The sequence below is a fragment of the uncultured Nostoc sp. genome (genome assembly GCF_964245575.1).
Taxonomy (GTDB): Bacteria; Cyanobacteriota; Cyanobacteriia; order Cyanobacteriales; family Nostocaceae; genus Nostoc.
In genome coordinates this window covers 1-57,671 of record NZ_CAXTNP010000006.1, presented here as the reverse complement: position 1 = coordinate 57,671, position 57,671 = coordinate 1, and the positions used below count along the sequence as shown (strand labels likewise).

The window sequence follows — 57,671 nt, the reverse complement described above, 5'->3', positions numbered from 1 at the left end:
AAAAAATGCTCATCAATTCATCACTGATTTTGTTGTAAAGCTGCTGAGAAATCAACAAACTTCTATTACTCTCGAATTTTGAAAAAACTCTGGATAACATTTCAAAATCTAATACAATGGGATTCTCTTGATCGGAATCATCGAAAATCCCAGCAATTTCTTCCATTGATTTTTCAAGTCTTTTTATAATCGTTACTACCTGTTTCAAAAAATTGATAGAGTTCCCTTCCTCAAAGGTCAGTCGTTGATATACTGGGGCTAGTTTTTGCAATTTTGGGTCAATAACTTTGTTTTGCTCAAAATGTTCTTGAAATTCGTGAAAAACTCCCTTATTCTTCGCAACATAATTCAGGAATTCTCTGTTTTCATTGTTTTGATTAGAAAAAAGAATAGAAAACTCCCTATTGATAGATGACAGTGCATTATTGATTGCCAGTTTTTGAGGGGAGATGATATCAATTTTCTCATCTAGCATAATTTGATAGCCATCTTCCTGCTCATCAAATGCAAGGATAAATTTTCTGGAGTTATTTGTGTGCTGAACAATGTATTTATCAAGATCATTGCTTTTCTTTCCCCATGTTTTGTCTTTATGGATAAAGTATGGAATAGCGGTTTCAAACTTATCATAAGTGAGCATCAAAATACCAGATTTATCTTGCAGGAGGTGGAGGGGAAAAAATATCTCAACTAACTTTAAACATTCATCTGGCCAACTTGAGCGCTCCAATTTACATTTGATTGTAAATTCTAAAAAGTTTTCAAGTAAATTATTCAGTTGGCCTATTGCTTTCGTAGTCTCGGAACTATTAAATTCCTCATTCCCAAAGCCTACAGTTTTGACATACTCAAGGCGGCGTATAACATCTTCTACTGTCTTAAGTTTTTGTTGGCTTTCCTGAACTTTTTCATGAGGGTATACTTTTGGATCGATCTTCCAAAATTTTTTGTTTTTAAGGATTGAAGGTATCCATTTTTTGTATAATTTGATATATTCATCTGTCGTTTTCATTTCTAAAGAATTTAGTTTATAGACGGGAACATCTGGATATTGGCTCCTAACTGAAGTGGGAACACATAAATGTTCTCTTAATGGGGCAACATATATGCTGATTATCTGAGTATTTGGATGCTCTTGAATAGTTTTATATATAGCTTGAAACAATTGATGAGTCTTTCCTGACCCTGTACCATAATTGATGAGTTTGAGTTGAGGACGGTTTTCTCGAAAACTATCTTCAATTGTTGTAAGGTAGGAATTAATAATTTTGGAACGAGCTGATTCTAACTGCTGGCTAAGAGAGTCTTTGTGCTTGTCCATTACGTGCCATCACCTTATCTAAGTGAAATAAATAACACCCTTGAGCTTGGTTGACTGACAAATCTTTAGCCAAGGGCAGTTGAAATCGGTGTTATCAGGGCAAATTCGGTTTGCACCGACTATATATGTAGAACTTTTATTAAATGTCGAAATTATACCAAAACTTGCCCGTTTATTTACTCAATTGGCAAAATACAAATTTCTTCCATATACAGTTCTGGTACTGGGATATGGGTAACTACCTAATGGCATTGAATGCTGGACGCTGGTTGAATCTTACTGACCAAGCAGACTTTGATGCACGCCTTAACAAGTGCTTAACAACTCTCAACAGCCTGAAGTTGTTTGAAGATACTTTACCCAATAAAGTCTATAACGCAGCCAATGCACAGATGGTTGATTATGGCAATAATCCACTGGAGCGGGGTATTGGTTGGTCTGCTTTGGATGTCGGGTGAATTACTTGCTGCGTTTGATGTTAACCGCAGGTGTCATCCTCAATATAATGAGTGGCTTAAAGGAATTGTAGCAAAGTGGCAAGTGGCGCGATCGCTATTTTAATAACCTCTAGAGAATTTCCAACAAATCAATTATTCAATCTGTGGGGTATTATTTATTTCAAAGTCCCTAAATCTTTAAATGAGTATGGTAAGAGGGGGCATTTAACCCCCTCACTTGTCTCGCAATTAAGAGTCACCACCACACCAAAATGGTTGGTGGGAGTACTTTTGCTAACATCTAGATGGGATAGCAAAAACTATACCAAAAGACGATCATCCTTTAGTCCTATCTGTCGGGAAATCATGGGAGCAGATTTCTGAGATTTGGCGGGATATTCGAGTCAATAGTTACTGTGATTTTGACCCACTGCTAACTGTTCTTGTTGAGTCTGCTGTTTCCATCTCAGAGTTTTCAGCATTGTCAACCTCAAGAGTTCGGAGCAATTCTCGAATTACATCTGTTGCTGGCCTTCCTGTCGAAGCACAGTAGCATTGAAGTTTCTTCATTTCCTCGGTTGTGAGATTTACTGTCAGTCGTTTAACAGCCCATTTTTTATTCATGATCCTCTTTTGTCTTTAATATGTTCCTTTTTGCCGAAATCACCAAGTCATTACGATTGCTCCCGCAGTGCATAACCTACACCACGGACTGGATGAATCATACGCTTTTTTTATTGTCTTCCAATTTTAGTCGCAGATAACGAATATAAACTTCAATAATATTAGAATCACCGATGAAGTCGTAACCCCAAACTTTCTCTCTTATTTTGGTTTATAGTAAACACCTGACGCAAAAGTGAGAGGAGATATTCTAATAAGTCAAACTCTTTTACTGTTAACTCAACGCTTCGTTTCCCCCGAAAAACTTCACGGGTGCGGCTATTTAAGCTTAAACCTTCAAATTGCAACAAATCCTCGTCTGTTTCTTGCAGGCGCTGGAGATGGGCGCGAATTCTAACTAGTAGTTCCTCAATGCTGAAGGGCTTAACTACATAATCATCGACTCTTGCATCTAAACCTGCAACGCCCAGACGCAAAGCAGCTTGCCGTAGGCATCGCTCACTTCTGTCAATAAAATCACTGGTAATGTACTGCGTCTTGCTCGTAAACGGCGACAAATTTCAAACCCGTTAGACCCAAGGTTGAGGTTCAGCTTATATTCTGAATTTCTAGTTCAACAATTCCGTTAGTTAATGCCAAGAATGAATATGATGTATAACAAAGACACGAAGTGGCTGACCGCAGGGTAGGACACAAACAAAGAAAGTAAACAAGCCAAGAAAATTTTGTGCAGTCTCACAAAGAAATGGTATAATCACTTGCATTGTCAGTTACAACTAATTGCCTTTGCCTCAGTTGAGGCAGTTTTTGGATTGCTGTACTTATTTGATTAATTTAAATTTAGTTTTTGGAAATAGTTGCGTTTTTAATATCATCTATCAATTCATCAATTCTTGCTTGAGTCGTATTCCAAGAACACATAAAACGTACTCCTCCCACACCAATAAATGTATAAAACTGCCAGTTCTTTGCTTTTAAGGTGTGAATGACTTGCTCAGGTAATTTAACAAACACGGCGTTGGCTTCTCTAGGAAACATCAAGTCAACATTTTCTATGTTTAATAGTTGATTTTCTAAGTATTCAGCACATTGATTGGCATGTCTGGCATTTTTTAACCAAGCACCAGTTTCCAATAAACCCAACCAGGGAGCAGAGATAAACCGCATTTTTGAGGCTAGCTGACCTGCTTGCTTGCATCGATAATCAAAATCTTCTGCTAGGTGTTTGTTGAAGAAAAGAATGGCTTCACCTAATGCCATTCCATTCTTTGTACCACAAAAGCACAACACATCCACTCCAGTTTTCCAAGTAATTTCAGCAGGGCTTTTATTCATAGCGGCAACTGCATTTGCAAAACGAGCGCCATCCATGTGGACTTTTAAGTTATACTTGTTCGCAACTTCTTTAATTTTTAGAAGTTCTTCAATAGAATATAAAGTCCCTAATTCAGTTGATTGTGTGATGCTAATAACTTTAGGTTTGGGATAATGAATGTCAGTACGTTTAGTGACAATTGCCTCTATAACCTCTGATGTTAACTTACCATTTTTACCTTGAGCAAGTAACAATTTCGAGCCATTAGATGCAAATTCAGGTGCGCCACATTCATCTGTTTCTATGTGAGATGTTTCATGACAAATGACGCTGTGATATGAGTGACAAAGAGCTGCTAAAGATAAAGAATTTGCGGCTGTACCATTAAAGGTAAAAAATACTTCACAATCAATTTCAAAGAGTTCCCGAAAATAATCTGTGGCTTTTTGAGTCCATTCATCATTTCCATAGGCTGGAACACTACCTTGATTTGCCCTAATCATATATTCCAGGGCTTCTGGACAAATCCCAGAGGAATTATCACTTGCAAACTGTTCTAATTGGCTACTCATAATGTCTACTTTAATTTTTATCAGTAATTATTATAATATTAGTGAACACTTTTGATATTTAGCAACTATAAAATTGACAGTAATGCTATTAACCTCTCAAATTATAGCAATTCTCAATGGGTACTGGGTAGGGACACGGCTATGCCGTGTCCCTACGAATATGTGTGTTCATCTGTGGTTAATTATTTTTTCTGTACTTTACCCGTGCAAGAACCGCTATATCTAATAATTCTGCTAATTACAAAAACTTAAAATGGTAGTAACCTAAATGTTTATATAGCCATACTTAATCATTTGTGAACAAAAATTTCCGACTTATCTAAAAAGTCGTGAATCTTAACCTTTTGATTATCAAAAATTAAATATAACTGCTATTTATTACATCAACCTGTTAATTGTTTTTTGTTTTTGGAGCTTTTCTCTAAAGTATTTATAACAAAACTCAGCATATTTATGCTAAGTAGTTTATACTATTGTATGACTTTGCTAATGTCCACAAAAAACTGGAGTCTTAGTTCTCCGTTACTGAGACGTTAAATTACTATGGTGTCTTCGTCAGGCTTGGGTTGAGGGGATTCTGAGACGTTAAACATTGCAAATAACTAAGTATTATGCTAAAAAAATAAATTTTATTAATTAAAATGCTAATCATATACTTATAATGTACCATGCAATGCCCGACCAAGAACTATGACATCACTATTGGGCTATTTGTCCTTTGTCCTTTGCTAATGACAAATGACAAATGACCAATGACCAATGACCAATGACTAATAACTAATGACTGAACCATTGATTGAACTGAAAGGTGTTTCTAAGTCCTTTGGTAGCCATAAAGTTCTAGATAATGTAGACTTGACCATTTACCGGGGAGAAGCACTAGGGATTATTGGCCCATCAGGGACTGGTAAATCAACAATTTTACGGGTAATAGCGGGGTTACTTAGTCCCGATGAAGGAGAAATTTATGTGCAAGGAGTGCGGCGAGACGGTTTGATTGAGGATGGTGGCCAGCAGGTTGGTATTGGCATGGTGTTTCAGCAGGCGGCGCTATTTGATTCGCTGACGGTGGAGGAGAATGTGGGATTTTTACTTTATCAAAATTCAAAGCTACCGCGATCGCGCATCCAAGATTTGGTAAAAGAAAAATTGGAGATGGTAGGTTTGCCAGAAGTAGGCGATCTCTACCCAGCCGAACTTTCAGGAGGAATGCGAAAACGGGTAAGTTTTGCGCGTGCGATTATGTCTAACCCTGATAATCCTTCAGAAGGGCCAGAAGTTCTACTATACGATGAACCAACGGCCGGACTTGATCCCATTGCCTCAACAGTAATCGAAGATTTAATCCGTTATTTACAATGTTTACATGGAGTTTGTAGTACTTATGCTGTTGTTACCCACCAAGACAGCACTATGCGCCGTACAACTGATAGACTTATATTTCTCTATGAAGGTAGAGTGCAGTGGCAGGGTACAGTTAGTGAAACATACAACACAGAAAATCCTTTAATTAAACAATTTCTCAGTGGAAGTGTGCAAGGGCCGATTCAAGTCGTCGGTTAGAAAGTGAGGAGTTAAGAATCAGGAGCGAGAGTTAAATTCAACTCCTAACTCCCAACTGTTAACTCATAACTCATAACTAATTATTGGGTGGAGGAAAAAAATGCGAGGTCTTATGACAAGCCGCTTCGCGTCTGGGCGAACATTTAGAGAAGGCTCTGTGGGGTTGTTACTCCTGCTCGGACTAGGGGTATTTGGATTACTCTTTTTGTGGTTAAATAGATTCACTGGTGCTAGCCGTTCATACAAAGCTACTGTGGAATTTGCTAACGCTGGCGGAATGCAAAAGGGATCACCAGTTCGCTATCGTGGCTTTAAGGTAGGAACCATTTCCCAGGTTCGACCAGGGCCAAATGCCATTGATGTAGAGATTGAAATTGCCAAAACTGACCTAATTATTCCCCGGAATGTAGTGGTTGAAGCTAATCAAAGCGGATTAATTAGCGAAAGTATTATCGACATCACGCCAAAAGCAACGTTACCTGCTGGGGTTGTGCTTGCTAAACCCCTAGATAGAAATTGTGATCCCAGCCTTATAATTTGTAATGGCTCTCGGTTAAAAGGTCAGGTTGGGATCAGTGTTGATCAACTAATTCGCAGTTCAAGTGAGCTAACCGCTGTATATACTGACCCAAAATTTTATAGAAATGTCAATAGGGTTCTAGAAACTACTACAGGTGCAGCAACCAGTTTTACTGAGCTAAATCAGGATTTACAAGGTTTGACCAAAAACTTGCGACAACAACTTAATACCTTTTCAGCCACTGCTAATTCAGTGCAACGAGCGACAAATCAACTTAGTGCATCGTCAAGTCAAACAATAAATAAATTCGGTGCAACTGCAACTCAAGCAAATCGTTTGCTGAACAACGTGGATAATTTGTTGACAACAAATCGTTCTTCGCTGGTTGGCGCTTTGAACAATATCACCGAAACCAGCAACCAACTTCGTGTTACAGTCAGTAGCCTATCACCAGCTGTGAATCGATTCACTCAAGGAGCATTAATCAACAATTTAGAAACTCTTTCAGCAAATGCAGCGCAAGCCTCAGCTAATTTACGTGATGCTTCAAAAACCTTAAATGATCCAAAGAATGCGGTGCTGCTACAACAAACTTTAGATTCAGCCCGAGTAACGTTTGAAAATAGCCAAAAAATTACATCTGATTTGGATGAGTTGACTGGTGATCCTACTTTCCGACAAAATTTGCGGCAATTGGTGAATGGTCTAAGTAGTTTAGTATCTTCTACACAACACATGCAGCAACAAGTGCAAGTTGCTACTACTCTAGATTCGGTAAAAACTGCTGTGAGCAAACCAAAGAATCTAATTCCTATCCCAACACCAACTCAAGAGGCGATGTCTAATGATAAGTCTCTACCCGTCTACGTAATTAATCCCCCACCTGCTAATTTTGAAAGTACCGACACCAACCTTCAACCAACCCCCAGTCCGTCTATCCCTAACTCATCCCAAGAAGACCTTTTGAAGCAGCTGCGGGAGTATGGTAAGCAACGGGAGCAACTGGAGACGGAAAAATAGGCAATATCCAATCTTGTAGGGTGGGTCGAAAAGCCCGCTTTTGCCTACGGGCGGGCTTTTCGACCCACCCCAGAAGAAGTAGTTGAGTCTTTTTTTATTTGGAAGTCCCTAAACGATTCACTCACCCACCACAAGACCAGCAATTACCAAGCGCCATACTTGGGCAAAGTCCATGTCGATGTCTGGATCACTCCATTCGGATGCGTGAGCCGGATGGTGAAATCGAACCATTGCTTGAAAGACTGCCTTTGCAGCTATCTGCGGATCAGTGACCCTAAACTCGTTACTGGAAATACCGCTCTCGACGATCGCAGCGACTTGGCTTACCAGTTCAGCAATGTGAGCTTGAACTACCCCTCGCGCCTCTTGAGCGATCGCACAATAGGTTGCAAACAACTCTGGCTCGTCGAGGACTTTTTGACGTTTCAGAGTTATGAGTTGCTCAAACCATCGGTGCAACCGTTCAACGGCGGAACCCTGCTCTTGGGCGATCGCTCGCTGCCAGTGGTGTGGAAACCCGATGCAGCCACCGTTCTGCTACCGCATCGCGCAGGGCAGCTTTGCTGGGAAAATGCCGTTATTAAAGTGAAATGGTATCAGACCCATGTTGCGCTCTGCTTCATAGCAGTTCTTGATGGGGTCATTTCCCCTTGCTCCCTGCCTCTTCTGGCTATCCCAAGCCATAAGTTACCCTTTGAGACATTTTTGAAACAATGTTGTCTTGATCTGGGCGATCGCCAGTTGTTATTTTTTGGTCAGGTCAGGGAACTCTATTAATACTGTTCAGTAATTCGCGCAGCGTTGACCAGAGAAAGGCTTCCCGTAGGGTAGCAACTGGGAGAGAGTTGTTGTGGGTTTATTTGAACTGTGTTGTAAAAATATTTTGAGTTTTGAGGATCGGCTGATGGATAAATCAATTATTCAGTTGGTTGACGAATTACCGACTGACAATATCACTGTCAAAGTTTTAAAAGCTCTTGATTATATAGCACCAGGTGAATGGAACAATTTGACGGGATTTGAGAATAATATTCGCAGCATTACTGGAGAAAGCGATGCTAAGGTAATTCAGAAAATCCGCGATCGCGCTGTTACTTTATATCAAGATCCTCAACAAGGCTACCAATTTGCAATCAAACTTTATCAAACAATTGATAAGGCAGACACAGCTATGGCAACGGCGGCTTTAGCGAATAAAGTTAGTGAGAAAATCGGCTTTCTGTCTTTTTTAGGCAAAATTACTCCGAAAGCTGACGTAACTCAATCCATTGACTTACTATTGAAAATCACCGTCGAAATCATCGCCTTTTGCAAACTAAATGGCATTCCTCAACCTAATCCCCAAGAGTTTGCTAATTCCCTTGCTAATAACTATCAAAATGCATCCTTAATGCGGATGGTAGCTCTAGTTTGTCTAGACGGAATTCTGCCATTAGGCCCTGACTTTCTCAGCAAAATTCACGGAGTTATTAGTGGTACTGATACTGGTGTAATAACTCAAAATCCGGTTTTTTTAGCCATCAATAACTTTTTACCAGGTAGTAACCCCTCTGATAAAGTTGGTTTTATCAGTCAAGGTTTCAACTCTGTGCAAGGTTGGATGAATAACTTAGTATCCAAAACAGGCATAACCCCGCAATCAATTTCTAGTCATTTGGGTAATTTTATCCAGATTGCTGATGATAATTTAGATTTGGTAGCAGCATTCCTAGATCAAACTACCAATTACTACGAACATACTGGAATTCAAACTGTCGCTCGCAGCTTTATTTTGCAAGCCTATACTTTAGTAAAAGAGGAAATTAAACAAGAGGAACAAAAGCCTATTCAAGATATTTCATCTGCTGTTAAGTCAGATAAAAATCAGTATGAACTCAGCAAAACAGTAGAAGTCTGGGATAGTGAAGAAGAAGATTGGTATCAGGGAACAATTGAAAAAATCCAAGATGACCAATTCTTTATTCATTACCTTGGTTACGGTTCATCTTATGACGAGTGGGTAGGTGAAGATGACATTCGGACTCGCGATCTTCGCTCCTCTGATGACAATGGATATGCAGTGGGTCAAAAGGTAAAATGTTGGGATGATGACCAAGAGGCTTGGTATTCTGCAACGATTGAGCAAATCCAAGGTCAGCAATACTTTGTTCACTACATTGGTTATGACTCATCCTATGATGAGTGGGTTGATAGCGATGAAATTTCCTAACTTTCCTAACTATTAAATTAGCACTGGGGCCACAAGAGCGATATTTCCGATGGGCTATTTGGTGTCGCGCCCCGTGCTAGTATATAATACTTTTAAAAAATCGTAATTGACATCTAAAGAATCAAACTCTTTTCAATTACGAATTACGTAATTCGTAGCGGGGCGTAGCCCATTACGAATTACGTAGCTTGCTTCTGGCCTTTAGCGAGTATTACGAATTATATTAACACTTGCGCTACGATATCCCCTATTGCCTTTGTGCAATCTATATGAGGAGTAGTACAGGTTAAAAACATGACAGAAGAATTCAATACACAATGTGCAGAAAATCTGGTTGCGATCGCCGATCAATTCGCTGGGCTGGGGAAGGTTACAGGCGTTAAAGCATTTGGAAGTGGTAATATAAATGACACCTTCTTAGTCAATCTAGATTCTTCAGAAGAACAATATTTTGTCCTGCAACGCATCAATACACAGGTATTTCGGCAGCCACAACTGATTATGCAGAATATGCGTACCTTCACTGAGCATGTTCGCAAACGGTTACAGCACACACTTCTGAATCGTCGCTGGGAAGTACCACGCGTACTATTAACCAAGGATGCTCAAGACCACTGGAAGGATGCAGACGGCTCTTTTTGGCGGGCGATTAGCTTTATTGAAGGCTCCCAGTCCTTTGATACTATGCGCGATCGCTCACACGCGAAAGAAATCGGTTATGCCTTGGGAATGTTCCACAATCTAATTAGCGATTTGCCACCAGAAAAACTCGCCGATACCCTTCAAGGATTCCATATTACACCGCTTTATCTCCAGCATTACAAAGAAGTGTTAGCGAAAACTAGTGCTAGTCAATCTTCGGAACTTAATTACTGCTTGCAGTTTGTTAGCGATCGCCAAACCTTTGCACATATCCTAGAAAATGCCAAAGCTGAAGCCAAGCTACCCTTGCGTCTGATGCACGGTGATCCAAAAATAAATAATGTCATGTTTGACACTGCTACCCAGCAAGCCGTCAGCGTCATCGACCTGGACACCGTGAAACCCGGTCTGGTACATTACGATATTGGTGATTGCCTGCGATCGGGTTGCAATCCGGCTGGTGAAGAAACCGAGAATTGGGAAAGTATTTATTTCGATACCGATTTGTGTCAGGAAATCTTACGAGGTTATCTTGCAGTGGCTAAGGCATTTCTGACCGACAATGATTATGCATACATATACGATGCCATTCGTCTAATTGCTTTTGAACTAGGACTGAGATTCTTTGCTGATTATTTAGCAGGGAATGTCTACTTCAAAGTCAAACATCCAGAACATAACTTAGCAAGAGCGATCGTCCAGTTTAAGCTTACCGAAAGTATTGAATCTCAAGAAACGCAGATTCGCAAAATTATTGAAGATATGAAATGAACCTCCAGACATTTTTCCTGCAACCCTTTCCTTCTACTGAGTCCTTTCCTAATTTGAAAATTACAGGCAATATCTCCCGAAATGCTAATCAACTTACCATCTGCTACAACCTTGGAGGTGACTTAAAAAAAATTGCAATTGCTCCACTATCAAATGCACCATCACGCAAGCATGAATTGTGGGAAGACACTTGTTTTGAGTTCTTCCTTGGCATCAAAGATTCTGCACGGTATTGGGAATTTAACCTCTCTCCCGCCGGACACTGGAATGTCTATCGCTTTGATAGCTATCGTCAAGGGATGCAAGAGGAAACAGCCTTTGAAAAGCTACTGTTTAGTGTTCAGAATCAAACCGATGGTTTCACCCTTACGTTAAATGTCGATTTGGATAAAATCGTCTTAGCAGAACAAGAAATTGAAATTAGCGTTACTACAGTCATCAAACATAGAGATGGCAAGGTGACTTACTGGGCGTTAACTCATCCAGGCACGGAGGCTGACTTTCATCTACGGGATAGTTTTATTGTTAAGTTATGATATACATTTTCATATAGCTTGCAAAGTTGGGAATATTAGCTGTAGAAACTTAACTTAGTAACTATAGAACGTGAATATGAATGCGACTGAATTTATCTTACAATTACCTCATATAAGTATAAAAAATAGAGAGTTACTTCCTGAAAATTCAGGAATATACTATGTACTAGATGAACAATTTATAGTTTGGTATGTAGGGCAGGCAAAAAATTTACGTAGTCGTTGGGCAGGTGATAGCCATCACAGACTGTATCAGTTACAAAAACAGCGAAAGAAGCAGTTTGTCATATACTACGAATTGGTAGCTGAATCACATCTCAATGCTATGGAACGACAGCGCATTGAAGAGTACAACCCGCAACTGAATGGAACTAAAATTAGAACAAAGAAACTACATCCAACAGAAACGCTATTACGGGAAACACTAACTATCCTTGCACCATACACTTTTATACTAGGTGTAGAACCTCCACGAAAACAAGATCCTAAGCTGATTAATGATTCTATACATTGGCGAGATGATTGGAGAGTTCAGAAAGCTGTATTGCCACTGAATGTAATACACATCTGTATAAATTTAAAAGAGTTAGAAGAATTTACAAAGGATTGGCGGTCTGTTAATCGGTTTTTAAAACAGGTGTTCAAGCAGCGCACTAACTATTCAGATAACTGGGCTTGTAAAGGTCAAAGAAAAGATGAAAAATATGGTTTGTTCTTCTTAAGAAGACTATTAGTTAATGGCTTTACTATCGAAATCTACAGAGCTGCGAAAGAAGCTTTAGAACATATTCAAGGTTATGAATTGACTCAATTGGCTGGAGTTGATATGAGGGTTGTCAATGAAGACTCTCTAGTTGCACTCAAAAATAAATGCCTGCTAAGTGTTACTGGAATTTATATGTCTTCTGAGAAGCAATACCATGCATATGAGCAAAATCGTCAGAAGGCAATAGAACGATTATCTCCATATAAGAAGGATCTGATTAAATTACTATTTAACGAACACATAGACACTAGCAAACTTAAAGTTTTCCTGATAGAACACAAGACGGAAGAAGAAAGCAATACCAACTCTCCCAATAGACTAACAAACCTTATTGCCAAAAAAGAGTATTTCAAGAAATTATTAATAGAACGTGGTATTGACTTGGAACAGTATCAGGTTAATAAGTATTTGGAGTCTATACCAATAGATGATGACTACGTAGACAGCATGAAAGATAAAAGGATGGCTATCTTCGTCAAAACATTTTTGGGTAATCTTAAAGAACCAATAAGCTACATGGTTATTAAGCTAGAGAACGGTAAAACAACGACAGTTGGTAGAGGTAATTTCATACATGGAGCAAAAGGTAGCACATTACAAGGTTCTCTTTACAAAGAAGTTTATTTAGCAGCGACAGTAGATCGAGTTTTTTGGTTAGTGTTAGAACCATACTTATCAGATTTTGCCCAAGTAAAGCTTAACGAAGAAGAAGGATACATAAGCAAAGCATATATATCCCCTAGAAAATTCCTAGTACCTGCTATGCTTTCTGTCAGTTTAAACGGAAAATGGAGAGCAGATATACCATTTGGCCCTAAAGATGATATGTCATACAGCGAAGTTGTAGACATTATCAAAAGTCGCTTACAGGAAAGTGGAATACCTAAACTTAGATTTTCATTCAAATCTGAGTCTTCACGCACTTAGCTACTAGCATCTCACTCTGAAAAACTTTGACGAGCAAATACGATCCATTTGCTCCTCTGTAATTTGGCGTTTTAAAAGTAGGTTGCGATCGCATTTATTTAGAGTATGAACTAGTTGGTGCATTACCTATAGCTAAGATCAGCTTATAGCTACAGCAATATTTACACATTTACACCTTCATGCATATTGCTTTATCAGATGAACAATCATTTCAGACTAATGTTATTTTAAAATAATAAATAAACTAATTTACTTATTTATTTCGTTTGATAGAGTTAATTAAAATACAAGTAAGATATATAAATAAAGAGTAATTTACCAAATGTTAGCTTTATGCAAAAAAAATATAGCAATCTTCAGGGTATAAAATCTAATAAAATCAAAAACTTACAAGGTATTTACAAACAAAGCCGACCAAAAGATAGATTCATTTCGCCGAAATTTGCCCAAGCCTTAGCTGCAATTACTAAAAAAATTGTCTTTCACAAAGACAGGGTGCTACTGGTAGGAGTGCAGACAGAGGATGTATCTGTCAAACTATTTGAGAACGCGGTTTATCGGAGGGCTAAATGAACTCAAAATATAACTTTCAATACTTTCAAGGCAGTACTCTTTCTGATCTGTTTGCTCAAGATATCACAGATGCATCTTATGGGTTTATCCTAAATTACCCTGCAACTGCCAGTTGGGCTGCTTATCCCAACCTGAAAAAATATTTTATTCAAGATGGCAGTAGTGAAGCCACCAAAACCTCCTTTGACAAGATTTGCCAAAAGGAACCTTGGAAAATTCTGGCTGTGTTAGGCGATCGCATTCCAGGAATTGTGATTATACCGCCGCCAAAGTCGCTGCTTGAATACTGGCAAGAGCATTTCGGCTTCAGCTACTCCAATAGGTCGATGATGGATCGCTTGACTTATCTGGATGATCTCAGCCACAGCGAACGCTTTGACAAACTCATCACTCTATTTCCCTTTGATCATCTAAAACCTGAAAAACACGCTGTTGCTCCAGACACTCATTACCGCTTACTCAGCAAAGTAACGCTAGCCGAACTAGGGGTGCAATGTCCGAAATACAATAGCTACAATCTGCACCAAGTCAATCTTGAAGACATTCAGTTACCACAATTTCCCTACTTAATTAAAACGTCCCACGGACTCTCAGGAGAAGGCACTTATATCATCAAAAGTCCCAGCGATCTCAACTACTGTCTTGAAGAAATTAGGAAATATCTTGATATTAAGTTGCTCGATAAAATTATTGTCTCGGAGTTCATCAAGAACGAGGTGCAGAATTACTGCGTACAGTTCTATGTCAACAAGGCGGGAGAGATAACCCTCATCGGCACTACCAGCCAACTCGTCACTCCAGAAGGCAACTATTTAGGCGGACTGATTGACTACCGCAACACTGACATGAGCAAGTTCTTTGAGATGATTGCCAACCTTGGTCACTATGCTCACAAACAGGGTTATTTCGGCGTGATTGGCTTTGATGTGCTAGAAGACCAAGACGGACAATTTTATGCGATCGATGCCAATTTCCGAGTCAATGGCTCGACTCCGTTGTGTTTGCAGCGTAATACCCTAGTGGAACTGGGAAAGGGAGTAGCTAAATATTCCAGTGATTACCGCATGGAAGGAACATTGGATTCAATTTTAGTCACCTTAAAACCAGAACTAGATCGCAAGGACTTGATCATTCTGTCGGCTTTAGAGAAAGTCAAATACGGAAAAATAAACACTGATATTTATGCGATCGTTACTGGAGAAACTATCCAGGAAATGCAGCATATCGAGCATAAATTACAGGAGAAGGGATTACAATGGCTCCCTTAAACAGTAGCACTTTTGATATCTGGCGTTAGCAAGCCTTATTTGTCGGAAAAACTGGTTTTATTTGCTTAATTCCTAAAGCAATTAACTTCGTTTTATACAATTGATGCAAAATGAAAATAATTTAGAATATTAGGATTTGAATGCAGATAAATGGTGGAAGGAAGACGGAACTTTATATCTGTCTAACCATCTAAACAAGTCAAAATTAAAATTTTTTCCAACTTCGTGTCAGATTAGAAAGGACTTAAAGTTTTAGATATTACCTGTGCAGCAGGATTAGCTTGTAAATATGTAGCCAATTTAAATGTTTATATATCTGGAATAGATTTATCCTTGCTTTATATGAATAATTGTAGCAAATAATTAAAATTTTATGCTAGGATAATTTTTATTTGCCAAAATCACTCTTAAGAATTAATATCTTTCTTTGTAGAGGAATATTAAGATTTAGCTGGCACTAGTACACATAGACATAAAGAATGCTGACTTTATCTAACCAATAGTTAGAATTGAGGTTGAAGTTGAACTTATTTAAGTAATCTTTTTAGATGACATGGAGATAGAATTCCCAAAATACGCTGTTTGTCTATTTAACCTGCTAATTCCAGCGATGCTAAATAACTAATATGGAACCAATTGCATAAGCTTTGAGAAAATTATTTCAATGAAAATTTATATCGTGAGGTATCATTGTTCATCCTACTGAATGTGCGACGATCGCAATATGAGTAATCAAAATTTTTTATGGCACAGACGGAAATTAACGATATATCGGTAGATAGTTCCTTAGTTGATCCAGAAAAAGACCTGTTAGGACATGCCAACTTTGCCAAGTATCTAGCAGACAGCATTTGCAAAATGCCTTTTCCCGAAGGTTTCGTTATTGCAGTTTATGGTTCTTGGAACTCTGGCAAATCCACATTATTAAACTTTGTAGTTCACTATCTTCAGCAAAAACCAGACGAGGAGCAACCAATAATCGTTCCTTTTAATCCTTGGTTATTGTCTGGACACGAAAATATCACAAGACGCTTTTTCGAGCAATTGCAAAACGTTTTAAGCCAAGAGTCATCTGTGTCAAGAGGTTTGAAAGGGAAACTAGCTGATTTTGCCGCCATTATTTCAGACATTCCTCTACCTTATGCTCAAACTGGCAAAGCATTAGCAGCATTATTGGACGAGAAGGACAAGGAAGCTGCCCAATTAAAAGAAGAAGTAGAAGACACGCTAGTACAGCAGCAACGGCGAATAGTCGTAACAATTGACGATATTGATCGGTTGGCTGCTGAAGATATCAAGCAGTTATTTCGTATTTTCAAAGCAATGCGGAATTTTACTAACGTTGTCTATTTGATAGTTTTTGATAAAGAAGAAATTGTCAGGAAAACAATTGCAGATACCAAACAAATCTCAGGTGAAAGATACTTAGAAACATTTATTCAAGTTAGTTTTGAGTTACCTATTCCTAATAAAACTTCACTTCGGAGGCTACTTTTTGCAAAGCTTGATAATATATTTGCGGAAACTCAAAAACAACAAATTAACCAAACTCGCTGGGGTGATATTTACTTTCAAGGAATAGATCGCTTTATTACTAACATCCGTAATATTATTCGTTTTGTTAACACTTTAACAGTGACGTATCCAGCAGTAAAAGATGAAGTAAACCCAGTTGATTACATTGCTATTGAGTCTTTGCGAGTCTTTAGTCCAAAGATATATAGTATAATCCATCAAAATCCTCATATTTTTGTAGGAGAGGTAAACCCTTCAAGAGACGAACTCAACAGTCTTCTGAATACCTGGATTGCTCAACTCCCAGATGAGGACAAGCAGTCCATTAAAAATTTGCTAATGTACCTTTTTCCGAAGTTAAAATCAATTTTGGAAAATACCTATTTAGATGAAAAACAAGAGTTTGAATGGCGCGAACAACTACGTGTGTGTAGTTTAGAAATATTTCCTATTTACTTTCGTTTGTCGTTATCAGCACGGGAATTATCTAATATCCAGATAAAAATTATCCTTGCTTCGGTTGGAGATCAAGACAAATTTAGAAATCATTTAATAGAACTTGCTAAACAAAAACTTCCAGGCGGTACAACACAAGTTAGAGTATTTATAGAACAGTTAGAAAATTCCACTGAACAGCAAATTTCTGTAAATTATATTCCCTCAGTTGTGGAAGCTTTGTTTGATGTAAGCGAGCAACTCTCATTGTGTCAAAATGATGAATCTAATGGCATTCTTGATTTTGGAGATGAAGTTATCATCAGTCGTTTTATATTACGGCTGTTGCATCAGCTTGACGAAACATCACGGTTTGAGTTGTTAAAAAAAGCAATTATTCAAGGTAAAGCATTAGCAATAATTAATCATGAGATTGCAACACTAAAAGAGCAACAAAGTCAATATGGTGTAGATAAATTTAACTTAGAAGAAGAATGGCTGGTGAATGCCCAACACCTCAAAGAACTGGAAGAAATGACTACGATAACGCAGGTAAAAAGTGAGACAAAAAGCAAGTAATCTAAGATTTGGATTTATTTATAGCTTTGCTCATTTTGGCACAATCTTATACGTAGATAGAAGCAAAATTAGATTAAAAATAAATTTGCTTCTTGGCGATAAAAATACTACTGCTAGACATATAAATATTCTATAACCCACGAAAGATTTAGATATCTTCAGCACTTTATAATATCAGGGAATATACTTTAATCCCCACGTTTTTAACCGCACATGATATTACTGGTGCTGGAACTCATCCGGGTGGTTCAATTTCCGGTTTGCCGGGACGCAACTGTGCGCGTGTGTTTTTGCATAATGAGCAACCCATCACCCAGAAAATCAAGGAAGCGGGAGGTTCAATTAAATCTGCTTTCGCATCTGTCTTGAGGAGTGAATCAGACTAAGAAGCAGTTTGTAAAAAAAGTAAATAGCATCAGGAGATTGCGTCATTTGAAAGTTGAGTCTGAAGTAGGTAAACGGCTACAGATGAGATTTTCTAAACTTTTTCGGGTAAGTTCCTGATGCTTCTTAGTCGAAACTATCAAAAGTCTAGACAATGCCCTGAGATACATCCTGTGACGCTTTCAGATTCCCCAATAGACAGAGAACTGCAATCGTAATAATAATTAACATATATATGTATAGTAGAGTTATTAAAAAATATTTTTAATAGCAATTGATACTAACAAAGCGACTGAATTACCTAGTGAAGCTAAAGTCTCTAACGCTGTCGAAGCCAATTCCCAATCCCTAATTTATTTTAAAAAGTAACACTTATGCAATTAAAGCCAATCAATCAGCAAGTCGTTTCGGTCGTTGGAGCCTCCAGTGGGATCGGACGGATCACAGCTCTTGAGTTTGCTAGACGCGGGGCAAAAGTGGTAGTCTCCGCTCGCGGTGAGTCGAAGCTAAAGTCTTTAGTGGAAGAGATTCGCAGCTTTGGCGGCGAGGCAACTTATTGCGTAGCTGATGTGGAAGTATTTGAGCAAGTTAAGGCGATCGCAGATAAAACTGTAGAAGTCTACGGGCGACTCGATACATGGGTACATGTCTCTGCTATCGGCATCTTTGCCACTTTCGACAACACAACACCGGAAGAGTTTAAGCATGTTATTGATGTCGATCTCATGGGACAAGTCTATGGTGCAATGGCAGCCCTACCCCATCTGAAGCGTGAGGGAAGGGGGGCACTGATCCACGTTTCTTCAATGGAAGGTAGGCGATCGCTCCCCTACCAAAGTGCTTACTCGGCAGCCAAGCACGGGGTAGAGGGCTTTATCGAAGCCATGCGCCTTGAGTTGAAACATGAAAAATGGCCGATCAGCGTCACCAGTGTGAAACCAGGGGTGATCAACACCCCCTTCTGGAATAATGGTCTGACGAAATTAGGCGTAAAGCCTTCCGGGATACCACCTTACTACGAGCCTAAACTTGTAGCTGATGCTATCCTCTATGTAGCCGAACATCCAACTCGTGACTTCTTGGTTGGGGATGTATCTAAAATATTAGATGTGGTACAGCGCGTCTCACCATCATTAGTAGATTCACTGTTACTGCTCGTCGGCTTCGATTTACTACATTCTTCTGAGCCGAAGTCTGAAGATGCACCAAATAATTTTTACCAACCTGTTGCTGAAGACGACAGAGTTAACGGAGATTTTGGTAACTTAGTTATACCGAGTGTTTCTGACTGGCTAGATAAAAATCCGCTTCTCCAGTGGGGTGCGATCGCTGGTACAGTAGCATTAGCGTTCTTAGCAGCTCAAGTATTCAAAGATTAAGGATAAATAGACCTGTCCGAAAATTTGCAATTCAGTTTTTACAAGGGTTTTTCTCAAATCCTTGTAAACTTTTTGGCAAGATAGTAATGATATTTTGAAATGATTACTAATAGTTTAGGGCAGAAAAATACATAACTATTGATTCAGGCGATCGCTATTTTTTCTCAAATTGAATTAAGCAATACTCTAGACAGTTTTTAATTTAACCTTTGCCCTGTCAGTTTGATAGGTCGATTTTTACATCAACTAATTAACGAATTATATGGCTAAATTCGTAGTGAACACGAATAAAATAATTTAGGTTGTATTAGTGCATCACTACAGGGAGATGAGTATGAAGTTATTTTTAAGAATACCTTCGCCAATTTACGAGGCTTGATATAGAACAAACCTAAGAATTTACACGCTTGTTTTTGCCGAATGGCAAAAAACTGAGTTAATAAAATCTGCAAAAGTTTGTGTAGAAGTAATTTTGACTGTCTTGTACGTCTGGACTAAGGTTTTGCGTTTTGCCTAATAATCAAGTATGGTCTTGTGTTGGGCTATTTCGGCAAAAGCTAGACTACCTCTTTTTTTAGTTAAGGTATTGTTTTAAGGATGATTAATTGAGTAAATCTCAGCAGTCAAATTGTCTGACGCAGGAGCATTCCAGCCAATGAGAGACTATCAACGCACCCTACCGCCTCTGTGGATAGGTTCGGCGATCGCCTTCTATGCCTTTATTGCCATTGGCATTGCTGAAGCAGGTTTAGGAGTTCTTCTGCCCTCGATTTTGTCTACATATAACCTGACTCCAGCAACCGTTACCTTACTTTTTCTCAGTCAAATTAGCGGCTACATTCTGGCAGCATTTACCAGCAGTCTTGTGAGTAGTTGGCTGGGGTTAGCCCGAATGCTGTTGATTGCTGCGGGTGCGCTGACGATGGCACTAGTAATCTATGCTACCTCACCCTCCTGGTTGATCATGGTTGCGGCTGGATCGGGCATGGGATTGGGCATTGGGCTGATTGATGCAGGCATCAACACCTACATTGTGCAAAATTCCCGCAGTGCCAATCTGATTGGTTTGCTCCATGCTTTCTATGGTATTGGCGCACTCTCAGGCCCCGCGATCGCTACTACTTTGTTAGCAGTTGGCATGAACTGGCGACAGGTTTATGGGGTATTAGCCGGGATTGTCAGCCTATTAATTGTCAGTGTGCTGGGCGTAATCATCTTCAACTACACACCAATGACACAACGGGTATTGGCATCAAATACAACTGCCTTAGAAAATCTGGGCAGAGCGCTGCAAACTCCGATAGTACTGCTAACTGGGCTACTTTTGCTAGTTTATGTTGGCACTGAAGCCTGCATCGGCAACTGGGCATACACTGTGCAATCCGTTGCTCGTCACACTCCTGTGCTGATTGCTGGTTACAGCGTTAGTGCGTACTGGCTGGGATTAACATTGGGACGTTTCATCTTAGGTTATTTCTTGCAATGGCTTGGGGCAGTCCGCACAATCAGTATGTCGCTCAGTCTTGTAATGATTGGATTGCTTGCTTGGTGGCAACTGCCAGATCAATGGATTAGCTTACCGTTGATTGGCTTTGGGTTGGCAGCGATCTTTCCTGCGACCATTTGGTTAATTCCTCACCGATTGCCAGACCGCCATGTTCCTGCGGCTGTTAGCATCGCCACTAGTACCGCCAGTTTGGGGGCAGCGATTATACCCACTGGAGCAGGCTGGATTGCAAGTTGGACAAATTTAGAAATCATCCCAATGTTGATGCTGCCATTGGCGCTTTTAATGGTGGGCTTACATTGCTGGCTGGTGCAACATTCGGTAAAAGATAAGTAAGTTTTCGCACTGAATGGCACGAAGAAAAGCTCAAGCGATCGCTACGTTTAAAACTGTGACGATTTGATGCAAAGTTGTACTTTGACCAAGAGATGCAGTTTCTTGATTAAATTCCAAATCACTACTTTTTAGTAAGCAGACTCGAAAATATTGCCCAATTAATTCTCGTGCAAGTGTAATTCCTGCTGGGGCAGCACCAACTATACAAACTTCAGTATTGATAACTTCATCTATCGGCAATTTGCGGCTATCAATCAACATTGATTTAGTTCATTTTGCATAAATATTTTTTGTCTTACGCAGACGCATAGAGAGTTTTATAATGATTTATTGCATTAATTACGAGGTGTAAATGCGTTTGTAGTAAGGACTTTAGTCCGAAAATATTTAAGCACGCTTTCTGCTTACTACAAACCTATCAAAACTTTTGCGATAGAGGACTAGGCATTGCAGAACGAATTGCATTAATAAAATTTTGAGCATAATTGTGTGTTGAGAAATCGAGGGCGCGTTGTCTAGCAGCGACTCCCGCACTCTGGGCAAATTCTTGCTCGTCAAGATACCGGAGAATTGCGATCGCTAATTTATCTGCATCACCGTAAGGTGTTAATAATCCATTCATGCCATCGGTAATAATCTCCGTCGGCCCGCCTGCATCACCAGCAATCACAGGTTTACCCAGCGCCATCGCCTCAATAATCACAATCCCAAACGGCTCTTTATCTGATGCATGAACAAATACATCCATCGCCTGCACCCACTCCGGGATATTACGCTGTAGCCCAGCCATAATTACTTGGTCTTTCAAGCCCAAGGCGGCAATTTCGGCTTTTAAGAAGTCCTGATAATCCGGTTCTAAATCGTGCTTACCGCCAACCACCACACAATGAGCATCAGGATACTTCTGTAAAATTTTGGGCATCGCTTGCACCAGTACGTGCATTCCCTTCCATCGTTGCAATCGCCCAACAATTCCAATCAACGGCCCGTGTAAAGGTAAGCCCAACTTCCGCCGTGCTTCTTCTGGAGTTGGTAAAGCATTAGGCTCAAATCGGTCTAGTGCGACACCAGGATAAACTAAAGGTGTTGGTCTGTGGGGCCAAATCTCTGCCTGTGCTTGCTTACCATCTTGCGAGAGGGTGATAATCGCACGAGCTGGGATTAAAGTAGCGATTCGCACCAACCAAGTCTTATCACTAGGCACTTCTAGCTGATACCACACAGCAGGTAACCCCGCCAGCATTGCCGCTAGACCTCCAGATATATGTGTGATCCACATCCAATTGACAATTATATCTGCACGTTCGCGGCGGGCGATCGCAGCTATCCGAAAAACGGCGGCAATAAAACGGTGGATTTGGCGTAAACGTCCACTTTCCACAACTCGCGCATCAATACCAAGGGACTTTACTTGTTCTACCATCGGGCCGTCTTCTAAAAATATCACCAGCCACTCAACACCAGCATTACGCCCCTGCTGCACCAAATCCCAAAGCATCATTTCACCGCCACCTCGTTGCTCGGCTAGTGGCATTACAATAATTGCTTTCATAATATATCAGTCCTATTTAAGTTGTAAGATTTTGTTGTTTAACTAACCACAAAAATAATTTGCATCCAGTCAAATATTCTCGGATTAATTCATAATTCATAATTCTTTTGATGTTGATAGTACTTATGTCCCGCCATAGCCATAGCTAAAAATCCCCAAAGAATCATCCCTGCCACACTTAACATGCCGCTACCGATAATTAGCTGTGCAGAAGAACTGATACCAATAGCGCGGGCAGCACTGATAAAGCTATCGAAACGACCTTCACCATAACTGCTGACACTAATAATTAGAAAAATTAATCCACCCATATAAAATATGGCTCCAAACCAACCAAGGGTGAAAAACATATCTAAAATGCCACTATCAATCACCACTACTTCAATTTGACCAGTTTTTTCATTGACTTTCCAAATATTTCCTAAACCGTTACCTAGACCATTAGAAAGGGCTAAACCAAGGTTTTTGTCATAACTTCCCGATCTATCTTTAAAACTGTTATCTTCTTCAAGATTGGAAAATGTTTCCAAACGCGCTGCAACAACCCCAGCAATTGGCTCGATGGTTGTCAATGGCACAACACAAATTGCCATCACCACAATTATGGTGACTAACCGCATTTGAATTCGGGCCTTGACTGAACCCATAATCATAATTATTCCAAATAACCAGCCTCCCCAATTAGTACGTGCTTGTGTCAGCAGAAAGGATAAGTAACCAACAGCTGAAGCAGGAAAAATTAAGTTTCCTGTACTGGTAAATAACAACAGTAATCCAGCCTGCATGACGGAACCAAAGGGGCCGACTGAGTGCAATGTACTCCAGACACGCATTCCGAAAGGTACAGGGTTTCCAGAACTCATGAATAATTTTGATTGTATAAGCCAGTACCTATCCCATTCAGGAGCTACTACAAATTGATATACACCATAAGTTCCTAAAATCAACACAGACCAAAGAAATGTTCGCTGAATATTCTGGCGATAGCTGGGATAATCTCGCCAGTTTATAAATAAGTGAAAAGCGAAAATAACCGGACTGAGCCAATCTAGCAGTCCTCGGGCTACAGGGATTGGTGGGTTATAAATCAGACCGATTAGAAAGCCATAGAATACTCCGATAAAAGCCAAAACAAACGGCAAGCCCCCTTGACGTGAGGCGCGGGGGAAGTGTCGTAAGAATGTTGCGATAGTTATAAACACCACCAAGTATGGTGCTATGAGCATCTGACGGGTAGCGTCCCAGCCCACCCGATAGTCAACCAAGCGGGTAGCTAAGGGCGTGAGGAACCAGATCCACCAGGTAAAGCTGATGTAGAGAATGGGATGCCGCAAGTATAAAAATATGGCTACTACTAAAGCCATCACCGGGTAAATTAGGCGCAATGCGGCAGTAGCACCAGCAAAATAGCAAACTACAGTCAGTAATATAAAGCCTGCGATCGCCATCCAACCCTGTTGCGATCGCTCCTCAGGAGAATAGCTTTCTTGTAAAAAACTATTGAACAGTATCTGTCTAGAATTCATTCAATTTTAGATTTTGGATTTACCAATGGTAACTAGTACAATGTCTAAGCTAATTTTTAAGGTTTGTAGTAAGCACTTTAGTAATTAAATAAAGACTAAAGTCCTTACTACGAACTTGTTTATCCATAACTTTTAACTTTACAGACCACTACAGCTAAGAAGAAATTCAATTCATTTTGAATTTTGAATTTTGAATTTTGAATTGTTTATATCCCTGCCAACGCCCACGCCAGGATGCTAGCAATTTTTTCCCCGCCAACTGCCCTTGGCTAGGTAAAAATCTCAGCCATTGGGCGAAACCCAAACTATCACATGTACCCACGAATACTGCCCATAACAAAAATACAATCCGGTGGATAAATGGCAAATGCTCTAGTAAAACTAAAGTTTCATTATGGACTAAATTAATAAAGGCAATTTCATTAAAATTATTTCGCTGATCTTCATCAAAACGTTTAGCTGGATAGTGATCTACAGCAACGTTAGGATCATAAATTATCTTCCAACCAGACCGTTTTAATGTCAAAGTAAATGCCATTTCAAAATGTACTTGCGCTCCTGTGCCGCGCATCCGCTCATCAAAGCGCAATTGTCCGATTGCCTCTTTACGAAAACTCATGTTTACGCCTTTGAGAATATCGACTTCGCGGGGTTCTCCTACTCCCAGGTGATGGTTGCCAATCACTCGCCCAAACCATTGCAACTGTCCCACTACTGGGCGGGATTCGTTTTCTAATTTGCTGCCGTGGTATATCCAATCACGCCCGCCAAGTCCGCCGAGGCGACTATCTAAAGTAAAGTAAGCGGCGATGCGCTCTAACCAATCTGGGTGGGGTGCGGCATCATCATCAGTAATGGAAACAATATCACCCTCCACTGCTGCTAGTCCGGCGTTGAGGGCTGCTACTACCCCCGGTTGCGTCACTTTCACAGTATGCAATGGCAAGTTGTGGGCTTTGAATTGGGCAAGAAATTCCCAAGTTTCTGCATCCGTGTCACGGACAACCACTATCACCTGATCAACGGGTTTAGTTTGCTCTTGTAGCGCCAAAAGGCAGCGTGATAGGTCTTGTGGACGGCGATAAGTCGGTATCAGAACGGTGTTTCGCATTCTTGCTTAACTCCTCAAATAGATCCACATAAGTTTGTGCCATAGTAGTCCAGCTATGTTGTTCTGCCACAAAGCGAGCTGCTTTGCCCATTTGCTGCATCAACGGGATATCGCTCACCAAGGACATCAGCGCCACAGCCAAAGCATCAATATCATCTGAGTCGGATAAGACGATGCCACATTCTGGTGTCACCAACTCTCCGCCCCCGGTGGCTGTGGCAGTAATTACTGGCAGTCCTGAAGAAAGTGCTTCTAACAATACGAGGCTGCAAGCTTCGTATCGGGAAGGAAAAACAAATAAATTTACTGCTTGCATAATTTGGGGGATATCACGGCGAAATCCCACAAAATGCACGCGTTCATTTAACCCTAAAGATGCTGCTAATTCTGGGAAAGGGCTACCTTGGGTGTGTCCCACCACCGCCAAATGTAAATCGGGAACTTTCGCCAAGGCGTGCAACACTGTATCTAAGTTCTTTCTGGGTGTGCGGATATCTCCGGCGAACAGTGCTAGGGTAACGTTCTCTGGTAAATCTAATTTTTGGCGACTGCTTGGGCCAGGGGCAAATTCTTCTAAATCAACGCCATTGACGATTACGCGAATCCGAGAACGCGGCACACCAATGTTAACTAATTCCTGCGCGACCTTTTCGGATACAGCTACGACAACCTGCGCTTTTTGGAAAGCCTGCTTTTCCCAACGGGCATTAAAAGCCGTAAACAGCCATTGATAGAAACCATATAAGTCTCGACGGTTGCGGGAAATATGAACAGGCGATCGCAACCATGAACTGTGGACAAAATGTACAGCATTCACATCAGCCGCAGCCAGATTAATTGCTCCATTGACTTTAACTAAATCAATCTCAGAGCGATGTTGACGTAACCAATCTGCACTCTTTTGGGCAAATATCAAATTCCGCACAAATTCTGTAGGATAGCCTTTTACTGGAATTCTAATCCAATTAACTTGGCTATTATCTTCTAGTTCAAGTGCAACTTCACTGGCTAATAATGTCAGGTGATGACCACGACGAATTGCTTCTTGAGCTACTTCGTAGTTTACTCGTCCCTGACCATCACCTTTTTTTATTTTATGAGTAATAATACAAAGTTTCATCCACTAACTTCCTTAATGATAAAACCTCAGAAAGAGGCGCAAAGAAGCAACTTGTAATAATTTTTCTTTGCGTCCTTTGCGGTTCGTTAAAAAGCAACTTCTACAACTCAGATATGATTGCTCTATTATTTAGATATTCCTATTAATTTTCCTGCGAAAAAACGCGGAGTAAAACTAAGACTTAGTGCCGCTATAGTTCGCACATCAAATTTTTGTTTATTCAACGCCTGCCAAAAATAAGGACGTGCTGCTGCTATTTGTTCACTTCGTAGCAAACCAATTCCTAAAGTGGTATTAGCTTCTAACCATTTTTGTTGAAAGTAAGTCTTAAATTGCTGTAAACGAGCGTCTTCCATAAAGACTTGATAACAAAACATTTCGCTTTTAGCTTTGCGGATTTTTGCCTGCATATCTCGACTACCACTGAGCATGGTATCAGTTTGCTCATGGGCACGATATCGCGTTAGTCTTTCTGGATAATAGTAAGCGCCATAGCTAGAGATACAACAGAGATAAGTTAAATATAAATCCCACATTCCGCCAACTTCTGAAGGCATACTATCCCAATCGATAATATTATTACGAATCACACAAGATGCAGCAGTGGGTATACTTTTATCTACCAATCCAATTTTGTAAAAAGGTTGATGAATTCCTTTTGCTAGTCTGTCTCGCTTATAACCGCGTGTATTTTCTTCAGTCCCAGCATGATTAATTATGCTATTTGCATCTATGATATATTGGTCGCAAAAAGCGAGAATTAACTCAGAATTTGCTTCTAGATGTGGTACTAGCTTTGCTAAAAAATCTTCATTCCAGATATCATCATCATGGAGACTAGCAACATATTTACCTCGCGCCATTTTGAAGGCGTGTTGCTGATTAGCAATCATCCCCACATTTTGCTGATGCCGCCAAAATCTAATGCGTGAATCACCAAAAGATGCCACAAGTGCTTGAGGATTTTCTAGACTACAATTATCAGAAACAATAATTTCGATATTTTGATAAGTTTGTTTAACAGCGCTAGCGATCGCTTGCTTGAGATACTCTGGTCTATTATAGGTGGGGATAATAACGCTAACTAAAGGCTGTTGAGACTCTTGAGACAATGACATAGTTTTTTCCTTTATATTTCATAGGTAAAATATGAACAATCTGATGTTTATACCAACTAAGCTTATTTCGCTTGAAGAATGCTATATATTTTTTTCGCTCTAGAAGGAAATTCAGCTATTGTTTTTGCATAAATTGTTCGGAGATTATTTACATGAGCATTCATGGTAAATTCTTTCATTAATAAAGCATGACCTTGTTCGCCCATGTGTCGGCTTTTTTGATAATCTCCATACAAATCATGAATAGCATCTGCCAGCTTTTTGATATCATTGCCTGGAACAAGAATACCTGTTTCTCCATCTCGTAAATGTTCGGGAATCCCTCCGACTGCACTACCAATTACAGGTCGATAACGAGAGTATGCTTCTAGAGTTACAAGACCGGCAGGTTCAGGCCAAACGCTAGGAAAGATAACTGCAAAACACTGTTCGTAAAGGTTATTTAATGTGTTGCGATCGCACCAACCATGCCAAGTAATCCGGTTACTTAATCCGAGTGTATTTGCTAACCTTTCTAACCGTGGTCGTTCCCAGCCTTCACCTGCAATATCAAGTTGAATATGCGGATTAGTATGTATTAATGTTTTAAGTAACCATTCCAGACCTTTGTCAGAAACAATCCGTCCAACAAACAAAATTCTATGATTTTGATGGATTTCTAAACTTAGGGGTGCGGTTGTTATTTGTGGTATAGAGATACCACAGTGTAGCGTTACAGTTCGCTCAGGGGGTACACCGTTTTTAATCAACTCTTGACGCACGTATTCGCTATTAGCAACAAAAGTAATTTTTACCTTTTTTAAGGCATCTAATAACTGATGAGTAACTTGAAGTTCTTTAAGAGTTTTTAACGGTCTACGGCTACCACATTTATCAACTAATTTACCCAAGGTACAACCTAAGTAAGAGAAGTTGCGATCGCAGATTGTTCGCTGTCCAGCTAAATACTTCGTACCGCTAGGACAGTACAATGAGTGATTATGAACGCTGAAAACTGTAGGACACTCGCCTGTAAGCTGCAAAAGTAAATCTGGGCTGTGGAGGTGCAGCAACTTGAATTGGCTTTGGTCAACATTATTAAGCGATCTGATCACGCGATCGCTAACTTCAGGTGGTCGATGTTCAAACAGAGAAGCTAAATAAGTTTCAACACCTCCGCCCTCACCTACATCAAAATTGGAGCATTGATAAATCAGGTCTTCTTTAAAAATACCCCTGTGCAATAGTTCATCATTTCGCTTGGCATCATTAATTGAGTTAAGCATTAACCACCATTTTTTACGTTCTTACTAATTGGATTCCTCATCTAAATAGAGGCTTAAGTTCATCAACTTATATGCCAACGTTAAACCAGAATTTGTGTCTTACATCACTCACATAATGCCTGATAGCAATGTTTTTACTTGCAGATTTATCTGGATAGATGAACTGATCTTTTACATTGAGAACATATTTTTTTGTACATAAAGGCTCACCATGATTGTAGTGCATTGTCAAATGAACAATTGTTTGTTCAGTAAAATAAGTAGGAGCTTTTTGAAGATTTGCTAAACGTTCGATAGCAAAACTCCAGTCAAATTCATGCCTAAATAATATAAATCCACCATTTACTGGATTTGATTTTTCAGAATCATCATAAATAATTCGCTCATCTAGTGACATAGAACAATCAGGTAGATAAAGAGAATATTTATCGTCCGACTTACTCAAATCAATTAAGTCAATACCGCCGGGGAAAAACAAAATATCTGAATCAGTGTAAATCGTAGTTCCATTAACAGGAATTGACATTACTGCCGACAATTTTCTGCCCATTGGATGCAGTTGGGCATAATCAAGAACACATTGAGGTAAATCCGTTCTTAGGAAGTTTTGTAAAAGTATTACCTTAACGCAGGGATGGACGCGGCGGAGTAAATTACAACTAGACTCAGTGTAACTGCCATCAGAAACTACAGTGAATGTATCTGGAATGCCGACATGACGAATGAATGAACGAATACTTGCCACTTGTTCTGGTAAATCGCGTTCACATGATAAGGCATAGACACTTACCGAAACTTGTCGAGTTTGTTTTATCGGGATACTGACAATCTGAGAAAGGGCTGCTTTATATAGAGAGCGATTAAATTTACCCTGAATTTTAGCAGTGTGGTAGCCTAGATTTACCATTTATTTTTCCTGGTTATATAAATAATTGAGTAGGGAAATGAATCCGTAATTTATCTTTCGTAAATTACAAATTACGAATTACGTAGCTTGCTTATCGCCGGAGGCGAGTATTACGAACTTGTACTGAGCGTAGCCGAAGTATTACGAGTTATAGTATTGCATCTGGTGATATTCCCAAAGCTTGCCTTTACGTCCGAGTAATTCTTGATATTTGCCCTGTTCTACTATCCGCCCTGCTTCCAACACTACGACTTTATCGGCTTTAGCAATAGTAGAAAGACGGTGAGCGATCGCAATTACTGTTCTACCAACAGATAGCTTTTCTAATGAATCTTGAATTAAGCGCTCGGATACAGAATCTAAGGCACTAGTTGCTTCATCCAAAATCAAAATTTCTGGGTTCCTTAGTAGCGCCCGTGCGATAGCAATTCGCTGTCTTTGTCCTCCAGATAATCTAACACCCCGATCTCCCAATTGGGTATTAAAACCTTCGGGCATTTCTAAAATAAATTCCAGCGCATTTGCTAGTTTAGCAGCTTCTTTAATTTGCTCATTAGTGGCTTGTGGAGTACCATAAGCAATATTTTGCCAAACATCAGTATTGAAGATAAAAGTATCCTGACTGACTACAGCTATTTGACGACGGAAAGAGTTAATTTCAAACAACCGAATATCAATTTCATCGATATAGATATTTCCCTCTGTAGCATTATAAAATCGAGGGATTAAATCAGCAAGAGTTGTTTTGCCAGCACCAGAGGCTCCGACTAATGCTGTCATTTTCCCCTTTTCAATGGTTAGGGTAATATTATGTAACACTATATTTTTGTCATCGTAGCCAAAATCTACAGATACTAAATTTACTGCCCTTTCTAAAGCTTTAAACTGAAGTTTACCATTCTGAAAATAGTTTTTTTCATCACTTTTGAGCAAGTTTTTAATGTTATCTGCCGAGCCATGTAGAGTATTGAGGAATGCTCGTGTGCCATTAATATCTTGAACAAACGGGATGAAGCGAAATAGCACAAAGAAAAATGTTAACAAAGAAGCAACTTGTAACGTTCCATTACTAACCAGGCTAGTGAATGCCAAAATAATCATTCCCACCAACACCGTAGTAGCTACCCCTTCGGCAATTGGTTTGACAAGTGTCCAAGTGAATACAACTTTAGTCGTAGTACTTACTACCTTGTCGCTAGCTTTGTAATAACGTTGGCGCTCAAATTCTTGAGTACCACAGGAATGAACCGTGCGAATGCCATTAATAAATTCTATGGCTGTTGATGTAAAATTAGCATTAGCAGTTGTCATGCCAAAACTTGATTCTCTGACTCTGGCATTCAGATTAGATAAACCTACACCCAACAGTGTAAATAGTAATGCTGAAATCACAGTCAGTTGCCATGATATCAAAAACATTGATATTAAGTAGACAAAAGTTGTGATTCCTCTAGTTACTAAAAAGGCTGCGCCACTGAAACCCTGTCTTATCCTTTCAATTTCTGTGGTTATTGTGTTAATTAGTTCACCAGAACGAGTTTTGGCAAAGTAACTTAACGATAAGGATTGTAACTGTTCAAAAATTTGCTTACGTAAGCGATCGCCAAAATGCAGTTGAGATAATTCAGTATAGACTTGTCCAAAATAATTGAAGGCAACACGTAACCAAGTACTCAATAAAATCAGCGAAGATACCCGGTATAGACGATTAATTGCCGATGAATTAGATCCCAATACTAAATTATCAAACCATTCTATTCCTGTTTGGACAGGTTGAGCGTTGGGACTAGTTAAGCTTTGCAAAAAGGAAAGTAAAAAACCAATACTGACACCTTCAAAAGTTGCCGCCAGAATCGAGAATGTCAGAGCTAAAATTACAATCTTGCGAAAGTGTTTAAATTCTCGCAATATCAAATAGTTGTCTTGCCAGAAGCTAGAAGCTTTAAGCAAACTACGAAGTTTATCAAGAAGTTGGAAATGCATGGATTTTATAATAATAGTTTGGCAAGGTAGATAGACCGGTATAGATGCTACGCAACCAATTTTTGCTTTAGCCTCAGTGCGGTAGATGAAACCATCAGTTACCGCACAGATAAATTACAGTGTTTGGCTATCTAGATGTAACAGGTGAGACTGTGCTTCTACTTCCCACGAAGCTTTAATTTCTGGTAATTTATTTAGCTGTACTGCATCTTCTAAAGTCCAACAACGAGATCCGGTTAAACTCATGTCACCCCGCAGCACGTTAAATAACTGGGGCAGATTATCGAGACTGGATTTACCCATCCAACGTCCTAACAGTGTGGTGTTTTGCGTGCGAAATCTCATTGCCCGAAACAATTTACCCCGTTCTCCAACACGCCACTCACGACAAAAAACTGACCCTGGCGAGTAAACCTGCATTAACACAACCAATCCCAACATGACTGGACTTACTAATAGCAGCAACACCAAAGCAGCAATCCAATCAATGAGTCGCTGTACTTGTCTGAAGGGTTGGTTAGGCAGTTTATTGCTAGCGGATATGCTTAGGAATATTGGTTTTTGAGCTTCTTCACATGCATCTGCCCAAAACCTGAGCAAAGTCTCACCCAGTTTGGGATCGATGCTTACCAAACTTACCGGAGAATGTTGTAAGCATTCTACTAGCGATCGCTTACTATTTAATGAAGGCAGATATGGTTGTTTCACTTGTCCAAGCGGCTTCACCAACAGCTTACCCCGTCGCCACTGGAGTGTGCAGTACCCACGATTATCTTGGTGTTCCTGGGTTACATCATATAAATTCTCTAGAGTTGGAATTATTGAAGTTGTCATAATGTCTTTGGGTTTATACAGGAGTGAATTGCTGAGGCGTTATCAAAGGCTATCAATGCCAAAGACCCAAATCCGAATCTTGTTGTCACTGCAAAAAGTTGGAGATAATTGAGGGCAAAATATGTTATTGCTATTTGCCACTCAGCCAAGCACACATCGTGCAAAATTCTGCTGGTGCAGAGGTGTACAAATCAACGTTACTATCAATATTCATGAGCAATCAGTATTTTCCGGTAACTACTGACAGTAGAAAAATGTAGAGGCAAATTACCCATGAATCTATATCTACGTTTAATTGCACTGAGGTGTTTCTTGTGTCGATATATTTAACAAAACCAGTCCCCTGTTGTCTTCTAGCCTTTTTGAAGGTGCTTTAATCTCTAGAATATAAGAGTATGTAGAAATAGCGATCGCTCAAATAAATTCTTTATTTACTCTTTAAAGAGCCAGTGATTTCTCTGAAAACCTATAAAGATAGCATAAATATACTGAATTTTTCCTGAGCGCAATAAGATTAAATTTTGTTCATCAAAAACTAGGGGCGCACAAGCTGTGCGCCCCTACTGCGTGTTGCATTTAAACTGATTAGATCCCTGACTTCTTAGAGAAGTCGGGGATCTATCGTAACCGTACTAGCTACTTTTCTACAGCTTGACGCAGAGCTAATTGCTGTTGTTTGATATAAGGTACGTAATTACTACTAGAGTTTGATACCCCATTAGCTACAACCCCAATCAGATTTAACTTACTCAGCATGGCTGTTGCTTGACTAAGCTGACTTCGCGTCACAATGCCAATGCTTGCTACCATGACCACGCTACGACAAGATGATGCGGTGAGCATAGCATCCACCAAGCCGAGAACTGGGGGAGCATCTATGAGTACCAAATCATAGTTTTCCTCAAATGCTGCCATTAATTCGATCATGCGAGGGGAACTCAACAGATTAGCTGGGTCAGCAGGCTTGGGGCCAGCTGTCAAAATATCGATGTAAGCGGAACCTGAGTATTGAAGACTAATCTGGTTGGGTAGAGTTGCATCACTAGCCAGTAGAGTTGAAAGCCCCTGTTCATTAGGAAGATTCAGTTGTTCGTGCAGACTGGGATCGCGTAAATTGGCATCAATCAGCAGTACTTTTTTATGTAAACGGGCAGCACTCATCGCCAAACCCAACGCCAAAGCTGACTTACCCTCATCGGCTAAAGCTGAGGTGATCATCAAAGATTTCAAGTTAGCAACAGTATTTAAAAGTTCAATGTTTTTGTAAATCAGATCCAGCGATTCCCAACGCGGTGGAGATTGCAATACCTGAATTGTCCAGGGGGCGAGAACTTCTGGCTTACCAAAAGGCAACTTGATCATTGATTCTTTGGGTTTGGCTGGCGGTAATTTGGGAGTTGTTCCCAACAAAGGCATGGCCATTTGCTTCTCTAATTCAGCAGTGGTGTGAACTGCATCATCAGCTGATTCTCGAATAAAGGCAGCAATGCCTCCTAACATAAATCCAACCACAGCACCTAACAACAAGTTCTGTTGGAGATTGGGGCCTAATTGTGTGCCTTTTTGAGGTTCTTCCACAACTTCCCAATTAAATCCACCCTTGGAAAGTTCTTGCCGCAATTGCTGTTCTGCTCTTAAAAGCTGCTCTAACCTTTCACGGCTAAATTGCAACTGCGGTAGCATCCGATTGTAATAAGCCAAAAGAGGCGGGAAGCGTTTGATTTCAAAACGCATCTCATTTTCTTTTTGGGCCAAAGTTTGATCGCGAGCAGTTAAAGCAACTATAGTTGTCTGCGTTTCTACCAACTGACCAGCTAGGCTGAGATCAATTTGCCCAAGCTGTCCTTTTTCGAGAAGAGAGTCTCCATTCGTGAATGCACTAGCAGACTTTTCGCCTAAAGTTCTTCCTACTTCTTGTTGCAATAATTCCTTCTGGCTTTGAAGCTGTTCTTTGAGCTTTTGCACACTCGGAGTTTCATCTGTAAAGCGTAAGCGTTCCTGTGCTAATGCCAGTTCGCTTTTTTGGATTTCGTTTAGTAAGCCTTGATAGCGAGTAGATTGACTCAGACGAGAAGCAACTAGAGCATTTTGAGGAGAACGGTTAAGTTGTTCTTCCAAAGATTTTTGGCGTGCTAATGCTTCGCCATACTGGGCACGAGTTGTCTGTCTTTCTTGGGCAATATTATTTAAAGCTGTTTCAATAGCTTTGGCTTGTGACTCTGGATCAATTAAGTTCTGATTTCTGCGAAACCTTTGGAGGTTTGTCTCAGCCGCGTTTACTTCTTCACTAGCTTTACTTAACTGTTCCCTAATAATTTGCAGACCTTTTTGTAACCGAGAATTCTGTTGTTGTTTGTTATATTCCACATAAACTTGTCGAATTGTGCCCAGAACTTTTTGTGTCTTTTCTGGATCTTTAGCAGTGTATTCAACTTGAAATATTTTAGTAGCGACATTATCTTCTTTGCTCCTTAATTGAGTTAAAACTAAGGAAGCTTTAATCTCAGCTACACTTATATCTGGATAATCAGACTGAAGTTTATCAACTGCTTTTTGGATGAGTCCCGAACTCTGCATCAAGTTAAGCTGGGTTGCAGTATCTATGACCACATTAGAGTCAGTAAATTGGTTGTCTACCCCCGCTCCTTCTGTCTTACCTTGATAGTTTGGTTCTACTAGCAATTGCATGGAACTTTTATAAGTTGGCTTGGTTTTAAAAGTTACCATGCCTGCAATAGCAATAGAAGTAACTAATACTGCTAGAAACCAAGGAAATCTTCGCACCAATACGGCAAACAATTGTCCGTAGCTTGGTTCAGTTTCCGAAGCTGGAGTTAGATGAGGATTTAGACTACTTTGAACCACTTTTATTATCCTTGTCTTCAAGACTTACGCTAAGAGATATCCCGAAGAATACCTATTTTTTTACAAACCACCCAGGAGGAGAGATAAAAATAAATAGGTAATCTTATAGTAGAAAGAGATTACGAAATTAAATAAATAATTGCTGCACACCACAAGCTTGGTTAATAATTTGCTCAACTTTCCCAAAGAAGGCATTCTCTGAAAAGTTTGCTACTGCGTGGTTACGGATGTGATCGTAATCCCAAGAAATGCTATTAGCTTCTAGTAATGCAATTTGTAGAGATTCAGGTGTTTGTCTTTTGAAAAAGACTCCTGTTTCACCTGGTATTTGAGTATCTAATACTCCACCTGCTCCGTATGCTATGACTGGTGTGCCGCTAGCATTAGCCTCTACTGGAACTAATCCGTAGTCTTCTAAGGCAGCGACAATAATAGACTTGGCTTTGGAAAACAAGTCTTTGCGGGTTTTATCACTTACGTGTCCCAAGAATTCAATATTTTTTAATGCTTTGGATTTTAACCGAGCAAGTTCAGGCCCATCACCTGATATTAATAACCGCCATCCTAGCCAATTAAAAGCTTCAACTATTATATCAAGACGCTTATAGCTAATCATCCGGGCTGAGGCCAGATAATATTCATCTTTTATATCTGAAAAAAGAAATTTACTAGTATCAATTGGATAGTTTACCATCATTGCCTTTTTGCCATAAATATTTTCAATACGGCGGGCAACAACACTAGAATTAGCAATGTAAAGGTCAGGTTCCTGTGCATATTTCAGGTCTACCTTTCTCATTACTTGAAAAACTTGTTCGATTAAAGGAGCAAAATATCTATAGTCTCCGTATTCTCTTAAATAAGTTGCTGTATCCCATAAGAAACGGGTGACATTATGGCAAAAACAAATATGGCGGGCATTTGGGTTTTTTCGCACTGCTTTAGCGAAGCTGGTGCTACTGCTAATAATTAGATCGTAGTCTTGCAGATCTAAGGCACGAAAGGCAGGAAAATATAGAGGAGCCATCGACCTAAAATATTTTACTGCACCAGGAATTTTTTGTAAAAAGGTTGTGTTGACTATGCGATCGCCTAGATCAATAGTTTTTTGTGGATCATACAGAGATGTGAAAATATCTGCTTCGGGATAGCGCTTACAAAGCAGTTCAAACACACGCTCTGCCCCACCTCGCTGGGTTAAATAATCATGGACTAGAGCAATTTTCATGAATTTGACCTAAAGTTTCGATCAGGTTTATTTCAACGCTCCCCAGCAAGTTACTATCAACAACTTTAGTCTTCAGCAGTATAACTCCTATCCTCTTCACAAAATTCTTGCTACAAATACGTTGCTAGGGACCTTGGATATCTCCCCAACCCTCCTTTTTAAGGGGGGCTTTTTCTTCTTTTTACCCCCAATTTATCGGGGGTCGCCGCAGGCGGGGGGATCTTATCCGAAACGTATTAGGGGCGTACAGCTGTACACCCCTACAGCCAATTCATTTGTTGCGAATATTTTTGGAACCGATATTACCCAACTGCTACTAAGATTTTTTCTGAGGCGAAATAAGTGTTTTGCTCAGTTCTTAGTTGGTCGCAGAGTCTGCCTTCAGGTAATTCTACATCCTCGTATGTGAGGACTTGATCCTTAGAAATATCTCGTTTGAGGCGACACCCTTCAGCTAAACCAATTGGTAGGAGATTTTGCTGTTGGACGATGGGGGAATTTTCACATTGTCCGTAGGTCATGTAGTAACCGATGCCATCCAGGGTTTCTCCTGCTTTCAGGTCGATTTTGGCAGTAGTGACAACATCTACTAGCGGGCCTGCTAGTGGAGACATAACCGCATCACCAAATAAGACAGCACGCGCTACGGACAGAGGAACTTCAAAATGACAGAGGTGATAAGGAGTATGGAAGCTGTAAAGTGGGCCTTCGCCTAATTTGTATAAGTTGAGATAGTGGCGTTGCTTGGGGTCGTCGTGAGTGGCAAATACATATACGCCTGGTCCTGGTTTTGCTCCAACTACATAATCGACAATGCCGCCCAGTTCTTTGAGTTGTTCAACATCATATAGCTGGGTCATTTCATCGACATAACCGTTGAAGTCATATCCTAGCATTCCCCGTTTGGCGACTTTCATCCCTGTGGCATTGGCAACGATCGCTTGCTCAAAGGAAATTTTGGTTCCGTCTGCAAAGCTAGCCACCATGTGAGGCTTTTGACCCCAACGTTTAGCAAATCCTTCCTGGGTGGTGGGATTGCGATAAGGGTCTTGGAGTCCTTTAATGTTACCGCACAATAACGGAGTTAGACCAATGCTTTTTACAAAACGGTAGAGGTTCATTTGCACCCCTGGTTGATCGCCATCACAGGCGCTGAGGATCACACCTGCTTTGTCAGCATAGACTTTGAGGATGGGGCCAATAGTGCCGTCGAGTTCGGCATTCATCATGATCACATGCTTGCAATGAGCGATCGCTTCCATAACGATGTGAGCGCCAAATTCCACTGCACCTGTGACTTCGATTAATGCATCAATGCCCTCAGCCCGACACAGTAACTTAGCGTCTTCTGTGACTGCATACTTACCGTTAGCGATCGCATCTTCTAATTCGCTGACAGTTGCAACAACTTGAATATCTTCAATTCCTGCTTCCGAATAAGCTTGTTTAGCTGCATCAATCTGGCGATTGGATATAGCAACTAACTCCATTCCTGGCACTGAATTGACAATTTGGTTGGCAATTCCTCGACCCATAAAACCAGCACCAATCATTCCCACTTTGATAGGATTTCCTGCTGCTGCACGAGCTTGTAAGGCGCGATCGATAATAATCATGAACTAAACTCCTTTTTGGAACTGTTGGTTGTGATACAAATTCTCTATAAACTTGCACTTAATAATTTTTTACAGCTATAGCGGTTCCCGACCTGGTTTCAAAGCTACTAACCTTGGTGAAAAACATTTAAAAAGATTTAATTGTACCTCAGTTGCTTAGGAAACGCTATAAATATTAAGTACATTTTCATGGAAACTAGGATTAGCTATGGCTAGTAACTGGTTGTTTGCTAAATGCTATAGAACCAGTCTGTTTTTTATGGTTGTGATTTTCGATAATTTGCTCTACAACATTTCTGTAAACTTGAGCAAACTTTTCTTTGGTATGATTTGCTCTTGCATATTCCCAAGCCTGACGAGACATCAGCTTTAGGTCTTCTACAGGCAAATTGGAAATACTTCTAACTTTCGCCTTAATTTCGTCAACGGAAAGATTATCAAAAATCACACCAAAATCGTGAACATCCACACCAGATTCGTAGCTCAAAATCGGGATTAACCCGGCTTGTAAGCAACTGATTACTGCTCCTGACTGTCCTTCAGAAACAGAAGGATAAACAAGCCCTAAACAGTTATTTGTCACCTCTATCAAGTCAGGGCTACTAACATCAATCCAACCATAAGTGTGGATATTAGGTGTTTCGTACAGTTCTTTATAGAAAGCTTGCTCAAATTCTTTGTCACTACTTACCGGGCCACAAACTGTTAAATGGTATTCCGGCATTTGGGCAAAGGCATCTAAAACTAAATCTAATCCTTTGAGGACTAAAGCACTACCACCAAACCACAGAAAACGCTTTCTTACCGCTTCAAAATCTTTCTTGTCGGGATAAGGATAAACTACAGGCGAAGAAATTGGGATACGATACATCGGTTTGTTGGCATACTTGAATGTATCAGTTGTGAAATCGTTACCCAACACAATCGCGCAATCGGCATATTCAATTCCTAAGTTAGGAACTTCAAATCGCTGTGGTTTTAAGGTGATACCTTTGCGCCGTTGTAGTTCTAGAAGTCTGTTGCATTCTGCTGCATTGCGAAACACCATATTCGCAATGTCAACGTGGAAAATCTTGATGCAATCTTTATTGAGTTTTGGTGCAAGCGCTTCCATTCGATGACGGATATCAATGAAAAATGCGTAGTCTTTTTGAGGAACAAATTTATCATTGTGGAACTGGATAACATCAACGTTGTAACCCAAGTCTAAAAAAGTTTGGGCTATTTGCCAAACTTCCCAGTACCAAGTATGGTCATTAGGCATTGGCTGACCAGGTTTTAATAGGAATGGCTCAATCCGATAAGAAAGAAGTACATTCCCCTTGGAAGGCTGTTTAGGCTTTAGGGAAACAACCTGTAATGCCTTAGCGTAATTGATGCGAGCTTGGACTTTTTTAGAGACAAAAGAGATAGTATTTCCGACACGAGATAGAAGATTATTTGGCATTTATTTCTATCCTAATTAATTATTGTATTACCTCATACAGACGAGCCAGTGTGTTGTCTAGTACAATATCTAAGCTAGTAATGAAAAGTTTGTATTAAGCACAAAGCGTGCTTAGAGGATAAGGACTAAAGTCCTTACTATGAACTTACTTACTCATCAATTTAAACTTGACAGACTACTAGTTATCTGCACTAAAACACCTGGCGCAGAGAAAGAGTCTATAGTTATCTAGAAGCTATACCGCCAACAGTCATCATTCTCAACAAAGGCCAATTTAAATCTTTTTCAGATATTTCAGTCACATCTAAAGGCCAATCAATGGCAAAGAATGGGTCGTCATAGCGTAAACCTCTTTCATACCCTGGCGTGTAAAATTCGCCCACTTGATATATAACTTCAGTCTCATCTGTAAGTGCTTGATAGCCATGAGCAAACATTTCTGGAACATACAAAGCACGGCGGTTTTCTGGGGTTAACTCTACACCAATGTGTGATAAAAAGCTGTGAGATTCAGGACGCATATCAATAATTACGTCATAGATTGCGCCTTTAGTACAGCGAATTAATTTTGTTTCTGCTGCTGGCAGAATTTGATAGTGCATTCCCCGGATAGTGCCTTTTTTATAGTTAAAAGACAGGTTACATTGGGCAACTGTTGGGTTTAATCCGTGTGCTTCAAATTCTTGAGCGCAGAAAGACCGAGCAAAAAAACCACGGTGGTCTGGCTTTTCTTCTAAATCAATAATGAATGCGTCTTTGAGTGCGGTTTCGGTGAAAATCATGTGATTCCTTTGTAATGAATGTTGAGTACAGAAAATATTTGCTAACTGCTTAGTGTTTGCGCCAGAAAATAACAGTAATTAATGTGGATTTAATCACTTACAACATTTTAGAGTGCGTTACTTTTCTAACACATCCTATAAAAGGTTACTAAGTCGGAACTTTAGCTGTATCTGATGAAGAACGTAATTCTGCTCTGGGATATGTATCATCCCAATATTGCGTGCAGAGGTGTGGTCGTTCGGGGGGATTGGCTGTGTAACAAAAGAATAGTGTTGACCTGTCTTCTGTGCGGACTGTGCCGTGATGCAAAGTATTTTTCGTATCTACAAGAATGACAGTACCTGCTGGGCCTGGGCAGGATTTCCAAGCTGATTTGGGGATGACTGGTTTTACTTGTTCATCTTCGATACCTATATAGCCTGACTTCCAAAGTTTGTAATAAAGTTGAAAATAACTCCAACTAAATAAGGAAGTTAAAGAGCGGGGAAGGTATTCAAAAGGCCCAGTTTTTTCTTCTACATCATTCAAGTAAATGAAGATTTTGATAATGCGACGGTCTTCGGCATCACTATGCCATAAGAGTGTCCCAAACTGATGTTTGCTAGGAAAATCTTTACGTAAATGTACACCGTGGAAAGCAACAGGAAGACCAATATAATTTTCGATGATGTTGAGAAGTCTTTTCTCAATTCCCCAGGCATAAAATTCTGGTAAACCTGTAACTATGGTAATTTGTGGTAACTTTTCGTCTAGATGGTGATTGTTGGAATTTTCCATCTGAGACAATTGATGGTAAGCAGCTTTGAGCAGTTCTGAGCTAGAGTTTAACCCTAAATCTGCCAGTGTTGTGATGCAAACACCGTCTTTTTTAAGAGCCTTAAGGATGTTGCGATCGCTTCCTTCTAATGCTGGCAGATTTCTGCTATGCTTCCAACGGGCTACGTAATATTCAAAGTCAGAAGATAGTGTCGCTATTTTGCGTTTAATTGCACTAAACATGGCGTAAATTTTTCTCTTTTTGATACATATTTGTTAGTAATTTAATAGCTTATGGCTTATAAGTCCGCACTTCTTGAGTAGGTATTTCACTTGATTCTGCTAAACCAAGTTCTTTAGAAACCATCATGTCAAAAGCACACAAGCTAACTAAAGCCAAAAATGGAACTACTATTTTGATAGCGGACATAGGCCATCTTCTTAAAGCACCTAAGAAAACTTTCAAGTTGACTTCTTTACTGTTCTGCAAAAGCATCCGTCTACAAAACTGCTTAGAATATCCACTTTTTTCTAATTTCAAAATCACTTCGGGTATGTGTTTGTATTGCATTAACAGTGCAGATTTTGGTTCCTTCTGCCAATAACTCACACCAACAACACATTCCAAATAAGTCTCTTTAGTGACGATTACCCTGCCATTAGCAGCACAATATCCAGCTAAATATGCTAAAGATATCCAGTTATTCTCAGCATCTTGCCAATCTTGCAGAGCGCGTTTTACTAGGTCAGTGCGGTAAACTGTAGCAGTCAGAAAAATCACTGCGCCAACACTTTTTGAGAAACAATGTTCAAATATAGCTTTACCATCACCATTACCATCTTCACTATCTATATCAAACCAGCGATTACCAACAATTGTTGGTGGGTGAACTGGTTCACCAGTAATTTGGTTACGCCCGGAAAAGTTGAGGAACAATAATGATAAATCTTCATGCTGCTTGAGCTTGCTAATCACATAAGCAATGGCTCTATCTTGAATTGGGTCATCATCACCAATTGTCCAAACATATTTTGTTGTTGTAGAATTTAGGCAATACATAATATTTTTGACTACGCCTAAATTGTTTAAGTTTTTATTCGATTTAAATGTAATATTACTAAGTGTTGTTTGCCATTTTTGGCTTACTTCCTGAGTATTGTCTGTTGAACAATTATCAGAAACTAAAATTTCACAGTCGTCTTCAAAACCTTTAATAGCTTGAGCTAACCAAGTAAGTTGTTTATCTAGAAGTTGGGCACGATTAAATGTAGGAATGGCAATAGTCAGCAGTTTATTCATATTAAGCTCTAATCTGTAGTTAAGAAGGTACTAAGCTGCTTCCCAGTCTAATTTTTTGTGGTTCGGCGGCAAAAATTTATAGTAGATACACCTTTTAATTACTCTTTAGCGATTTCCAAAATACATCAAAACATTTGTTTTTTGGAAATAACTTAAATATTGCCCAGGCTCGCGCTCCCAGATAAATATAGTAAAAATAGGCAATTTATGGCTGTACAATTAGTAATTATGACGCTATTAAAATCTTATCCTGAATAGGAGATGGATAAATTTTAACTTCAGGAATTGGCACTACAAACTGTCCACCCCACTCTCCAATAAATGCCATTTGTTCCATAATTTCTTCCTTGAGATTCCAAGGCAATATTAGAAGATAATCTGGTTTAGTTTCGCGGATTTTATCTGGTTCAAAGATGGGAATATGAGTGCCAGGTAAAAATAAGCCTTGCTTGTAAGGATTGCAATCTACTGTGTAATCGATAAAATCTTTACCAATCCCACAGTAATTGAGCAATGTATTGCCTTTAGCTGGTGCGCCATAACCAGCGATTGATTTACGTTCTGCTTTAGCTGTCAAGAAAAAATTTAATAGTTTGTGCTTTGTTTCTTTGACTTTTTCTCCAAATGAAATGTAAGTCTCTATGCGATGCAGCCCGGCGGCAATTTCTTTAGCTTTCAGATGTCTAACTCGTTGACTAATGCTGAGATGAACAGCGTAATCATGTTTGGCATAAATTCTTAATGAACCGCCATGAGTTGGTAATTCCTCTACGTCAAAAAGTTGCAATTTGTGTGCTGCAAAGACTTTTTCGATAGTGAGGAATGAAAAATAAGAAAAATGCTCGTGATAAATAGTATCAAACTGATTTTGTTCAATAAGTTGCAAAATGTGAGGAAACTCCATCGTCAAAATACCATTTGGTTTGAGGATGAGTTTCATTCCAGCGATGAAATTATTTAAATCTGGTACATGAGCTAAAACATTATTACCTATCAAAAGGTCAGCTAGTTTACCTTGTATCACAAGTTCTTTAGCAGTTTCAATTCCAAAAAATTTGTTGATACTAGGAATGCCTCTATCTTCAGCAACTTTAGCTATATTTACTGCTGGTTCTATTCCTAAAACAGGGATTCCCTTTTCTAGAAAATATTGCAGTAGGTAGCCGTCGTTACTGGCAATTTCAATAACTTGATTATGATGATTAAAGCCAAATTTTTCTACCATCATATCCGTGTAAGCCTTGGCATGTTTTAGCCAACTTACCGAGTAAGAAGAAAAATAAGCATAATCGCTGAAAATGTGATCTGGTGTTTCAAACTGTTCTAATTGAACTAAAAGAGTGTCTTCAGAAACATAAGCGTGGAGAGGATAAAATTTCTCTGCATTATTTAGCTGTTTTGCTGTCAAATAAGCATTGGCTAAGGGCGACATTCCTAGATCAATAAAGGTTTGGTGCAGGGGTTGACCACTGAAACGACATTTTGCGATCGCCATAAGCTTTAACTCACTAATTGCAAATAATTTGATAGGTAGGATAAGTCCGAATCAACACTATTTGATTCGGAATCTTAGATTATTTTTTCGCTGCTGTTAGGCGACTCTAACTACTTTTTATTCCAGAAAAAATCTTTGTCAATTTGCTCGGTACGAATTAGATATTCTAGTTGTTTTAAACGAGTAAATCCTCTAAACAAGAAAGTATCTTCAGCCATATCTATTTGACTGAATAAATCAAATAGCTGCTGGGCCCCAAGTTGGGCATTCCAATCACACTTAAATCCAGGTAGGATTGTGTTGATTTTCTCGAAGGATACCCGATAGCTGCGGTTATCTGAGCCGTTGTCACCAAAGGACAATTTACAATCTGGAAAAATATCAGCAATAATTTCCGCGATTTCTTTGACGCGATAGTTGTTTGCTGTATCTCCCACGTTGAAGATTTGGTTATGTACAATATCCCGTGGTGCTTCTAAGGCGCAGACTATTGCTTTGCAAATATCCAGCGCGTGGACTAATGGCCGCCAGGGTGTACCATCACTGGTCATTTTGATTTGTTTGCTAGTCCATGCCAACCCTGCTAAGTTGTTTAAAACAATATCGAAGCGCATTCTGGGAGAAGCACCAAAGGCAGTTGCATTCCGCATAAATGTGGGAGAGAAATCATCATCAGCGAGTGGTCTGACATCTCTTTCTACGAGAGTTTTGCATTCTGCGTAAGCTGTTTGGGGATTAATTGGGGATTCTTCTGTGACATCACCTGCGGTAGCAACACCGTAGACGCTGCACGAAGACATATATACAAAACGACGCACACCCATAGCCTTAGCTAGGTTAGCTAGACGAACTGAACCTATATGATTAATTTCGTAGGTAATGTTAGGCGCCAATTGTCCGGCTGGGTCGTTGGAGAGTTCCGCCATGTGAACTATGGCTTCAACACCTTCTAAATCATCAGGGGTGATGTTGCGGATATCTTTGTTGAGGGTTTTGGGTGTCACCCCATTAGCGTTGTACAGCCAACCAACTTTATAGAAACCGGTATCTAGACCGATAACTTCATGTCCCCGTTCAATTAACAGAGGGGGTAATAACGAACCAAGATAGCCTTCTGTTCCAGTTACTAATATTTTCATTGTAGTTAATGCCTTTGTATTGATGAGTTAAATTTTTCGTTTAGTAGAGACGCACAGATGTTCGCCCTAGTGCGTGTTGCATCCAAGAGAGAACCGCTATATTTTTCGTTTGTATGCAAATACCCTCACTTCCATTCCTCTCTCCTCTTAGCAGAGAGGCTTTGAATCTTACTCCCATTCCCTTGTAGGGAAGGGGTTGGGGGTTAGGTCATTGGACTAAAACCAGAACCGCTATATATAACTTGAACTTGGCTAAAAGTCTTTACGTAGTTTGCCAACTTATATTATGTCCGCTTGATTACTTATTAAATCCGGAGAACCCGAAAGAGCCAAAGCTGTGCTTTGTCTCCCCTAATAGCCTGCGGGGAGGGGTTCTTTTCTTATGGGTAATTTGGCGGACAGATATTACCTATTGGGTAGCAGCACTCTATAGCGGTTCTTAATTGATGCACTAGACTTTTTTCTTGTGGGATGGGTATCTTACCCGTCTTATCAAATCCGCTTGATTGCACACAGTTACCGCAGAAGCTAACCCATAAATTACAAGGGTTGTGGCATATTTTAACTATGTGCATTTACCCGGATTTGATATCTCTTGTATTTCCAGGCTGGAAAAAATGCCCACTATACAAGATTCATCCTTTAATTCAGCAGCCCGGAAGTAATAACTATGATATTTATAGGACTCATATTTGATTGCGTGAAAAAAACTCAGTACACCTTTATTCCTTCTTCCAAGTATTGAGCGATGCACTGAGCGCACTCGTTGTGTCCCCAGTCTCTACGAGTAATTCACCGAATCAAATCGGATTGCTATATGCAGTTACTGCACTATCTAGATGCGAGAGTTGCGGAATTTCTGCCACAAGCGCTTTACCGATTTCTAGAGAAGATGTGGCCGCAGGAGAAGGAGCATTGCAAACATGAATGGAGTTTTGACCGGAAACGATCAAAAAGTCGTCTACAAGCTTGCCATCGTTCATTAAGGCTTGAGCGCGAACTCCTGCATGGGTGGGAACTAAATCTTCTGCTTGAATTTCAGGGATTAGTTTTTGCAAACTTCTGGTGAAGGCTGCTTTACTAAAAGAACGAATGACTTCTTGAATCCCTTCATCAGCATGTTTTGCTGCCAATTTCCAAAAACCAGGATAGGTGATGACTTCAAGAAAATCCTGTAAGTCAAAGTCGGTTTTTTTGTAACCTTCGCGCTTGAGTGACAGCACCGCGTTTGGCCCTGCATGGACGCTACCATCAATCATCCGGGTAAAGTGAACACCCAAAAAGGGAAAATCTGGATTGGGAACTGGGTAAATTAGTGTTTTAACCAGATAGCGTTTTTCTGGGGTGAGTTCGTAATATTCTCCCCGGAATGGGACAATTTTTGCTTGGGGTTCAACTTGACCTAATTTGGCGGTGCGATCGCTATGCAATCCAGTACAATTAATTACAAAGCGGGTTTCAAAGCTACCGTTGTTTGTTTGTAGTACCTGATTTTTACCACTTGGCGAGATTTTCAGAACTTTTGTCTTGAGGTGTAAATCTCCGCCCTGCAGTTGAATTAGCTGAGCATATTTCAAACAAACTTGCTTGTAATTAACAATACCTGTTGAGAATACCCGAAGTCCACCTACACATTTTACATGAGGTTCAATTTCTCTGACTTCTTCGGGGCTAATTCTCTTAACTTCTATGCCATTGTCTAAGCCGCGTTTGTAGAGATTTTCTAAGCGTGGTAGTTCTTGTTCTTCAGTTGCAACAATTACCTTACCACAAACTTCATGCTCAATTCCATGCTCTTGACAAAACTCTACCATTGAGCGAGAACCGTCACGACAAAATTTAGCTTTGAAACTGCCTGGTTTGTAGTAAATACCAGAATGAATCACCCCACTATTATTGCCGGTTTGGTGAAATGCCCATCGACTCTCTTTTTCTACTACTAAAATACGGGCATTGGGATAGCGTTTTCCTAAAGCCAACGCTGTAGAAAGCCCAACTATTCCCCCACCTATAATTGCAAAATCATACATTAGGATTATTGTACTTGAAATTACAGTAAATCTATAAAATTGCGAGTGGGGAGTTAAAACTCATAACTCCTAACTCATAACTCCTAACTCTTCTCTTACCAAACTTTCCAAGGGGCTTTAGTGCTTTTCCATAGCTCCTCTAGGTAGTTCTTATCGCGTAAAGTATCCATAGGTTGCCAAAAACCATCATGTTTGAAAGCCGATAGTTGTTCCATATCAGCTAGCTTTTCTAATGGCTCTTGCTCCCACACGGTAGAGTCATCAGCAATCAAATTGATTACTTCTGGTTCTAACACAAAATAACCGCCATTAATCCAAGCTCCATCACCTTCAGGCTTCTCTCGAAAGCTGGTGATTTTAGTTTGCTCATATCCTAAGGAAATAGCACCAAAACGTCCGGCTGGTTGAACGGCTGTAAGTGTTCCTAAGGTCTTTTGTTCTTTATGAAATTTAACTAGCTCGGTAATATTAATATTACTTACACCATCACCATAAGTAAAGCAAAAAGTCTCATTACCAAGATGTTCGCTGATTCGCTTTAAGCGTCCGCCTGTCATGGTATTATCACCCGTGTTGACTAAGGTGACACGCCAGGGTTCAGCGTAACCAGAATGCACGTTCATCTGGTTAAATCGCATATCAAAGGTAACATCTGACATGTGTAAGAAGTAGTTAGCAAAATACTCCTTAATTATGTAACCTTTGTAACCGCAACAAATAATGAAGTCATTAATGCCGTGAGCAGAGTAAGTTTTCATTATGTGCCAGAGAATTGGCTTACCACCAATTTCAACCATCGGCTTGGGTCTGATACTAGTTTCTTCACTGAGGCGTGTACCAAGCCCTCCAGCCAAAATCACCGCTTTCATGCAATTACCTCGGAGATTTGTGAGATTTTATTATTTGACCGTGCCAATTTTAGATTTTAGATTTGCAATTTGGGATTAGTCATCGAACGTCACGAGCCTATGAGTAGATTTGTTCTGCCCATTTTCATAGCGGGGCATGTACCAAAAAACTCTTTTAATCGAAAATCCAAAATCCAAAATCTAAAATTGGTTGACTTTATCGACATGAAGAGGATGCACTTATATAGAGAAAAATTGATTTCTTTTTTATTTTCTCAGTCAATAATCTAACTGTAATTTTCGGAAAAATTATGAAGGAAATATAAATTAAAATCTTTCCTATATAAATGCTATATGAATATCTATAAATAGGAAAATAAATTACTCTTTTAAATAAAAATGTTACCCAATAAATAACTAGGGTTAGCGTCAGCTAACCCTAATCAGGCTTTATTTCTGAAATCTAAACCAATAATATGCCAGTAAAAAAACTTACTTGTTTTTAGTTAGTTTTTTCTACATTACTTGAACTTTGGAATAAAGGGTCACATTTATTTTCTATGACTACACACATGTTACTGAGTGCCTGCTGATAATTATCCATATCATCTTGCTCAAGGAAGAATTTGGCAGATGCCTGTATATCTTCGACAGCTTTCGCCTGATTTTTGTTAGATTCATTACCGCCATATTGTGCTAGTTCATAGCGAACCATGCCTCGTTTGAGATACACTTTTGCTAGTTTGGGGCTGATAGTTAATGCTTGGTTAAAGTCAGCGATCGCTAGATTATATTCTTGCTCATAATTGCTGCTATATTGAGCAATTTGATAATAGACAACACCACGCTGAAAGTAAGCTTCTGCTTTGGATACATTAAGTTTTATCGCGTGAGTAAAATCTGCGATCGCTTTTTTGTAAGCTTGTTGAGATTCACCGCTATATTTAGCCATTTGGGTGCGAACAATGCCGCGTCTGATATAAGCTTCAATTTCATTACTATCGAGACCAATGGCGCGATTATAGTCTGCGATCGCTAGGTTATACTCTAAGTCGGGATCGTTGCTATATTCGGCGAGCATATAGCGGGCATTACCCCGATTCACAAGAGCTTTAGTTTGATTGGGATTGATTTTGAGAGCTTGGCTATAATCTACAACTGCTCCTTCATAATCTTTCATGTTATAGCGAGCATTGCCACGATTTACAATAGCTCTGGCATGTGTCGGTTCTTGTTCAATTGCTCCGGTAAAACTGGCAATTGCTTTTTCATAATCTCGGTCTTTGTAAGCAGTATAACCCTGCTGATAGTAATCAGCGAAGCTGAGTTTGTTATTCGTCTGGCGAGACTTAAGTGTTTGTTGAGTGTAAGCATTTTGAGAAACCAACGGCTGAGTAAATTTAATCATTACGTCCGCATATCCCAATAAACCAAAACCCAGCAAGCAACAAATAATCGGGTACAACTTTGACTTCTTGGAACGTTTATAAGATGCACCGCTTGGGGTAATTACTGGCTGCCAATAATTAGCTGAGTGCGGTGACATGGTTCGCTGTGGAAAATGCGGTGTCTGGGTGTAGTGCTTTTTCCGTTTGATTCGCGGTTGAAGATGTTCTCTAGCTTCTATAGCCCGATGTGATGGGAAGGGGTCGCGTCCGCCTAATCGCACGGTACGTTCACACCAGGGACAGCTACGTATATGGTTGTTGTAGCGATGCTGAGGATTTGTCGTGCAGGTAATCAGGGAATCTTCGGCTTCAGCAATAGCTGATAGCCAACTCTGGGCACTGGGGCGCAGCAGTGGGTTGTTGTGACCGTCTTCAAAACAACGGACAAATAGTTCTTGTAGGCTGGGATGGAGAATTTCCCAAGGGGGTGCAATAGGTGTCGGCAGGTAGGGTACGTAGCGCTTTTGGCTGTAAGTGAAATGACCCGATGCAATGCGGGCTTCGTAGGGCGGTGGCTCAATAGCGCCTTGAAAAATCCCTGAAAATGGGTGCGTGCCTTCCATTAAGAGTTGAAATACTAGCACCCCTAACCCAAATAAGTCGTGAGAAATTTCGCGATCGTGCTGGGCAAAAGTTTTATTCTGTAGTTCTGGTGGGGTAAACTCTGGTTTACCTACTGGGCAGCGATAAACAACATTGCTGTTTGGTTCGAGTACTTGGAAAGAGTCTGTGTCTATCAAAGTCACCAGTGCTGTGTCACTGACGAGGATATTTGACTCATTCACATCACCAATGCAATATCCACTAGCGTGCAAAGCTGCAAAAGCCGCCGCCAAGTTACGAGCCGTGCGGAGCAGGTACTGATAGTTGAATAGGGGACAGTGTTGGCGACGAGTTCTGGGGTTATAAAAGTCGATGATTGGACGCATCCCTTGAATGCGTGGCATCAAAAAGCCCAGGATGATATTTTTGCCATCTGCCGCCCGTAATAAATCCTCTGGCCAAGCGATAGAGATATGCCCTAAACTCGCCGTAGGGTTTTCTGGCGGGTTGGCAAGCATCGCTTGGAGTTTATCAGCATGGGCAGTCGTTGGCTTGTGGTAAATCTTTGCCACCAAGTTGTTATCGGATGGCACTGCATAAACACAAGCCTCACCGCCACGTCCCAAACTGACATTGAGACTGAGGATTTCTTTTCTAGGGGAACAACGTAGTACCTGCATAATGAAATTACCGCTAACGGAGTTATTTGAGATGTGAAACCTGTAAATTTTTTGCTTATGAGTTGTTGAATGCAGCTATAATGAGTGTCAAATCATCATCAGTGCGTTGCGTAATCCGCTCTGAGCGTAAAAACTTTACCAACTGCTCCTTCGCTTCTGTCTTATCCTCGGCATTAGCTACAAATTCAAATAGGGGAAAAAAGAAGGGTTTGTGAGGTTCGCCAACAACCATATTCAAAGCCAGCATTTGTAGTCCATCAGTGATGATGCCAACATTTACTATGTCTGTGCGCCAGACTCTCATCTGCGCTGTATCTAAGGCAGTAGGAGAAGTTAAAAAAGTAGTTTCGTTTATGTATTCGCCACTGTCGGGTATAGTAAGTGCCAGGAGGTTGCCCATGCTATCTTTTGCCACTGCCAAACCATCACCTATTTGGATTACAGCTACAACTTCTGGTGTGGCGACCATCACAATTAAGGTAGTTGCTAAATCTTGAAGCTGTTTGTCACAAGTAGCCGCCTCATCATCCACAGCTTTTTTGGCGGCTAGTATGGCATCATTTAAGAGCGATCGCACATAAGCATCATCAGTCAAAATTTTCCGGGTGAGTCCTTTGGTGGAAATGTTTTCTATTGCTGTCTCCACAGCAATCATCGCTCCCACTTTCCCAAGGCTAGCAGAACCCGCGCCATCTGCTGCGGCTGCCACTAAAACGTTATCTGATAATACCTGCCAGTGATGAGCATCCTGACATAACTGATTGTTTTTTAAGTGACTTGTACCACATACAGACGCAGCCACAATCCGCCATTGAGCAATCTGTTTTGATATGTTCATAGATTTTTTTCCAGCAGCTAGTACCGCAAGGCGGAAGTCAAAAATCACGCATTCACGCATTCACGCATGCTTTAATTTTGGGCTTTATGGCTGTAATGAAATGATAGGTTTATTTCCGCCGACCTGTACTAGTAGTGTAAACATCATGTAATTTTTAATTAAACAGTCCCCCAACCAATCGGCGGTAGTGCTACCTGTTCGTCTACTTGAGAATGAGAAACAGCTGACATACTAGTTGACAGCCAAACAAACATCTCGATAAAATTTAATCCTTTCAGCTTTAGGGGGGTACGCACAGCTATTTGATTTAAACGAGTCATATTCGCATTTTCTACACCTACTGTAAAAAATGCTACACGCTTATTCGCCTCATCTCCCTGTAGGCGCTGGGATGCTTGCTCTACCACATGCTCTAACTCGCCTTGTGGTTCTCCATCGGTAATCATAAATACCCAAGGACGATAGTAAGCAATCCCATTGGCACGATACTGAGATTTCCGCTCTTGAATTATGTCTAAAGCTTTATGAATTCCTGCACCCATTGTAGTCAATCCCTGAGCTGTCAAAATCGGCGGATTGAATTGATCGGCAGTCACAAAGTCTTGTACTACATTGATATTACTATCAAAAGTTACGATCGCCACTTCCACCCGTCTTGCGGCTAAGGAATTTTTGACTAATTCATCCTTTAAACTTAGTAAACCCTGATTTAAAGCCTCAATCGGGTCTCCTTGCATTGAGCCAGATGTGTCTAGTAAGAGTACACAAGGACAACGTGGTTCTGGGTTCTCAGCAAATTCTACTACTTCATCAAGTCTTAATGTATCATCCATAACTTTTTGTGTTATGTTATAATTCAAAGCCTTATTTCCCTTTTCTCAGAGTATATAATTACAGTCGCCAAGGCGACTTACAGAATATAGTATCTAGTGGTAGATGCTCTAATTTTTATTAAACAAATTTTTTTCATGAAGTTCTCGACATATTTAAGAAGAACTTGATAATAGCTTAGTTTAGCAAAAAAGAGTTTATCAAAACCCAGCATTCCCTGTTGTAATGTATCTACCCAAAATTTATATCCATTAACCCTACAGTACAATAAATACGTAAACTTTCCTAGATAACTTTTTAAAGATTTTATGTAGAAGAATCGTTCTTTTACATAAAAGGAATTAACCATAATTAAGATCATTAGCTCTAGAAGTATAGCAGTGTAACTGCAAAAACTTGGAATCAAATTTACTCTTTTAAGTGAGTCGGCATAAATAAACATCATTATTAAGGTCTTCAGCCAAGAGTTGGTAATTAACATCTACTGATAGTCTAGCTATGATCAGTGTTTACGTTTATTCATACCCACTTATTTTTTTTAGATAGAATAATTAAGTATAATGTGCCAAATGTAACAAATAAGCTCTCAGGTCTTATTCCTTTATATATACATATTTTAAAAGGAATATTTTGTACAGAGAGAAATATTACAAAGAAGAAAATATTTCATAGCTGATATTTTCAATTTACAAATGTTCGGTTGTTGATTCCGCAAAAAACTTGAGAAATATGAATAATTCCGGTGCATTCACCAAACTACGTCCTCTAAGTTTGTTAAGACAGTTATCCAATTGCTCCGACAGTACTTGTTTACAAGCATTGAGTAACTCAGTTTCTTGGTCGATTTACCTAGAACAGGGAAGAATAACCTACGCTACCCATTCAGTGGAACCATTTGATCGGCTAGAACGTCATTTGCGTCGCCTCAGCCACCAAATTCCCCTGCTTACCAGTGAGGTTCGTGTTCAACTACGTCTAATGTTTGAACCTGATTCACACGCTCAGTTAATCGAAGATGACAGCAATTCGAGAAGCCACCCTCCTGAGTATCAGGCTATATCCTGGCTTGTTAGTCAACAACATCTACATTCTACACAAGCAGCAGTGCTGATTCAAGAATTAGTTCAAGAGGTGATTGAATCATTTTTGCTAATCAAAGAAGGTACTTATGAATTAGCAGAACCACTTGAGAGAATGCCAAGAATTTGCAGGTTAGATGTAGAAAAAACCCTAGAACGTTGCCAAGTAAGATTACAAAATTGGCAAGCTTTTGTTCCTCAAATTTATTCTCCATATCAACGTCCATATCTGTTGATTAACAGTAAAATTGAAGAAAAAGATTTATCAAAACTTCAGCCAGCTTTAACTAGTTGGATGAAGGGTTTCAGCCTGTGTCATCTGGCCGTAATTTTGAATCAAGATGAAATCCAACTGGCTCGCATTTTATACCCTTACATACTTCAGGGTGCGATTATCTTGCATGAAGCCGATCCACCTTATGATAAATTACCAAAGATATTTGAGGAGCAATCGCTGATCTCAAAATTCATTCCAAAGTTAGTTGACACTAAAAAAGAACTAAATATCACCGTTAACTCTTACCTAGATATTTCTGAAGAGAATATAGCTCCTGTTCAACGATTACCAGAGATTTCTGCTCCTTTAAAAGAGAACTTTCAAGAACCAACAATATCAAATAACATAAATTCTGCTTCCCAAAGAGTAACGGCTGCTACTGTAACGGCACAAAAATTCCACAAAATCGTTTCTGTAGATGATAGCCCCACAATTCTCAAAGAAATTAGCCGTTTATTAGAAAATGAAAATTTTTCTGTAGTGACTATTAACGATCCACTAAAAGCCGCTTTGTCAATTATAAGGCACAAACCGGACTTAATTTTGCTGGATTTAAACATGTTAGGAATAGACGGTTATGAATTGTGCCGGATTATACGAAATAATTCCATATTTCAGAAGACTCCTATTATCTTTGTCACTGGGAATAAAGGGATTGTAGACAAAGTAAAAGCAAAATTAGTTGGGGCATCTGGATATCTGACTAAACCGTTTACTCGCGCCGAATTACTGAAAATAATCTTTATGCATTTGACTTAAATTAACCACTCCAATGAGTTTTTTCTACACATTGCTTTGTGCTATAATCTACACATGACTACGAATCTAGAAGTATCTGTGTTCATCTGCGGTTAATTATTTTTTCTATACCTTACCCACTAGATTTCAAAGAGTAATACTTCTGGGTTAATTACAGATTTAAATTTTTGAAGTGCTAGAAGGTTGATTCTTGCGCCGCTCAATGAGAGCAATGTCATCTGCAAAGCTTAAACCAGAAGTATTGTATTCAAAATGTAATCAACTCAAGTTGGCAAAAAGGGCCATTGCCACAATAGACAGACTTACCGATGCAAAAACTGGCTTCTGTCTGCTACAAACTTTTAGGCTATGGTAGAGAAATCATAATTTGGGTTGTTATAGCCTGGATTTGATATGGCGGATGTTACAAGGTCAGAACTACTGAGTAAACTGCTGACATCAGTTCCTATATTTTGGCTAGGCTTATTACTACCTAGTGATATCAGTTCGCCACTAACAGGGAAATTCCAGCCTTCATTACCAACGAGTGTTTTGTCATCACCACTGGCTTCAATCCGGTTTCCAAGGAGATTGCTGTTAGTTACATTGGCAGTGTTGCCACTACCAAGGATATCGTTTTTACTACCAGGTAGTGTATTGGCATTACCAAGGATGTCGTTGTTATTGCCTAAGTTCCAGTTACCGTTACCGTTGGTTGTGTTCTCGTTACCAAAGCCCCAGTTGCCATTACCTTCGGTTTTGCCGCCATCACCGTAGTTCCAGTTACCGTTACCGTTGGTTGTGTTACCGCTACCAAAATTCCAGTTACCATTACCGTCGGTTGTGTTGTTACTACCATATAGCCAGTTACCGTTACCTTGGCCACTGTTACCGATAGCATTTGCACCATCTAATTTTTGAATATCAGATATCCAGTTGTCGCTCTTATAAGGTACAGGTTGACCGTTGCCAGTTTCAGGTAGGTTGCTTCCACTTTCCTTGGAAGGCGGAGTGCTGCCAAATGGTAAGTTACCAGGGAGGTTGCTACCGTCACCAGATGCGCCACCACCAGTAAAGGGGTTGGTACCGCCACCAGATGCGTTAGCACCAGCAAAGGGGTTGGTACCGCCACCAGATGCGTTACTACCAGATGCGCCACCACCAGCAAAGGGGTTGCTACCACCACCTAAGGCACTAATATCACCGCCAACGACTCCGATTAGTTGATTGAACGGATTATTGGTATCAGTTAAAGCCCGCTCGTCAAGTGGTCGCTCATAATTATATTTGTACTTTCCATCTTCACTGGTTGTGGATGAGTTACCACCACCAATGAAGGAAGCGAAAATATTACTATCACTAGCAGCGCCACCAAAGCTACTGCCACCATCTAGACTGCTGCCATCGGTAGACTGCCATTTGCCATCACTGAAAGAAAAATTGCCATTACCAGTTGAACTGTTGCTAGTACTTTGTGAGCCAACAGTTTGATTGCTATTGTCAGAAGTTGCCATTAGAATTAAACTCCTATTACTCAAACTGAAATTTCTCTATCAAGAGGAAGATCAACGACATGAATGAAAGCATTTTTTTACTTTCATTTTCAATAAAAAATACTAATAAAAACAGCAAGCACCACACTTAGTAAAAGTCTAGAAGATCAGATTTACATTTAAAATGAACAAAATTTCGATTGGATTGCCGATTCTTTTGATATTGTTAAGGTAGATTTAAGAAAAATGTCCGATAATCCTTATGGTGAATGCTTTAGAGGCAATTTTTACAGTGATTTTTCGGCACAAACAGGGCAAATTTACCTCTTTGGAGTTATACAATACAATGTAATGTATTAAACTACAAAAAAAAGTGAAGTGTGATTTTTGTAGTCTATTGAGTGAGAAAATATTACTTGTGAGATTTTATCGAGTTTTAAAGATTTAAGTTCTGCGTTCGCCAGAGCAAACGCATCTAAATTACTCTTAATCGCAACCAATGTTAAGAACCAACGAAAAAATCGGCATTTCTTATTTGATTATTTTCCATTAAAACCATGTCTACGACAGGCTACGCCTTGTGAAATCGTGGTCATTACTCATCGCATAAAACTGGGCTTGTTGAGAACAGAGAAAAAATAATGTCCCTTTTACATAATGTAATAATTGCTCAACTATGGAGTAATAATGCTAGAAAGTAAAACTAGAGTGAATTTTCAAGATAAATTAAGCAATGAATTCTTTGAAAAGCGCTGTTGAAGTTCTTGAAATCAGAAAAAAGCTTATGTATTTAGATTGCTGGTTTTATGGGATTCTAACTCAAGCGTGAGAAGCCAAACGGCTCTCAATTGTAATGGTTATGCAAGAAGCGATGTCTACGATGGTCACTGAGCTTGCCGTTCGCGCAGCGTCTCGCAGAGAAGTGCGGGCTGCGCCTATGCCTAAAAGTTAGCTAATTGCGTTTTGTGTTTTGAAGCTTCACTCTAGCAGAAAACAGAATAATTTATCAGCCTGCTTTCTGGCTCAACTAATAAAAATTACTGACTATGGAGTATAAAAAATGAAAAATATAGTAAGCACAGCAGTTATATTAACATTTCTTGGTGGAGGAAATTGTCTTCCTAGCTATGGACTCTTATCAAATATCAAGCCTTCAAGAATAGAAGTCCAATCAATTGCTCAAGGTAATCATCAACAATTGATGGCTAGAGTTGGAACTACTTTAGATACTCCATTTTATCTTAAATATGGAAAGACAGCTTACCTCCCCACTGAAAAGATTGAAATCAAATTTTCAAAAGTTATCCAGGATTCTCGGTGTCCAACTAAAGTAACTTGTATTTGGCAAGGGCAAGTTATTATAGGATTAGACATCATAAAAAATGGTCAGCAAGTTTCAACATTAATGCTAACCCTTATACCAGGTAGTGATGCTTTACCAATTCAATTTTTAGATAAATATTCGGTGAGATTGATAGAGGTTTCCCCGTACCCACATAGCGGACAGACGAGCGCACTCAAAGACTACATTGCTAAAATTGTTGTTAGTAAACCGTAGATGACCAACCTTTGACCTTTTTTTAATTAAAAATTAAAAGTTAAAAATTAAAAATTAATCAGAA

44 protein-coding genes and 1 pseudogene (1 of these 45 running past the window's edge) are annotated in these 57,671 nt (G+C 39.8%); 15 read left to right on the top strand and 30 right to left on the bottom strand.

Annotated features, from left to right (window positions below):
* Positions 1 to 1,321 carry the start of a hypothetical protein gene (locus ACFFAP_RS01910; protein ID WP_375509638.1) on the bottom strand. 2,627 nt of this gene lie to the left of the window's left edge, so the window shows 1,321 of its 3,948 coding nt (coding positions 1-1,321); its start codon is at positions 1,319 to 1,321; its stop codon lies off the left edge, out of view.
* Positions 1,322 to 1,464: 143 nt separating this feature from the next.
* Here ACFFAP_RS01910 and ACFFAP_RS01905 point away from each other — a divergent pair, with 143 nt between their 5' ends.
* Positions 1,465 to 1,779: a DUF3131 domain-containing protein gene (locus tag ACFFAP_RS01905; protein ID WP_375509637.1), complete on the top strand. Its 315-nt coding sequence runs from the start codon at positions 1,465 to 1,467 to the stop codon at positions 1,777 to 1,779.
* The gene (locus tag ACFFAP_RS01900; protein ID WP_375509636.1) at positions 1,769 to 1,882 is read left to right on the top strand and encodes a DUF3131 domain-containing protein; all 114 of its coding nucleotides are present in this window, start codon (positions 1,769 to 1,771) and stop codon (positions 1,880 to 1,882) included. Before ACFFAP_RS01905 ends, ACFFAP_RS01900 begins: the two co-directional genes overlap by 11 nt.
* Positions 1,883 to 2,169: 287 nt before the next feature.
* Here the strand turns inward: ACFFAP_RS01900 and ACFFAP_RS01895 are convergent, their stop codons facing one another.
* From ACFFAP_RS01895 to ACFFAP_RS01885, 3 genes and pseudogenes are all read right to left on the bottom strand, one after another.
* Positions 2,170 to 2,382, bottom strand: a complete 213-nt coding sequence (locus tag ACFFAP_RS01895; RefSeq protein WP_375509635.1) for a CopG family transcriptional regulator — start codon at positions 2,380 to 2,382, stop codon at positions 2,170 to 2,172.
* Between the two features lie 50 nt (positions 2,383 to 2,432).
* Positions 2,433 to 2,959, bottom strand: a pseudogene (locus tag ACFFAP_RS01890) (response regulator transcription factor); the annotation flags it as partial.
* Positions 2,960 to 3,222: 263 nt separating this feature from the next.
* The gene (locus ACFFAP_RS01885) at positions 3,223 to 4,269 is read right to left on the bottom strand and encodes a low specificity L-threonine aldolase (protein WP_375509634.1); all 1,047 of its coding nucleotides are present in this window, start codon (positions 4,267 to 4,269) and stop codon (positions 3,223 to 3,225) included.
* A 780-nt stretch (positions 4,270 to 5,049) separates the two neighbouring features.
* Here ACFFAP_RS01885 and ACFFAP_RS01880 point away from each other — a divergent pair.
* Both ACFFAP_RS01880 and ACFFAP_RS01875 read left to right on the top strand, forming a co-directional pair.
* Entirely contained in the window at positions 5,050 to 5,832 is a 783-nt protein-coding gene (locus ACFFAP_RS01880) for an ABC transporter ATP-binding protein (RefSeq protein WP_375509633.1), read from the top strand.
* 100 nt (positions 5,833 to 5,932) lie between these two features.
* Complete coding sequence (locus tag ACFFAP_RS01875; protein WP_375509632.1) at positions 5,933 to 7,372, top strand: MlaD family protein; 1,440 nt, start codon at positions 5,933 to 5,935, stop codon at positions 7,370 to 7,372.
* Positions 7,373 to 7,489: 117 nt separating this feature from the next.
* Here the strand turns inward: ACFFAP_RS01875 and ACFFAP_RS01870 are convergent, their stop codons facing one another.
* Positions 7,490 to 7,831, bottom strand: coding sequence for a hypothetical protein (locus ACFFAP_RS01870; RefSeq protein ID WP_375509631.1), 342 nt, complete (start codon positions 7,829 to 7,831; stop codon positions 7,490 to 7,492).
* Between ACFFAP_RS01870 and ACFFAP_RS01865 the strand changes: the two genes are divergently transcribed.
* From ACFFAP_RS01865 to ACFFAP_RS01825, 9 genes are all read left to right on the top strand, one after another.
* Positions 7,826 to 8,149 carry a hypothetical protein gene (locus tag ACFFAP_RS01865; RefSeq protein ID WP_375509630.1) on the top strand — a complete coding sequence of 108 codons (324 nt, stop codon included), beginning with the start codon at positions 7,826 to 7,828 and terminating at the stop codon, positions 8,147 to 8,149. The genes ACFFAP_RS01870 and ACFFAP_RS01865 overlap by 6 nt on opposite strands.
* A 127-nt stretch (positions 8,150 to 8,276) precedes the next feature.
* Positions 8,277 to 9,581: a Tudor-knot domain-containing protein gene (locus tag ACFFAP_RS01860; RefSeq protein WP_375509647.1), complete on the top strand. Its 1,305-nt coding sequence runs from the start codon at positions 8,277 to 8,279 to the stop codon at positions 9,579 to 9,581.
* 294 nt (positions 9,582 to 9,875) lie between these two features.
* Positions 9,876 to 10,994, top strand: coding sequence for a phosphotransferase enzyme family protein (locus tag ACFFAP_RS01855; RefSeq protein WP_375509629.1), 1,119 nt, complete (start codon positions 9,876 to 9,878; stop codon positions 10,992 to 10,994).
* Positions 10,991 to 11,530: a DOMON-like domain-containing protein gene (locus tag ACFFAP_RS01850; RefSeq protein ID WP_375509628.1), complete on the top strand. Its 540-nt coding sequence runs from the start codon at positions 10,991 to 10,993 to the stop codon at positions 11,528 to 11,530. The genes ACFFAP_RS01855 and ACFFAP_RS01850 overlap by 4 nt, the downstream gene beginning before the upstream one ends.
* Before the next feature lie 76 nt (positions 11,531 to 11,606).
* A complete protein-coding gene (locus ACFFAP_RS01845) occupies positions 11,607 to 13,223 on the top strand; it encodes a GIY-YIG nuclease family protein (protein WP_375509627.1) in 1,617 nt (538 codons plus the stop codon).
* 569 nt (positions 13,224 to 13,792) lie between these two features.
* A complete protein-coding gene (locus ACFFAP_RS01840; protein WP_375509626.1) occupies positions 13,793 to 15,064 on the top strand; it encodes an ATP-grasp domain-containing protein in 1,272 nt (423 codons plus the stop codon).
* A gap of 744 nt (positions 15,065 to 15,808) precedes the next feature.
* Positions 15,809 to 17,593: a KAP family NTPase gene (locus ACFFAP_RS01835; protein WP_375509625.1), complete on the top strand. Its 1,785-nt coding sequence runs from the start codon at positions 15,809 to 15,811 to the stop codon at positions 17,591 to 17,593.
* 758 nt (positions 17,594 to 18,351) lie between these two features.
* Positions 18,352 to 19,356 (top strand): SDR family oxidoreductase, encoded by a 1,005-nt coding sequence (locus tag ACFFAP_RS01830; RefSeq protein ID WP_375509624.1) that lies wholly within the window; start codon positions 18,352 to 18,354, stop codon positions 19,354 to 19,356.
* Positions 19,357 to 20,011: 655 nt separating this feature from the next.
* Complete coding sequence (locus ACFFAP_RS01825; protein ID WP_375509623.1) at positions 20,012 to 21,199, top strand: sugar MFS transporter; 1,188 nt, start codon at positions 20,012 to 20,014, stop codon at positions 21,197 to 21,199.
* 30 nt (positions 21,200 to 21,229) lie between these two features.
* Here ACFFAP_RS01825 and ACFFAP_RS01820 read toward each other — a convergent pair whose 3' ends face one another.
* From ACFFAP_RS01820 to ACFFAP_RS01705, 24 genes are all read right to left on the bottom strand, one after another.
* Positions 21,230 to 21,460: a hypothetical protein gene (locus ACFFAP_RS01820; protein ID WP_375509622.1), complete on the bottom strand. Its 231-nt coding sequence runs from the start codon at positions 21,458 to 21,460 to the stop codon at positions 21,230 to 21,232.
* 157 nt (positions 21,461 to 21,617) lie between these two features.
* The gene (locus ACFFAP_RS01815) at positions 21,618 to 22,751 is read right to left on the bottom strand and encodes a glycosyltransferase family 4 protein (protein WP_375509621.1); all 1,134 of its coding nucleotides are present in this window, start codon (positions 22,749 to 22,751) and stop codon (positions 21,618 to 21,620) included.
* Positions 22,752 to 22,840: 89 nt separating this feature from the next.
* Positions 22,841 to 24,277, bottom strand: coding sequence for an O-antigen ligase domain-containing protein (locus tag ACFFAP_RS01810; protein ID WP_375509620.1), 1,437 nt, complete (start codon positions 24,275 to 24,277; stop codon positions 22,841 to 22,843).
* A gap of 166 nt (positions 24,278 to 24,443) precedes the next feature.
* Positions 24,444 to 25,388, bottom strand: a complete 945-nt coding sequence (locus ACFFAP_RS01805; RefSeq protein ID WP_375509619.1) for a glycosyltransferase family 2 protein — start codon at positions 25,386 to 25,388, stop codon at positions 24,444 to 24,446.
* Positions 25,306 to 26,508: a glycosyltransferase family 4 protein gene (locus tag ACFFAP_RS01800; protein ID WP_375509618.1), complete on the bottom strand. Its 1,203-nt coding sequence runs from the start codon at positions 26,506 to 26,508 to the stop codon at positions 25,306 to 25,308. The genes ACFFAP_RS01805 and ACFFAP_RS01800 overlap by 83 nt, the downstream gene beginning before the upstream one ends.
* A gap of 125 nt (positions 26,509 to 26,633) precedes the next feature.
* Positions 26,634 to 27,626: a glycosyltransferase family 2 protein gene (locus tag ACFFAP_RS01795; protein WP_375509617.1), complete on the bottom strand. Its 993-nt coding sequence runs from the start codon at positions 27,624 to 27,626 to the stop codon at positions 26,634 to 26,636.
* 62 nt (positions 27,627 to 27,688) lie between these two features.
* Entirely contained in the window at positions 27,689 to 28,891 is a 1,203-nt protein-coding gene (locus ACFFAP_RS01790; protein ID WP_375509616.1) for a glycosyltransferase family 4 protein, read from the bottom strand.
* Between the two features lie 67 nt (positions 28,892 to 28,958).
* Positions 28,959 to 29,798 carry a hypothetical protein gene (locus tag ACFFAP_RS01785; RefSeq protein ID WP_375509615.1) on the bottom strand — a complete coding sequence of 280 codons (840 nt, stop codon included), beginning with the start codon at positions 29,796 to 29,798 and terminating at the stop codon, positions 28,959 to 28,961.
* 141 nt (positions 29,799 to 29,939) lie between these two features.
* The gene (hepA, locus tag ACFFAP_RS01780; RefSeq protein ID WP_375509614.1) at positions 29,940 to 31,781 is read right to left on the bottom strand and encodes a heterocyst formation ABC transporter subunit HepA; all 1,842 of its coding nucleotides are present in this window, start codon (positions 31,779 to 31,781) and stop codon (positions 29,940 to 29,942) included.
* 114 nt (positions 31,782 to 31,895) lie between these two features.
* Positions 31,896 to 32,615 (bottom strand): heterocyst development glycosyltransferase HepC, encoded by a 720-nt coding sequence (gene hepC / locus ACFFAP_RS01775; RefSeq protein WP_375509613.1) that lies wholly within the window; start codon positions 32,613 to 32,615, stop codon positions 31,896 to 31,898.
* A 636-nt stretch (positions 32,616 to 33,251) separates the two neighbouring features.
* Entirely contained in the window at positions 33,252 to 35,480 is a 2,229-nt protein-coding gene (locus ACFFAP_RS01770; RefSeq protein ID WP_375509612.1) for a GumC family protein, read from the bottom strand.
* Positions 35,481 to 35,607: 127 nt separating this feature from the next.
* A complete protein-coding gene (locus ACFFAP_RS01765; RefSeq protein ID WP_375509611.1) occupies positions 35,608 to 36,708 on the bottom strand; it encodes a glycosyltransferase in 1,101 nt (366 codons plus the stop codon).
* A gap of 302 nt (positions 36,709 to 37,010) precedes the next feature.
* Positions 37,011 to 38,324 (bottom strand): NAD(P)H-dependent oxidoreductase, encoded by a 1,314-nt coding sequence (locus tag ACFFAP_RS01760; protein ID WP_375509610.1) that lies wholly within the window; start codon positions 38,322 to 38,324, stop codon positions 37,011 to 37,013.
* A 202-nt stretch (positions 38,325 to 38,526) separates the two neighbouring features.
* Positions 38,527 to 39,771 (bottom strand): glycosyltransferase, encoded by a 1,245-nt coding sequence (locus ACFFAP_RS01755; protein WP_375509609.1) that lies wholly within the window; start codon positions 39,769 to 39,771, stop codon positions 38,527 to 38,529.
* Positions 39,772 to 39,995: 224 nt separating this feature from the next.
* The gene (gene rfbC / locus ACFFAP_RS01750; RefSeq protein WP_375509608.1) at positions 39,996 to 40,553 is read right to left on the bottom strand and encodes a dTDP-4-dehydrorhamnose 3,5-epimerase; all 558 of its coding nucleotides are present in this window, start codon (positions 40,551 to 40,553) and stop codon (positions 39,996 to 39,998) included.
* A 148-nt stretch (positions 40,554 to 40,701) separates the two neighbouring features.
* Complete coding sequence (locus ACFFAP_RS01745) at positions 40,702 to 41,553, bottom strand: phytanoyl-CoA dioxygenase (RefSeq protein ID WP_375509607.1); 852 nt, start codon at positions 41,551 to 41,553, stop codon at positions 40,702 to 40,704.
* A gap of 49 nt (positions 41,554 to 41,602) precedes the next feature.
* Positions 41,603 to 42,610 (bottom strand): glycosyltransferase family 2 protein, encoded by a 1,008-nt coding sequence (locus tag ACFFAP_RS01740; RefSeq protein ID WP_375509606.1) that lies wholly within the window; start codon positions 42,608 to 42,610, stop codon positions 41,603 to 41,605.
* 226 nt (positions 42,611 to 42,836) lie between these two features.
* A complete protein-coding gene (locus ACFFAP_RS01735) occupies positions 42,837 to 44,105 on the bottom strand; it encodes a methyltransferase domain-containing protein (protein WP_375509605.1) in 1,269 nt (422 codons plus the stop codon).
* A 110-nt stretch (positions 44,106 to 44,215) separates the two neighbouring features.
* A complete protein-coding gene (locus ACFFAP_RS01730; protein WP_375509604.1) occupies positions 44,216 to 45,244 on the bottom strand; it encodes an NAD-dependent epimerase/dehydratase family protein in 1,029 nt (342 codons plus the stop codon).
* 800 nt (positions 45,245 to 46,044) lie between these two features.
* Positions 46,045 to 47,274, bottom strand: a complete 1,230-nt coding sequence (lhgO, locus tag ACFFAP_RS01725) for an L-2-hydroxyglutarate oxidase (RefSeq protein WP_375509603.1) — start codon at positions 47,272 to 47,274, stop codon at positions 46,045 to 46,047.
* Between the two features lie 95 nt (positions 47,275 to 47,369).
* Positions 47,370 to 48,143, bottom strand: coding sequence for a glucose-1-phosphate cytidylyltransferase (gene rfbF / locus ACFFAP_RS01720; RefSeq protein ID WP_375509602.1), 774 nt, complete (start codon positions 48,141 to 48,143; stop codon positions 47,370 to 47,372).
* A 481-nt stretch (positions 48,144 to 48,624) separates the two neighbouring features.
* Entirely contained in the window at positions 48,625 to 50,793 is a 2,169-nt protein-coding gene (locus tag ACFFAP_RS01715; protein WP_375509601.1) for a tetratricopeptide repeat protein, read from the bottom strand.
* 55 nt (positions 50,794 to 50,848) lie between these two features.
* Complete coding sequence (locus ACFFAP_RS01710; RefSeq protein ID WP_375509600.1) at positions 50,849 to 51,631, bottom strand: PP2C family serine/threonine-protein phosphatase; 783 nt, start codon at positions 51,629 to 51,631, stop codon at positions 50,849 to 50,851.
* A 158-nt stretch (positions 51,632 to 51,789) separates the two neighbouring features.
* Positions 51,790 to 52,464, bottom strand: coding sequence for a VWA domain-containing protein (locus tag ACFFAP_RS01705; protein WP_334885512.1), 675 nt, complete (start codon positions 52,462 to 52,464; stop codon positions 51,790 to 51,792).
* Positions 52,465 to 53,191: 727 nt separating this feature from the next.
* Between ACFFAP_RS01705 and ACFFAP_RS01700 the strand changes: the two genes are divergently transcribed.
* Positions 53,192 to 54,577: a response regulator gene (locus ACFFAP_RS01700; RefSeq protein ID WP_375509599.1), complete on the top strand. Its 1,386-nt coding sequence runs from the start codon at positions 53,192 to 53,194 to the stop codon at positions 54,575 to 54,577.
* A 341-nt stretch (positions 54,578 to 54,918) separates the two neighbouring features.
* On the opposite strand, the gene ACFFAP_RS01695 is transcribed toward ACFFAP_RS01700, so the two are convergent.
* The gene (locus ACFFAP_RS01695; protein ID WP_375509598.1) at positions 54,919 to 56,070 is read right to left on the bottom strand and encodes a hypothetical protein; all 1,152 of its coding nucleotides are present in this window, start codon (positions 56,068 to 56,070) and stop codon (positions 54,919 to 54,921) included.
* Positions 56,071 to 57,109: 1,039 nt separating this feature from the next.
* Here ACFFAP_RS01695 and ACFFAP_RS01690 point away from each other — a divergent pair.
* Entirely contained in the window at positions 57,110 to 57,607 is a 498-nt protein-coding gene (locus tag ACFFAP_RS01690; RefSeq protein ID WP_375509597.1) for a hypothetical protein, read from the top strand.
* Positions 57,608 to 57,671: the final 64 nt, after the last annotated feature.

Excerpts from the sequence above, each read along its gene's own strand:
- ACFFAP_RS01905 (WP_375509637.1), top strand. The coding sequence starts at position 1,465 with ATGTCGAAATTATACCAAAACTTGCCCGTTTATTTACTCAATTGGCAA.
- ACFFAP_RS01900 (WP_375509636.1), top strand. The coding sequence starts at position 1,769 with ATGTCGGGTGAATTACTTGCTGCGTTTGATGTTAACCGCAGGTGTCAT.
- ACFFAP_RS01895 (WP_375509635.1), bottom strand. The coding sequence starts at position 2,382 with ATGAATAAAAAATGGGCTGTTAAACGACTGACAGTAAATCTCACAACC.
- ACFFAP_RS01885 (WP_375509634.1), bottom strand. The coding sequence starts at position 4,269 with ATGAGTAGCCAATTAGAACAGTTTGCAAGTGATAATTCCTCTGGGATT.
- ACFFAP_RS01880 (WP_375509633.1), top strand. The coding sequence starts at position 5,050 with ATGACTGAACCATTGATTGAACTGAAAGGTGTTTCTAAGTCCTTTGGT.
- ACFFAP_RS01875 (WP_375509632.1), top strand. The coding sequence starts at position 5,933 with ATGCGAGGTCTTATGACAAGCCGCTTCGCGTCTGGGCGAACATTTAGA.
- ACFFAP_RS01860 (WP_375509647.1), top strand. The coding sequence starts at position 8,277 with ATGGATAAATCAATTATTCAGTTGGTTGACGAATTACCGACTGACAAT.
- ACFFAP_RS01855 (WP_375509629.1), top strand. The coding sequence starts at position 9,876 with ATGACAGAAGAATTCAATACACAATGTGCAGAAAATCTGGTTGCGATC.
- ACFFAP_RS01850 (WP_375509628.1), top strand. The coding sequence starts at position 10,991 with ATGAACCTCCAGACATTTTTCCTGCAACCCTTTCCTTCTACTGAGTCC.
- ACFFAP_RS01845 (WP_375509627.1), top strand. The coding sequence starts at position 11,607 with ATGAATGCGACTGAATTTATCTTACAATTACCTCATATAAGTATAAAA.
- ACFFAP_RS01840 (WP_375509626.1), top strand. The coding sequence starts at position 13,793 with ATGAACTCAAAATATAACTTTCAATACTTTCAAGGCAGTACTCTTTCT.
- ACFFAP_RS01835 (WP_375509625.1), top strand. The coding sequence starts at position 15,809 with ATGGCACAGACGGAAATTAACGATATATCGGTAGATAGTTCCTTAGTT.
- ACFFAP_RS01830 (WP_375509624.1), top strand. The coding sequence starts at position 18,352 with ATGCAATTAAAGCCAATCAATCAGCAAGTCGTTTCGGTCGTTGGAGCC.
- ACFFAP_RS01825 (WP_375509623.1), top strand. The coding sequence starts at position 20,012 with ATGAGAGACTATCAACGCACCCTACCGCCTCTGTGGATAGGTTCGGCG.
- ACFFAP_RS01820 (WP_375509622.1), bottom strand. The coding sequence starts at position 21,460 with ATGTTGATTGATAGCCGCAAATTGCCGATAGATGAAGTTATCAATACT.
- ACFFAP_RS01815 (WP_375509621.1), bottom strand. The coding sequence starts at position 22,751 with ATGAAAGCAATTATTGTAATGCCACTAGCCGAGCAACGAGGTGGCGGT.
- ACFFAP_RS01810 (WP_375509620.1), bottom strand. The coding sequence starts at position 24,277 with ATGAATTCTAGACAGATACTGTTCAATAGTTTTTTACAAGAAAGCTAT.
- ACFFAP_RS01805 (WP_375509619.1), bottom strand. The coding sequence starts at position 25,388 with ATGCGAAACACCGTTCTGATACCGACTTATCGCCGTCCACAAGACCTA.
- ACFFAP_RS01800 (WP_375509618.1), bottom strand. The coding sequence starts at position 26,508 with ATGAAACTTTGTATTATTACTCATAAAATAAAAAAAGGTGATGGTCAG.
- ACFFAP_RS01795 (WP_375509617.1), bottom strand. The coding sequence starts at position 27,626 with ATGTCATTGTCTCAAGAGTCTCAACAGCCTTTAGTTAGCGTTATTATC.
- ACFFAP_RS01790 (WP_375509616.1), bottom strand. The coding sequence starts at position 28,891 with ATGCTTAACTCAATTAATGATGCCAAGCGAAATGATGAACTATTGCAC.
- ACFFAP_RS01785 (WP_375509615.1), bottom strand. The coding sequence starts at position 29,798 with ATGGTAAATCTAGGCTACCACACTGCTAAAATTCAGGGTAAATTTAAT.
- hepA (WP_375509614.1), bottom strand. The coding sequence starts at position 31,781 with ATGCATTTCCAACTTCTTGATAAACTTCGTAGTTTGCTTAAAGCTTCT.
- hepC (WP_375509613.1), bottom strand. The coding sequence starts at position 32,615 with ATGACAACTTCAATAATTCCAACTCTAGAGAATTTATATGATGTAACC.
- ACFFAP_RS01765 (WP_375509611.1), bottom strand. The coding sequence starts at position 36,708 with ATGAAAATTGCTCTAGTCCATGATTATTTAACCCAGCGAGGTGGGGCA.
- ACFFAP_RS01760 (WP_375509610.1), bottom strand. The coding sequence starts at position 38,324 with ATGATTATTATCGATCGCGCCTTACAAGCTCGTGCAGCAGCAGGAAAT.
- ACFFAP_RS01755 (WP_375509609.1), bottom strand. The coding sequence starts at position 39,771 with ATGCCAAATAATCTTCTATCTCGTGTCGGAAATACTATCTCTTTTGTC.
- rfbC (WP_375509608.1), bottom strand. The coding sequence starts at position 40,553 with ATGATTTTCACCGAAACCGCACTCAAAGACGCATTCATTATTGATTTA.
- ACFFAP_RS01745 (WP_375509607.1), bottom strand. The coding sequence starts at position 41,553 with ATGTTTAGTGCAATTAAACGCAAAATAGCGACACTATCTTCTGACTTT.
- ACFFAP_RS01740 (WP_375509606.1), bottom strand. The coding sequence starts at position 42,610 with ATGAATAAACTGCTGACTATTGCCATTCCTACATTTAATCGTGCCCAA.
- ACFFAP_RS01735 (WP_375509605.1), bottom strand. The coding sequence starts at position 44,105 with ATGGCGATCGCAAAATGTCGTTTCAGTGGTCAACCCCTGCACCAAACC.
- ACFFAP_RS01730 (WP_375509604.1), bottom strand. The coding sequence starts at position 45,244 with ATGAAAATATTAGTAACTGGAACAGAAGGCTATCTTGGTTCGTTATTA.
- lhgO (WP_375509603.1), bottom strand. The coding sequence starts at position 47,274 with ATGTATGATTTTGCAATTATAGGTGGGGGAATAGTTGGGCTTTCTACA.
- rfbF (WP_375509602.1), bottom strand. The coding sequence starts at position 48,143 with ATGAAAGCGGTGATTTTGGCTGGAGGGCTTGGTACACGCCTCAGTGAA.
- ACFFAP_RS01715 (WP_375509601.1), bottom strand. The coding sequence starts at position 50,793 with ATGCAGGTACTACGTTGTTCCCCTAGAAAAGAAATCCTCAGTCTCAAT.
- ACFFAP_RS01710 (WP_375509600.1), bottom strand. The coding sequence starts at position 51,631 with ATGAACATATCAAAACAGATTGCTCAATGGCGGATTGTGGCTGCGTCT.
- ACFFAP_RS01705 (WP_334885512.1), bottom strand. The coding sequence starts at position 52,464 with ATGGATGATACATTAAGACTTGATGAAGTAGTAGAATTTGCTGAGAAC.
- ACFFAP_RS01700 (WP_375509599.1), top strand. The coding sequence starts at position 53,192 with ATGAATAATTCCGGTGCATTCACCAAACTACGTCCTCTAAGTTTGTTA.
- ACFFAP_RS01695 (WP_375509598.1), bottom strand. The coding sequence starts at position 56,070 with ATGGCAACTTCTGACAATAGCAATCAAACTGTTGGCTCACAAAGTACT.
- ACFFAP_RS01690 (WP_375509597.1), top strand. The coding sequence starts at position 57,110 with ATGAAAAATATAGTAAGCACAGCAGTTATATTAACATTTCTTGGTGGA.